General features: G+C 72.0%; 60 protein-coding genes (2 of these 60 running past the window's edge). 20 read left to right on the top strand and 40 right to left on the bottom strand.

The genetic code is table 11. The features are described from left to right. The 3 genes from ACQPZK_RS31025 to ACQPZK_RS31015 form a co-directional block, all read right to left on the bottom strand. Nucleotides 1-47, bottom strand: the start of a protein-coding gene (locus tag ACQPZK_RS31025) for a Cof-type HAD-IIB family hydrolase (protein ID WP_433536256.1). It extends 766 nt beyond the left edge of the window; the window shows 47 of its 813 coding nt (coding positions 1-47); its start codon is at nt 45-47; its stop codon lies off the left edge, out of view. Then, nucleotides 47-868 carry an HAD family hydrolase gene (locus ACQPZK_RS31020; protein WP_433536255.1) on the bottom strand — a complete coding sequence of 274 codons (822 nt, stop codon included), beginning with the start codon at nt 866-868 and terminating at the stop codon, nt 47-49. Before ACQPZK_RS31020 ends, ACQPZK_RS31025 begins: the two co-directional genes overlap by 1 nt. Before the next feature lie 567 nt (nt 869-1435). Beyond that, nucleotides 1436-2173, bottom strand: coding sequence for a hypothetical protein (locus tag ACQPZK_RS31015; protein ID WP_433536254.1), 738 nt, complete (start codon nt 2171-2173; stop codon nt 1436-1438). A gap of 343 nt (nt 2174-2516) precedes the next feature. Between ACQPZK_RS31015 and ACQPZK_RS31010 the strand changes: the two genes are divergently transcribed. The 3 genes from ACQPZK_RS31010 (at nt 2517) to ACQPZK_RS31000 (ending at nt 4208) form a co-directional block, all read left to right on the top strand. Next, nucleotides 2517-2948, top strand: coding sequence for an OsmC family protein (locus ACQPZK_RS31010; protein WP_355048644.1), 432 nt, complete (start codon nt 2517-2519; stop codon nt 2946-2948). Nucleotides 2949-3039: 91 nt separating this feature from the next. Then, entirely contained in the window at nt 3040-3387 is a 348-nt protein-coding gene (locus ACQPZK_RS31005) for a metallopeptidase family protein (protein ID WP_421476432.1), read from the top strand. Nucleotides 3388-3485: 98 nt separating this feature from the next. Continuing rightward, on the top strand, nt 3486-4208 hold the full coding sequence (locus ACQPZK_RS31000; RefSeq protein ID WP_234582643.1) for an AIM24 family protein: 723 nt from the start codon (nt 3486-3488) through the stop codon (nt 4206-4208). Between the two features lie 52 nt (nt 4209-4260). Here ACQPZK_RS31000 and pheA read toward each other — a convergent pair whose 3' ends face one another. From pheA to ACQPZK_RS30975, 5 genes are all read right to left on the bottom strand, one after another. Then, nucleotides 4261-5214 (bottom strand): prephenate dehydratase, encoded by a 954-nt coding sequence (pheA, locus tag ACQPZK_RS30995; protein WP_433536253.1) that lies wholly within the window; start codon nt 5212-5214, stop codon nt 4261-4263. A gap of 10 nt (nt 5215-5224) precedes the next feature. Next, nucleotides 5225-5791 (bottom strand): hypothetical protein, encoded by a 567-nt coding sequence (locus ACQPZK_RS30990; protein WP_433536252.1) that lies wholly within the window; start codon nt 5789-5791, stop codon nt 5225-5227. Nucleotides 5792-5873: 82 nt separating this feature from the next. After that, complete coding sequence (locus ACQPZK_RS30985; RefSeq protein WP_433536251.1) at nt 5874-6263, bottom strand: ACT domain-containing protein; 390 nt, start codon at nt 6261-6263, stop codon at nt 5874-5876. A 75-nt stretch (nt 6264-6338) separates the two neighbouring features. Continuing rightward, entirely contained in the window at nt 6339-6797 is a 459-nt protein-coding gene (locus ACQPZK_RS30980; RefSeq protein ID WP_433536250.1) for a hypothetical protein, read from the bottom strand. A gap of 168 nt (nt 6798-6965) precedes the next feature. Beyond that, nucleotides 6966-7706, bottom strand: a complete 741-nt coding sequence (locus tag ACQPZK_RS30975) for a hypothetical protein (protein WP_433536249.1) — start codon at nt 7704-7706, stop codon at nt 6966-6968. 212 nt (nt 7707-7918) lie between these two features. On the opposite strand from ACQPZK_RS30975, the gene ACQPZK_RS30970 reads away from it, so the two are divergent. Beyond that, a complete protein-coding gene (locus ACQPZK_RS30970; protein ID WP_433539374.1) occupies nt 7919-9103 on the top strand; it encodes an arginine deiminase in 1185 nt (394 codons plus the stop codon). A gap of 31 nt (nt 9104-9134) precedes the next feature. On the opposite strand, the gene ACQPZK_RS30965 is transcribed toward ACQPZK_RS30970, so the two are convergent. From ACQPZK_RS30965 to ACQPZK_RS30910, 12 genes are all read right to left on the bottom strand, one after another. After that, the gene (locus tag ACQPZK_RS30965) at nt 9135-10022 is read right to left on the bottom strand and encodes a DUF5926 family protein (protein ID WP_433536248.1); all 888 of its coding nucleotides are present in this window, start codon (nt 10020-10022) and stop codon (nt 9135-9137) included. A 56-nt stretch (nt 10023-10078) separates the two neighbouring features. Further along, nucleotides 10079-10483 carry an ATP-binding protein gene (locus ACQPZK_RS30960; protein WP_433539373.1) on the bottom strand — a complete coding sequence of 135 codons (405 nt, stop codon included), beginning with the start codon at nt 10481-10483 and terminating at the stop codon, nt 10079-10081. 60 nt (nt 10484-10543) lie between these two features. Continuing rightward, a complete protein-coding gene (locus tag ACQPZK_RS30955; protein ID WP_433536247.1) occupies nt 10544-11998 on the bottom strand; it encodes an ATP-binding protein in 1455 nt (484 codons plus the stop codon). An 85-nt stretch (nt 11999-12083) separates the two neighbouring features. Beyond that, a complete protein-coding gene (locus tag ACQPZK_RS30950) occupies nt 12084-12872 on the bottom strand; it encodes a glycerophosphodiester phosphodiesterase (protein WP_433536246.1) in 789 nt (262 codons plus the stop codon). Between the two features lie 10 nt (nt 12873-12882). Then, a complete protein-coding gene (locus ACQPZK_RS30945) occupies nt 12883-13218 on the bottom strand; it encodes a rhodanese-like domain-containing protein (protein ID WP_355048654.1) in 336 nt (111 codons plus the stop codon). 58 nt (nt 13219-13276) lie between these two features. Continuing rightward, a complete protein-coding gene (locus ACQPZK_RS30940) occupies nt 13277-14239 on the bottom strand; it encodes an LCP family protein (RefSeq protein ID WP_433539372.1) in 963 nt (320 codons plus the stop codon). 175 nt (nt 14240-14414) lie between these two features. Continuing rightward, nucleotides 14415-15674, bottom strand: a complete 1260-nt coding sequence (locus tag ACQPZK_RS30935) for an LCP family protein (RefSeq protein ID WP_433536245.1) — start codon at nt 15672-15674, stop codon at nt 14415-14417. A gap of 179 nt (nt 15675-15853) precedes the next feature. Then, the gene (locus ACQPZK_RS30930; RefSeq protein WP_433536244.1) at nt 15854-17080 is read right to left on the bottom strand and encodes an LCP family protein; all 1227 of its coding nucleotides are present in this window, start codon (nt 17078-17080) and stop codon (nt 15854-15856) included. Nucleotides 17081-17156: 76 nt separating this feature from the next. Beyond that, nucleotides 17157-18134 (bottom strand): NAD-dependent epimerase/dehydratase family protein, encoded by a 978-nt coding sequence (locus ACQPZK_RS30925; RefSeq protein ID WP_433536243.1) that lies wholly within the window; start codon nt 18132-18134, stop codon nt 17157-17159. A gap of 81 nt (nt 18135-18215) precedes the next feature. After that, nucleotides 18216-19907: a solute symporter family protein gene (locus ACQPZK_RS30920; protein ID WP_433536242.1), complete on the bottom strand. Its 1692-nt coding sequence runs from the start codon at nt 19905-19907 to the stop codon at nt 18216-18218. Then, nucleotides 19885-20250: a DUF485 domain-containing protein gene (locus ACQPZK_RS30915; RefSeq protein ID WP_433536241.1), complete on the bottom strand. Its 366-nt coding sequence runs from the start codon at nt 20248-20250 to the stop codon at nt 19885-19887. The genes ACQPZK_RS30920 and ACQPZK_RS30915 overlap by 23 nt, the downstream gene beginning before the upstream one ends. A gap of 175 nt (nt 20251-20425) precedes the next feature. Next, complete coding sequence (locus ACQPZK_RS30910) at nt 20426-21178, bottom strand: flavin reductase family protein (protein ID WP_433539371.1); 753 nt, start codon at nt 21176-21178, stop codon at nt 20426-20428. A 484-nt stretch (nt 21179-21662) separates the two neighbouring features. Here ACQPZK_RS30910 and ACQPZK_RS30905 point away from each other — a divergent pair, with 484 nt between their 5' ends. After that, nucleotides 21663-22448 carry a helix-turn-helix domain-containing protein gene (locus ACQPZK_RS30905; RefSeq protein ID WP_433536240.1) on the top strand — a complete coding sequence of 262 codons (786 nt, stop codon included), beginning with the start codon at nt 21663-21665 and terminating at the stop codon, nt 22446-22448. Continuing rightward, nucleotides 22445-22645: a DUF397 domain-containing protein gene (locus ACQPZK_RS30900; protein ID WP_363660848.1), complete on the top strand. Its 201-nt coding sequence runs from the start codon at nt 22445-22447 to the stop codon at nt 22643-22645. Before ACQPZK_RS30905 ends, ACQPZK_RS30900 begins: the two co-directional genes overlap by 4 nt. Here the strand turns inward: ACQPZK_RS30900 and ACQPZK_RS30895 are convergent. From ACQPZK_RS30895 to ACQPZK_RS30865, 7 genes are all read right to left on the bottom strand, one after another. Then, the gene (locus tag ACQPZK_RS30895; protein WP_433536239.1) at nt 22642-24354 is read right to left on the bottom strand and encodes an ABC transporter permease; all 1713 of its coding nucleotides are present in this window, start codon (nt 24352-24354) and stop codon (nt 22642-22644) included. The genes ACQPZK_RS30900 and ACQPZK_RS30895 overlap by 4 nt on opposite strands. Next, nucleotides 24339-25103, bottom strand: a complete 765-nt coding sequence (locus ACQPZK_RS30890; protein WP_433536238.1) for an ABC transporter ATP-binding protein — start codon at nt 25101-25103, stop codon at nt 24339-24341. The genes ACQPZK_RS30895 and ACQPZK_RS30890 overlap by 16 nt, the downstream gene beginning before the upstream one ends. A 360-nt stretch (nt 25104-25463) precedes the next feature. Next, nucleotides 25464-27104, bottom strand: a complete 1641-nt coding sequence (locus ACQPZK_RS30885) for a cation acetate symporter (RefSeq protein ID WP_433536237.1) — start codon at nt 27102-27104, stop codon at nt 25464-25466. Nucleotide 27105: 1 nt separating this feature from the next. Beyond that, nucleotides 27106-27519: a hypothetical protein gene (locus tag ACQPZK_RS30880; protein ID WP_433536236.1), complete on the bottom strand. Its 414-nt coding sequence runs from the start codon at nt 27517-27519 to the stop codon at nt 27106-27108. A gap of 44 nt (nt 27520-27563) precedes the next feature. Next, nucleotides 27564-29258, bottom strand: coding sequence for a DUF4153 domain-containing protein (locus ACQPZK_RS30875; protein WP_433536235.1), 1695 nt, complete (start codon nt 29256-29258; stop codon nt 27564-27566). 359 nt (nt 29259-29617) lie between these two features. Continuing rightward, a complete protein-coding gene (locus ACQPZK_RS30870; protein ID WP_433536234.1) occupies nt 29618-30691 on the bottom strand; it encodes a HAMP domain-containing sensor histidine kinase in 1074 nt (357 codons plus the stop codon). Then, on the bottom strand, nt 30688-31365 hold the full coding sequence (locus tag ACQPZK_RS30865; RefSeq protein WP_433536233.1) for a response regulator transcription factor: 678 nt from the start codon (nt 31363-31365) through the stop codon (nt 30688-30690). Before ACQPZK_RS30865 ends, ACQPZK_RS30870 begins: the two co-directional genes overlap by 4 nt. A gap of 183 nt (nt 31366-31548) precedes the next feature. Between ACQPZK_RS30865 and ACQPZK_RS30860 the strand changes: the two genes are divergently transcribed. Continuing rightward, nucleotides 31549-32100: a Uma2 family endonuclease gene (locus tag ACQPZK_RS30860; RefSeq protein ID WP_433536232.1), complete on the top strand. Its 552-nt coding sequence runs from the start codon at nt 31549-31551 to the stop codon at nt 32098-32100. Nucleotides 32101-32128: 28 nt separating this feature from the next. Here the strand turns inward: ACQPZK_RS30860 and ACQPZK_RS30855 are convergent, their stop codons facing one another. The 5 genes from ACQPZK_RS30855 to ACQPZK_RS30835 all read right to left on the bottom strand — a co-directional run bounded on the left by ACQPZK_RS30855 (nt 32129) and on the right by ACQPZK_RS30835 (nt 37569). Next, nucleotides 32129-32791, bottom strand: a complete 663-nt coding sequence (locus ACQPZK_RS30855; protein ID WP_433536231.1) for a DUF5701 family protein — start codon at nt 32789-32791, stop codon at nt 32129-32131. A gap of 66 nt (nt 32792-32857) precedes the next feature. Continuing rightward, on the bottom strand, nt 32858-33616 hold the full coding sequence (locus ACQPZK_RS30850) for a LytR/AlgR family response regulator transcription factor (RefSeq protein WP_053651534.1): 759 nt from the start codon (nt 33614-33616) through the stop codon (nt 32858-32860). Next, nucleotides 33613-34839, bottom strand: coding sequence for a sensor histidine kinase (locus ACQPZK_RS30845; protein ID WP_433536230.1), 1227 nt, complete (start codon nt 34837-34839; stop codon nt 33613-33615). Before ACQPZK_RS30845 ends, ACQPZK_RS30850 begins: the two co-directional genes overlap by 4 nt. 32 nt (nt 34840-34871) lie before the next feature. Then, on the bottom strand, nt 34872-36443 hold the full coding sequence (locus tag ACQPZK_RS30840; protein WP_421476426.1) for a sugar transferase: 1572 nt from the start codon (nt 36441-36443) through the stop codon (nt 34872-34874). Between the two features lie 265 nt (nt 36444-36708). Then, nucleotides 36709-37569, bottom strand: a complete 861-nt coding sequence (locus ACQPZK_RS30835; RefSeq protein ID WP_433536229.1) for an Fpg/Nei family DNA glycosylase — start codon at nt 37567-37569, stop codon at nt 36709-36711. A gap of 24 nt (nt 37570-37593) precedes the next feature. On the opposite strand from ACQPZK_RS30835, the gene ACQPZK_RS30830 reads away from it, so the two are divergent. Beyond that, a complete protein-coding gene (locus tag ACQPZK_RS30830) occupies nt 37594-38862 on the top strand; it encodes a glycosyltransferase (protein ID WP_433536228.1) in 1269 nt (422 codons plus the stop codon). A gap of 380 nt (nt 38863-39242) precedes the next feature. Here the strand turns inward: ACQPZK_RS30830 and ACQPZK_RS30825 are convergent, their stop codons facing one another. The 5 genes from ACQPZK_RS30825 to ACQPZK_RS30805 all read right to left on the bottom strand — a co-directional run bounded on the left by ACQPZK_RS30825 (nt 39243) and on the right by ACQPZK_RS30805 (nt 43017). After that, the gene (locus tag ACQPZK_RS30825; protein WP_433536227.1) at nt 39243-39965 is read right to left on the bottom strand and encodes a CDP-alcohol phosphatidyltransferase family protein; all 723 of its coding nucleotides are present in this window, start codon (nt 39963-39965) and stop codon (nt 39243-39245) included. After that, on the bottom strand, nt 39940-41007 hold the full coding sequence (locus tag ACQPZK_RS30820) for an iron-containing alcohol dehydrogenase family protein (RefSeq protein ID WP_433536226.1): 1068 nt from the start codon (nt 41005-41007) through the stop codon (nt 39940-39942). Before ACQPZK_RS30820 ends, ACQPZK_RS30825 begins: the two co-directional genes overlap by 26 nt. After that, a complete protein-coding gene (locus tag ACQPZK_RS30815) occupies nt 40995-41726 on the bottom strand; it encodes a sugar phosphate nucleotidyltransferase (protein WP_433536225.1) in 732 nt (243 codons plus the stop codon). The genes ACQPZK_RS30820 and ACQPZK_RS30815 overlap by 13 nt, the downstream gene beginning before the upstream one ends. Nucleotides 41727-41803: 77 nt before the next feature. Next, a complete protein-coding gene (locus ACQPZK_RS30810) occupies nt 41804-42571 on the bottom strand; it encodes a hypothetical protein (protein ID WP_433536224.1) in 768 nt (255 codons plus the stop codon). Then, nucleotides 42568-43017, bottom strand: a complete 450-nt coding sequence (locus ACQPZK_RS30805) for an NUDIX hydrolase (protein ID WP_433536223.1) — start codon at nt 43015-43017, stop codon at nt 42568-42570. The genes ACQPZK_RS30810 and ACQPZK_RS30805 overlap by 4 nt, the downstream gene beginning before the upstream one ends. Nucleotides 43018-43131: 114 nt before the next feature. On the opposite strand from ACQPZK_RS30805, the gene ACQPZK_RS30800 reads away from it, so the two are divergent. The 4 genes from ACQPZK_RS30800 to corA all read left to right on the top strand — a co-directional run bounded on the left by ACQPZK_RS30800 (nt 43132) and on the right by corA (nt 46724). Then, nucleotides 43132-43524: a CBS domain-containing protein gene (locus ACQPZK_RS30800; RefSeq protein WP_433536222.1), complete on the top strand. Its 393-nt coding sequence runs from the start codon at nt 43132-43134 to the stop codon at nt 43522-43524. An 83-nt stretch (nt 43525-43607) separates the two neighbouring features. Then, nucleotides 43608-44066 (top strand): ester cyclase, encoded by a 459-nt coding sequence (locus tag ACQPZK_RS30795; protein WP_433536221.1) that lies wholly within the window; start codon nt 43608-43610, stop codon nt 44064-44066. Nucleotides 44067-44172: 106 nt separating this feature from the next. Beyond that, nucleotides 44173-45267, top strand: a complete 1095-nt coding sequence (locus ACQPZK_RS30790; protein ID WP_433536220.1) for a PLP-dependent aminotransferase family protein — start codon at nt 44173-44175, stop codon at nt 45265-45267. 308 nt (nt 45268-45575) lie between these two features. Continuing rightward, entirely contained in the window at nt 45576-46724 is a 1149-nt protein-coding gene (gene corA / locus ACQPZK_RS30785; protein ID WP_433536219.1) for a magnesium/cobalt transporter CorA, read from the top strand. Nucleotides 46725-46816: 92 nt separating this feature from the next. Here corA and ACQPZK_RS30780 read toward each other — a convergent pair whose 3' ends face one another. Continuing rightward, a complete protein-coding gene (locus tag ACQPZK_RS30780) occupies nt 46817-47584 on the bottom strand; it encodes a hypothetical protein (RefSeq protein ID WP_433536218.1) in 768 nt (255 codons plus the stop codon). Between the two features lie 84 nt (nt 47585-47668). Between ACQPZK_RS30780 and ACQPZK_RS30775 the strand changes: the two genes are divergently transcribed. Together ACQPZK_RS30775 and ACQPZK_RS30770 are read left to right on the top strand one after the other, a co-directional pair. Further along, complete coding sequence (locus tag ACQPZK_RS30775) at nt 47669-48199, top strand: peptidylprolyl isomerase (RefSeq protein WP_422737443.1); 531 nt, start codon at nt 47669-47671, stop codon at nt 48197-48199. A gap of 100 nt (nt 48200-48299) precedes the next feature. Beyond that, nucleotides 48300-49211, top strand: coding sequence for a rhomboid family intramembrane serine protease (locus ACQPZK_RS30770; protein ID WP_433536217.1), 912 nt, complete (start codon nt 48300-48302; stop codon nt 49209-49211). Here the strand turns inward: ACQPZK_RS30770 and ACQPZK_RS30765 are convergent. Beyond that, nucleotides 49204-49632 (bottom strand): PH domain-containing protein, encoded by a 429-nt coding sequence (locus tag ACQPZK_RS30765; RefSeq protein ID WP_433536216.1) that lies wholly within the window; start codon nt 49630-49632, stop codon nt 49204-49206. The two genes, ACQPZK_RS30770 and ACQPZK_RS30765, sit on opposite strands and share 8 nt — an antisense overlap. 80 nt (nt 49633-49712) lie before the next feature. Here ACQPZK_RS30765 and ACQPZK_RS30760 point away from each other — a divergent pair, with 80 nt between their 5' ends. From ACQPZK_RS30760 to ACQPZK_RS30735, 6 genes are all read left to right on the top strand, one after another. Further along, the gene (locus ACQPZK_RS30760) at nt 49713-50885 is read left to right on the top strand and encodes a thiolase family protein (RefSeq protein WP_433536215.1); all 1173 of its coding nucleotides are present in this window, start codon (nt 49713-49715) and stop codon (nt 50883-50885) included. A gap of 55 nt (nt 50886-50940) precedes the next feature. Beyond that, complete coding sequence (locus tag ACQPZK_RS30755) at nt 50941-51954, top strand: aminoglycoside phosphotransferase family protein (RefSeq protein ID WP_433536214.1); 1014 nt, start codon at nt 50941-50943, stop codon at nt 51952-51954. Between the two features lie 112 nt (nt 51955-52066). Beyond that, a complete protein-coding gene (locus ACQPZK_RS30750; protein ID WP_433536213.1) occupies nt 52067-52582 on the top strand; it encodes a hypothetical protein in 516 nt (171 codons plus the stop codon). 78 nt (nt 52583-52660) lie between these two features. Further along, a complete protein-coding gene (locus tag ACQPZK_RS30745) occupies nt 52661-53353 on the top strand; it encodes a response regulator transcription factor (protein ID WP_433536212.1) in 693 nt (230 codons plus the stop codon). 28 nt (nt 53354-53381) lie between these two features. Further along, nucleotides 53382-54812, top strand: a complete 1431-nt coding sequence (locus ACQPZK_RS30740) for a histidine kinase dimerization/phospho-acceptor domain-containing protein (RefSeq protein WP_433539370.1) — start codon at nt 53382-53384, stop codon at nt 54810-54812. A 56-nt stretch (nt 54813-54868) separates the two neighbouring features. Continuing rightward, on the top strand, nt 54869-55462 hold the full coding sequence (locus ACQPZK_RS30735) for a hypothetical protein (RefSeq protein WP_433536211.1): 594 nt from the start codon (nt 54869-54871) through the stop codon (nt 55460-55462). Between the two features lie 54 nt (nt 55463-55516). Here the strand turns inward: ACQPZK_RS30735 and ACQPZK_RS30730 are convergent, their stop codons facing one another. Continuing rightward, nucleotides 55517-55650 carry the final stretch of a hypothetical protein gene (locus tag ACQPZK_RS30730; protein WP_433536210.1) on the bottom strand. It continues 2122 nt past the right edge of the window, so 134 of the gene's 2256 nt are visible here — the last part of the coding sequence; its start codon lies beyond the right edge, outside the window; it ends in the stop codon at nt 55517-55519.

The raw sequence follows: 55650 nt of genomic DNA, 5'->3' as shown, positions 1-55650 counted from the left end.
AGCGTGCCGTCGATGTCCGTGGCGATGAGCCGGGGTGTCTCTCCCATCATCGGGAGAGTAGTCGGTCCAGATACACGGCCACCCCGTCGTCGTCATTACGCAGGGTCACCTCGTCGGCGGCCGCGCGGACGTCGGGGTGCGCGTTGGCGACGGCCACCCGCGACCACCCGGCCCACTCGAACATCGGCAGGTCGTTGGGCATGTCGCCGAAGACCAGCACGTCGGCCGGGTCGACCCCGAGCGTCTGCGCGACGACCGTCAGACCGGTCGCCTTGTCCACCCCCGGCGGGCAGATCTCGATGAAGCCGAGTCCGGCCTGGGTGAGCGTGGCGACCTGCGGCCCGACGATCCGGCGGGCCACCGCCAGCAACTCGTCCACGTGGTGGTCGGCGGTTCTGGCGAACGCCTTGAGCACGTCGCAGGACAGGCACTCGTCGCGGGTGCGCGCCTCGAACCGGTCCTGGTAGGGCCAGCTGGGGTGGTAGTCACCCCAGAGCGGGGCGTCGTGCTCGTCGGACGCCTCGACCATCACGGTCAGCGGGCCGACCTCGGCCTCCAGGTCGGCGAGCAGCCGGGCCAGCACCTCGGCGGGCAGACGCTCGTCGCGGAGCACCACCGGGCCCGCCGGGTCGCTCTGGTCGACCACACGCCCGCCGCCGGCCATCACCAGGAAGTCGGCGGCGCGGATGTCGTTGCGGGTCAGCTCGGTCAGGCGAGGGCCGCGTCCGGTCGCGCCGACCACCGGAATACCGGCGGCCCGCACCCGGTCGAGCACCCCATGGGTGTACGCGGAGACGGTGTCGTCGCTGCGGACGAGCGTTCCGTCGAGGTCGGTCGCGATCAGCTTGGGCAGTCCCGGGCGGGTCATCGTTCCTCCTTCGCCCGCCGCCGTCGCAGCCACCGTGCGGTCCTTGTCGAGACCCGGCGTGACGGCGGGCAGCAACCGTACCTCGCGGAACAGGTCGCAACCATGGCTTCCCGGCGAATCGGGCACCAACACACCCCACCCTGAAGGTGTCCGGCCCTCCCTGTCCCCCGGCCCCGCCCCCGCGCGCTCCCCGCGCGTTCCCCGCGCGCTCCCCGCGCGTTCCCCGCGCGCTCCCCGCGCCCCTCACTGCGCCCCGGCCCCGCGCGCTCCCCGCGCCTCTCACCGCGCGCTCCCCGCGCCTCTCACCGCGCGCTCCCCGCGCCTCTCACCGCGCGCTCCTCGCGCCCCTCACTGCGCCCCGGCCCGGCGCCCCGGCCCCGCGCGCTCACCGCGCCCCTCACCGCGCCCTCACCGCGCGCTCCTCGCGCCCCTCACCGCGTCGATCTTGCGCTTTCTGTCGACGATTTGTTGGTTTCTACGGCTTATGTCACGACAGAAAGTGCAAGATCGGCGCGCGGGTGGGGTGGGGTCGGGTCCTGGTGGGGTGGGGGGCAGGGGGTGAGGGGGTCAGGTGGGGTTTTCGGGGCGGGCGAAGGGGGTGGCTGGTTCGACCGTCAGGTCGGCGGGGGCGGGGAGGCCGTCTTCGAGGTCCGGCTCGGGGCGGCGACGCCAGGAGCGCATTGCGGGTACGTCGGCGCGGGTGCGGTCGTCGACCGACTCCGTGGACGCGCCGGTCGGTACGGTCCACGCCAGTCGCAGGGCGGCGGCGAAGAGGACGCACGCGACGAACGCCAGCACGAGACCCCGTCCGTACTCGACCTGGAACTCGTCCTCGGTCGAGTAGAGGACGGTCCGCGCCCCGGGGTCGTCGAGCGTGACGGTGGCGGCGATCAGCAAGGCCAGCAGCGCGCCGGCCAGCGTGAGCCCGACCAGTCGTGCGTTCGCACGGACCGTCGACGTCCCGCCCAGCGCCAGGGCCACGGCGCAGGCCAGGGCGAACAGGCCGGCGAGGTAGGCGACCCCGAAGCCGCCGATCTCGGACACGCTGGCGGGCACCTCGAGCGTGGTGGGCCCCTCGGGACCGCCGGTGGGCACGGTCGTCAGCACCCACTCACCGATCATCGAGGCGGTTCCGGCGACCGCGCCGAGGCCGGCCAGCAGCAGCGGCAGGCGAGGATCGCGGGTCAGGCCGACCAACGGGTTACCGAACCGGCGTGGCCGCGCGGGCTCGTCGGCGCCCCACTCGATCACGGCCGGTGCGTCCGGCGGCTCTCCCTGGCGCGGAACGGGCAGATCCTCGGGCATCGGCCATCCCTCCGCCGGTCACGGGCCTGCGTCGAATCATGGCACAGCCCTCGGTCAGGGCGCGTCCGTCGACATCGCGCGTCCGCCGGCGTCCGTCGACACCGCGCGTCCGCCGGCGTCCGTCGACACCGCGCGTCCGCCGGCGTCCGTCGACACCGCGCGTCCGCCCGCGTCCGTCGACACCGCGCGCCCGCCGGCGTCCGTCGACACCGCGCGCCCGCCCGCGTCCGTCGACACCGCGCGCCCGCCGTCGTCCGTTGCCGAGCACGGTGACGGGAATCGCAGGGCGGTCGTCGGTGCCGGTCGGTCGCCCGGGGGTCACGTATCCGCTAGCGTTCTCGACATGCCTATCCGTACCGCTTCCGCACAATGGCAGGGCAATCTCACCGAGGGTTCCGGCACCGTCCGCACCGGTAAGGGCGGCCTGTCCGGCAACTACTCCTTCAAGTCGCGCTTCGAGGAGGGCGAGGGCACCAACCCCGAGGAGCTGATCGCCGCCGCGCACGCGGGCTGCTTCTCGATGGCGTTCTCGAAGGCCCTCGCCGACGCCGGCACCACGCCCACCTCGGTCGAGACCACTGCCAAGGTCCACCTGGACAAGACCGACGCCGGGTTCAGCGTGACCCGGATCGACCTCGAGACCGTCGGCCAGGTGCCGGGCGTCGACGAGGCGGAGTTCCAGAAGCTCGCCGAGGCCGCCAAGGCCAACTGCCCGATCTCCCGCCTGCTCTCGCCGGGCGCCGAGATCACCCTCACCGCCCGCCTGGCCGCCTGACCCGGCGACCCGCACACATGGACCCCGGCCCGGGTCGCCGAGCGCGACCCGGCCGACCGGTCCCGCGTCGGGCAGAATGAACGTCGTGCCGGTGGAGATGACCCGCGAGCGCTTCGAGGAACTGGTCGCTGACGCCCTCGACGAGGTGCCCGAAGAGCTTCTCGGCCTGATGAACAACGTGGTGATCCTTGTCGAGGACGACCCACCACCGGGTGAAGCCGACCTGCTCGGCCTCTACGAGGGGCACGCGCTCACCAACCGGGGCTGGGACTACTCCGGCGTGCTGCCGGACCGGATCTTCATCTACCGCCACCCGATCCTGCGAATCTGCGACAACGACGAGGACGTCGTCGACGAGGTGGCGGTGACCGTGGTGCACGAGATCGCCCACCACTTCGGCATCGACGACGAGCGGCTGCACGACCTGGGCTGGGGCTGACGCGCGAGCGTTGGCACGCCGCTGAACCGATCGCCGCTGGTTGCCGTGGTCACCTACGGTCGGTGCAGCGACCGCGACCATTTCAGGAGGCACCTTTCATGCGCAGCGAGCTGTTCTCGGCGGAGAACTTGGAGAAGGAGTCGGCGCAGGCGGGCATGCGTCTGCAGAACTCCAAGATGTTGAAGATCGAGCTCAACGGCGAGGCGATGGCCCGGGTCGGCTCGATGGTCGCCTACCAGGGCAACGTGCAGTTCCAGGCCCTGGGCTCGGGCGGCCTCGGCAAGTTCCTCAAGCAGAAGCTCACCGGCGAGGGTGTCCCGCTGATGAAGGTCACCGGCCAGGGTGACGTCTTCCTCGCCGAGCTGGCCAAGGACGTCCACATCATCGACCTGGAGCCGGGCGACGCGCTCTCCATCAACGGTTCCAGCGTGCTCGCCTTCGACTCGACCCTCCAGTACGACATCAGGATGGTCGGCGGCGCCGGCATGGCCTCGTCGTCGGGGCTGTTCAACTGCGTGTTCAGCGGGTACGGCCGGATCGCCATCACGACCAAGGGCACCCCGGTGGTGCTCAACGTGGACGCCCCGACGTACGTCGACCCGCAGGCCGCCGTCTGCTGGTCGGCGAACCTGCAGACCGGCTACCACCGTGCCGAGCAGCTCGGTCTCGGCACGCTGCTCGGTCGGCGCACCGGCGAGTCGTTCACCATGAGCTTCGCCGGTCAGGGCTTCGTCGTGGTGCAGCCGTCCGAGGAGCCGCCCGTCATGGGCAGCGGTCAGCAGCAGCAGGAGGGTGGCCTGCTCGGCGGTCTGCTGAGCTGAGCGGCGAGCTGGGTGGGGCGCGCTCCGGAGCACCCCACCCGCAGGAAGCCGGTCAGCTCATCTCGCCGGCACGCAGCCGGGCCAGCCAGGCTGCCGCGTCGGCGTAGTCGACGTCCGACAGGCCGGCCGGCGCGGGCACCCGCCGCTCGCCGGCCTCGACCCAACGGTGTCGGGGATAGGACCCGAGGAAACGGACCTCCGCGCACACCCGGCGCAGCCCCTGCAACGCCTCACCCAGGCGTACGTCGGCCACATGCCCGGTGCAGTCGAGGAAGAAGACGTACCGGCCCAGCGCCTCACCGGTCGGGCGGGACTCGATCCGGGTCAGGTTCACTCCGCGTACGGCCAGCTCGACCAGCACCGACAGCAGCGCGCCCACCCGGTCGTGCGCGATGTAGACGGCCAGCGAGGTGAGGTCGTCGCCACTCGGCGGTGGGGGTGGCCCGGGACGGGAGACCAGCACGAACCGGGTCACCGCGTCCGGGTGGTCGGCGATCTTGTCGGCGAGCAGCGCGAGTCGGTGCCGGGCGGCCCCGATGGGTGCGCAGATCGCCGCGTCGTACTCGCCGGACCCGGCGCCGGCCGCCGCCGCGCCGTTGGAGAGGACATCGACGACCGTGGCGTCGGGCAGGTGATCCCGCAGCCAGCCCCGGCACTGGGTGGACGCCTGCGGGTGTGCCGCGATCGAGCGGACCGTCGACAGCGCGGTGCCGGTACGCGCGGCGAGCACGAACTCCACCGGCAGGATCACCTCACGGGTGATCACCAGTGGCTCACCCTCGACGATCTCGTCGAGGGTGACGCCGACCGCCCCGCCGATCGAGTTCTCGAGCGGTACGAGCGCCGCGTCGGCCTCCCCGGCCCGGATGCTGTCCAGCGCCTCCCCGACGCTGCGAGCCGGCGTACGGGAGCCGTGTTCGGCGGCCGGGATGGTACGCAGGGCCTGCTCGGCGAAGGTGCCCTCGGGGCCGAGGTAGACGAAGCGCGTAGGTGGTGTTCCGGGCATGCCGCCCAGACTACGCACCCGGCCCGACCGTCGGAGAAGGATCACAGGCGAGCGTACGGATTCCGGCCGGCCCGGTGGCCCGGACCTCGATGGTGCACACGTCGGTGCCGGCGGTGACCAGTTGCAGGGCCGTTGGTCCGCCCTGGGTGACGACCTGAAGCTCCTCGTGCCCGGTCACCTCCAGCACGGTGTACTGCCAGTCCCCGGCGCACAGCGGACCGGTGCGGACCCGGACCCGGACGTTGTCCGGGAGCACCGAGGCCCGTCCGCGCAGCAACTGCACCACCCGCTGCCCGGTCGGCCCGTTCCGGCAGGTCGTCGCCACGAGGCCGGGCTCCGGGGTGGCCGAGCCGGTGGCGGGCGGCGGTGCGGTCGGCGTGGTCGAGGGTGTGCCGGTCGGGACGCCTGTCGGGCCGGACGGTCTCGGGCTGCCGACGGCGGTGGGCGCGCCGGCCGGGTCGCGAAGCTCGGGAGGGGCTCCGCAGCCGGTCAGCGCTCCGATCGTGAGGAGCGGCAGCAGCGCGGCCCAGGTGGTCGCGGTGGGGGCGAACGGGCGGCGGGGTGGGGTGAACGGCACGGGCCGGTCCTCGGGACATCGGGATACGTCGCGGCCGGGGTGGCCGAGCCCATCGTAGGGCGAGCGGTCGGCCGGGTGAAGGTCAGCCGACGACGCGGTGCCCGGCGCGCTCCAACGCGGTCGTGCCCTCGGTCAGCCGGACGGCCGGCAGCAGCACGTAGTCGGTGTCGAAGGTGGAGAAGGTGACCACGCTGACCCGGGCCGCGGCGAGCGGGTCCACGAGTGCCGCGAGCGTACCGGTGCCGTCCACGCCCACCGGACCGGCGACGCGGAGGCAGCGCCAGATGGTCTCGACCACGGCCTCGTCGGGTAACCGATCGGCCGGGCAGATCACCGAGATCCCGTCGGCGGTCCAGCTCACCGTGACCACGTCGGCGCTACCCAGCCCGCTCGACAACGCCGCCGGCAGGGCGGTGCCGCCACCCAGCCGGCACACGGCGTACTCCCCCGGGAGCAGAGTGATATCGAGCATGAGGGCACCTTACGGCGTGGAACCGGGCCCATCCGGGCATCGCCGCGTGCGGCGAACACCACATCCCGCCGCAGGTCAGACCTCGGAGAAGAAGGTGAGTGAGCCCGCGACGGCGCCGTCGGAGAGCAACGGGGTGGAGATCGCGTCGACCGTCGCGTCGGGGCTGCCTGCGGAGGCGGCCTGCACCCGCAGCAGGCCACGGGCGAGCCGGCCCGAGGAGAGCGCCAGCAGGGGCGGAATCTTGTCGATCTCGGCCTCGGTCAGCTCGCCCCGGTTGGCGGTGAAGTCGAGCAGCCGCAGGCCGCCGTCGAGCAGCGGTCGCCCGATCAGGGCGGCGGGATCGCCCAGGCAGAGCAGCGCGCAGCCGGCGGTGGAGATGGCCACCACGCGGGTGTCGGCGTCGATCAGCAGGCAGGGCTCGTCCGCCCGACCGACGGTCGAGGACCACTGGCCGACATTGTCGACCTCAAGCTCTGTCGAGGCTCGGGCCGATGGCACGAACACTTCCGAGAGCGAGAGTTCGACGTGGGCCACCGCGCCTCCTATGTACAACGACGGACTGTCCACGCTAGCCGGTCAACGACGGATTCACCGAGCGAGCCGGGTCACCGCGCCGCAGCGGAGAACCTCCGGGCGGCCGGCGACGGCGCGGGAGCCGGTGGGTAGGTGGGGGACCGGGGCCGCGTGGCGTCGCCGGTGACGTTACCGGCGGTGGGCCGCCTTGTCAGCGGCCGTTCGGCCCTCCTCGTACCACCGGTAGTCGGCCGGTGGACGGTACGTGCCGTTGAGCCAGGTGCTCGGGTGCTGTGCCACCCGCGCCAGCTTCTCGGCCGTCGTCGGGCTGATCCGGTTGCCACCGGCCACGAGGAGCCGGTCCAGCTCCCGATGGGTGGCCATCAGACAGTCCTTCGGAAGGCCGTAGACGCTGATCACGCCGGAACCCACGAAGGTCAGCACGGGCGTCACCGGGATGGTCAGCCCCACCGCGTCGGAGAGGGCCTTGCTGGCCCGCTTGGCGTCCCGTCGGGCCTCGGTCACGTACGGCGGCCGTTTCCCGTTGATCTGCACCACGTCCCCGGCGACGAGCACCCGGGCCCGGCCGTGGTCGGCGATGGTCACCGCGAACAGGCCGCTCGGCCCGATGGCCAGGAAACCGGCGCGGTCGTCCTGGGCGCGGTCGAGCAGGACGTCCGCCACGTCGGTGCGGGGCCACTCGATGACGTGCCAGGACGGCCCGAGGTGGTCGAGTTGACCGAGTGCCCGCGCGCCGGCCGCCTCCAGCCGACGGGCGCCCCGCTCGGCACGGCGGCGTCGGGCCCACTCGAGCGGTGTGGGGCGGACCGGTTCGAGAGCCCCCGGCGCCTCGACGCGGGGGTGAGGCACCGCGATGGGCGGCAGTGCCCTTGCGGTCGGTACGGCTCGTCGTGCGGGAAAGACAGTCATCGTCGTCGACCTCCGGCAAAAGGTCCCTCGAAGTTATCTCCTCACTACACTACGTTGCCACTGTGGGTGTTCGGCAAGCCGGAGCGCCGGAGTGACTGTGGATGAATGCCATATTCATCCACAGTTCTTTTCTCGGATGCCGCCAAACCCTGCCCTACGCTGCGGGGGTGACCCACTACGTCGACAGTGAAGTCGGCCGGCTCGGCACCGTGATGCTGCACCGGCCCGGCCCGGAACTGGCCCGGCTCACCCCGCGCAACAACGACTCGCTCCTGTTCGACGCGATCCCCTGGGTCGGCCGCGCCCAGGAGGAGCACGACGCCTTCGCGGCCGCGCTGCGCGAGCGCGGGGTCGAGGTGCTCTACCTGGCGGCCCTGCTGGCCGAGACGCTGGCCGTCGAGGACGCCCGCGCCGAACTGACCGAACAGGTGCTGCGCTCGCGCCGCCTCGGTGACACGCTCCGCGCCCGGGTCGCCGACCACCTCGCCTACCTGGACCCGGTCGCGCTTGCCGACGTGCTGACCGCCGGGCTGGCCCACGAGGAGCTGCGGATCAGCTCGGAGCGGCCGGGTGGGCTCGTCTACACCCTGATGGACCGGCATGACTTCGTCATCGACCCGCTGCCCAACCTGCTCTTCACCCGGGACTCGTCGTTGTGGATCGGCGACCGGGTCGGTGTCACCAGCCTCGCCATGCCGGCCCGCCGTCGGGAGACCACCCTCACCGACGCCATCTACCGGCACCACCCACGGTTCGCCGGCACCGAGTTCGTCTACCGCCCCGAGCTGGAACACCTGGAGGGCGGGGACGTACTGCTGCTCGCGCCCGGCGTACTGGCGGTCGGCGTGGGTGAGCGAACCACCCCGGCGGGCGCGGAACGCCTCGGCCGGCAGGTCTTCGCCGCCGGTCTGGCCCACACAATCCTGGTGGTGCCGATCGCCCAGAAACGCGCCACGATGCACCTGGACACCGTCTGCACGATGGTCGACGTCGACGCCGTCCTGATGTATCCGAACATCGCCAGCACGCTCTCGGCGTACACCGTCATCGCCGGCACGGACGGCGAGGACCCGCGGGTGGACGGCCCGGCGCCCTTCCTGCGGGCCGCCGCCGACGCGATGGACCTGGACCAGCTCCGGGTCATCGACACCGGCCTGGACCCGGTGACCGCGGAACGCGAGCAGTGGGACGACGGCAACAACACCCTCGCCCTCGCACCCCGGCTCTGCGTCGGCTACGAGCGCAACACCGAGACCAACGCGCAGTTGGAGCGGGCCGGCATCGAGGTCATTCCGATCGCCGGCTCGGAGTTGGGCTCCGGCCGGGGCGGCCCGCGCTGCATGTCCTGCCCGATCGTCCGCGAGCCGTTGAAGGAAGGGCCCCCTGCTGACGCCTAGCGCATGACAGGGGGCCGTTCCGGACAACGCGTCAGCGCAGGGTGAGCTGGCGGCCGAGCAGCCCCTGGCGGGCACGCCGGCCGGCGGCGTCCAACACCTCGGTGCTGGCCAGGGCCTCCGCGTACCGCTTGGCGAACTGTGCGACCGGGTCCTCCCACTCGCTCGCCGGCGTCTCCTCCGGCAGGTCCCACACGGGTACGAGCCGGCCGTGGGCGCGGAACATCCCGGCGAACTTCGTCTGGTCGCCGAGCGTCAGCGTGCCGGCCGCGCCGAGCCGGGCCAGCGCGTCGAGGGCGGCGTCCTCGTCGTCCGGCAGCACCCAGCGCACGTGCGACTTCTCGGGGACCCGGCACCAGTACGCGGCCTTCGCGGAGGTCATCCGCACGGTCGGGTAGATGGCGGCGTTCGCCCGTTCCAGGGACGCCTGGACGCCCGGGTCGTCGGTCGCTCCGGGGTCGAGCCAGAACTCGAACCCGTCGTGCATGGTGATCTCCAGCGGGCCGTCCACGAGGATGTCCTGGAGTCGCGGTCCGGGGCCGGGCAGCGGCGGCACGGACACCTGACCGCCCGGCTCGGTGCGCAGCGCGCTGAGGAGCGCCTCGGCCAGGTCCCGGGAGACGTCGCCGGACTGCTGGTGGCGCTGCAGACCGATGAGCACCCGGCCGTCCGGCTTGCTCACGGCGGGCGCGGCCATCGGCAGTACCGTGGCCAGCGTCGCCGACCGGTCGCCGAACTCCTCGACCAGGGCGGGCGCCAGTCGCAGCGGGGCGGACGCGGCGGGCACCAGCTCGCGCAGCGCGATCCACTCGGACTCGTCGACCAGGCCCTCGAAGGGGCGCGGCATGAAGATGTCCCGCACCTTGTCCCGACGGGGAGTGGTGTCGGTGGCTGCCCGCTGGCTCTTTCGACGCTTGCTCACGGCGTCACAGCCTAGAGCCCTCGCCCCCGCGCCGTGGCCCGGACCCGCCACCGAGGTCAGTTCGCCGCGACCAGCCGGGGAGTGGGGTCGAACTCCGCCCAGACGCGCTGGCCCATGCCGTCCCGCTCGACGCCCCAGCGGGTCGCCAGGCCGGCCACGATGTGCAGGCCCCGCCCGTCCGCCGCGTCGAGGCCGGCCGTGCGGAGCCGCGGGCCGGTGGCCGCGCCGCCGTCGGTCACCCGCAGCTGGATCCGGGGGCCGTCGGCGGACGGCCGCAGTCGCCAGGCCACCCGGACCACGCCGCCGGGCAGCGGGTGGGCGTGCCGGACCGAGTTGCCCACCAGCTCGGCGAGCACCGCGATCAGATCCGCGAGAAGGGCCGGGGGTACGACGTCCGCCAGGTCGTCGGCGAGCCGGTGCCGGGCCAGTCGTGCGCCGGCGGGGTGGTGGGGAACCACCACGCACCACGCCCGATCCCTCGTCGCCGTCGCCACCGTCGCCTCCACGTCCCGCCCCGCTGGTCAACCGCGCGGTAGCCGCACCTCTGCGACCGTACCGCCGTCGGTCCTCGGACGTAGGGATACCCATCCATTCTGTTGTTCAACGATCCGGCGGACGAGATAGAGGCCGAGCCCCGCACCCGGGTAGCCGCGCCGGTCACCGGACTCGCCCTGCCAGAACCGGTCGAATGCCCGTTCCACGTGCTCCGGTCGGATGCTGATGCCGCGGTCACTCACCCGGAACGCGACCAACTGACCGTCGACCCCGGCCGTGATCTCGATGGGGGAGCCCGGTGGCGAGTACTTGCCGGCGTTCGTCACCAGTTCGGTCAGGACGGTCGCCAGGCTGGGACGGTGACCGAGCGCCTTCGGCAGGTCGACGGGCAGGCGTAGCGTCAGCCGGTGCCGCAGCTCCGCCGGCAGGTCCACGACCGCGGCGCGCAGCGCCGCGCCGAGGTCGAACGGGGTGGGCGGCTCGTCCGCGGGCCCCGTCTCGGCCGCCGAGGAGAGCAGCCGGTCGACCAACCGGGCCAGCTCGTTGGCGCGCTGCCCGATCACCCGGGCGGCCTGCCGCCGGTCGCCGTCGGTCAGCGACTCCCAGTGGTCGGTGAGGGTGTCCGCGTACCCCTTGATGACGGTGACCGGCGTGCGCAGCTCGTGGCTGGTCACCGCGACGAACAGCTCCCGGTCGTGATCGCGGCGTTGCTGGTCGGTGATGTCGCGGAAGGTGACGACCCGCAGCGCGCCCGGGCCGGGCAGGTCACCGGAGGTGATGCGCAGCCAGCGGCCGTCCGGCAGCCGGTGGTCACGGACCTGGCCCGCGGGCGGCAGCGGGAACGGCAACGGCCGGTTCAGCGCCTGGTCCGTCGTGCTGCCGATGACCTGGACGGCGGCCGGGTTCCACAGCCGGACGTACCCGTCCCGGTCGACCACCGCCAGCCCGTCGGCGAGTGCCGCCACCACCGGCCCGTCGCCGTGCACCGGCAGTCCGCTCTGGTCGCCGTACATGTGGGCGACGCACGAGGCGAGGTACGCGATGACCCCCTGCTGCTCGGCGCCCGGCTCGGCGTCGCCCGGATAGAGGGCGTGCAGGCTGCCGACGGTGTGACCGCCGATCTCGGCCCGGGACACCACCATCCGGCGTAGTCCGCTGCCGGCCAGTTCGGCGGCGAGCTTGCCGCTCAGGTCGGTCACCCGGACCTGGCTCACCCGGGGGCCGGAGAGCAGGCGGACGGTGTCCGGGTCGTCCGCCGCGAGCGGACGGCCGAGCGCCCACTCCGCCGCGCCGGTGGCCGCGATCACCCGGCCGCCGGTCGGACCGAACTCGACGAACGCCATTCCGCTCGCCCGCAGCGCCGGTTGGGTCAACCGGAGAAGCTGGGTGAGGACCGGTAGGCCCGCGTCCCCTGCGTTGATCATCTCGATCACGACGGTGTGGCCGGCGAGAAGAGCGGGAAAATCGATACGCTCCGGCATGTGCCGAGTCTGCCCCGCCGGCCCGGCTTTCGGCACCCCCGGATGTCGGGTAGGCGCGTCGGCACGCCCGCCTCGAAAGGCCCGTTCAGCGGTCCCGCCGGGCCAGGACGTGCGCCGGCCGGTCCGTGATGATCCCGTCCACCTCCTCGGCCAGCACCAGCTCCACGTCGGCCGGCTCGTTGACCGTCCAGACGTACACCTGGTTGCCGGCGGCGCGCAGCGCGGACAGCAGGTGGGGGCGAGCCCGGAGCAGGCCGATGCCCGGGCCGGCGATGCGGGCGCCGAACGGCAACCGACCCAGCCGCAGCCAGGGTGGAAGCACCTCCAGCAGCAGCACCGTGGGCAGCGCCGGGGCCAGCTCCCGGATTCTGCGTACGGCCAGCGGGGAGAACGACATGACGGTCACCTGGACCGGGTCGTCCGGCGCCGGATCGGTCAGCCCGTACCGTCGCAACAGATCGACCAGCCGCCGTTCCACCAGCGAGCCGAAGCGGGACGGATGCTTCGTCTCCACGAGCAGCCGGACGGGCCGCCCGGCGGCGAGCACCGCGTCGAGCAGCCGGGCCAGGGTCAACAGCCGGGTGTGCGACTCGTCCGGCGGCAGGTCACCGCTCGGCGCGCCGGACGGATGCCACGAGCCGAAGTCCAGCGCGTCCAGCTCGGCGAGGGTCCGCGCGCTGACCAGCCCGCGGCCGTTGCTCGTGCGGTCCAGCCGCCGGTCGTGTACGCAGACCAGATGACCGTCCCGGGTCAGCCGGACGTCGCACTCCAGCCCGTCGGCGCCCTCGTCGAGAGCGCGCAGGTACGCGGCGAGGGTGTGCTCCGGAAGGTCGTACGAGGCGCCGCGGTGCGCGAAGACCAGTGGCCCGCCCATTCCGCCCGCCTCAGATGACCTGGCCGGGCTGCCCGTTCGCGTCGACCACTGGCCGGCCGACCGCTGCCCACTGGCGCATCCCGCCGTCGGCGTTGCGCACCTGCCCCCAGCCGTTGTTGATCAGGTAGGCGACGACCTGGGCGGATCGTCCACCGGAGCGGCAGATGACGGCCACGTCCCGGTCGGTCGGCACCTCGGCCAGCCGCGCGGGCAGCTCCATCATCGGCAGGTGGTGTGCGGTGGGGGCGTGGCCGGCCGCCCATTCGTCGGCCTCCCGCACGTCGAGCAGGTAGGTGTCGTCGGCGATCTCGGTCACGGGCACGGTGGGAACCTGGGGTCCGAACACAGGAAGCAACACTAGATCCTCGGGGGCCGGATCGGCACCGACCGGGCCGTCGCCACGGTCACAACTGGTTCACCCAGCGCGGATTGGCCTGCGCCCAGGCCGGTACGCGGGTGCCCCGGACCGCCTCGAACAGCCCGTTGCCGCCGTTGTCGAGAACCACGTACGAGACCTGGTCGATGGTCTGCGGGGACGAGGGCACCTGGACGCCGCGCATCCCGTCGGGCGGCAGCGCGCGGAGCGCGACGAGCAGATCCTCGAGGGGTACGCCGTTGGTGTCGACGGTCAACGAGCCGCCGACCGCCCGGAGCACCTGGTCCAGCTTCACCGGATTGCTGCGCAGGTCGGCGTCGCCGGCGCTGTCCAGCATCGCCCGCAGGAGTTGCTGCTGGTGGCGCTGCCGGTCGTAGTCGCCCCCGGGCAGGTCGTAGCGCTGCCGTACGTAGTCCAGCGCCTGTGCCCCGTCCATCCGCTGGCAGCCGGTCCGGAAGACGCGGTTGGTGTGGATCGAGCGCACCTCGGTGTCGACGCACATCTGCACTCCGCCGAGGAGGTCGATCACCTTCCGGAAGCCGGAGAAGTCGATCAGGGCGGCGCCGTCGAACCGGATGCCGGTGAGCCGGTTCAGGGTGATCGAGAGCAGTCGGGCGCCGGCCGGTCCACCGCCACCGTGCTCGTACGCGGCATTGATCTTGTCGGGGCCGCCGCCGAAGCCGTTCGCCGGCGGGATGGCGACCAGCAGGTCACGCGGGATGGAGACCAGGTACGCCGCACGCCGCCCGGCGGGCACGTGCACGATGAGGATGGTGTCCGAGCGTTGGTCCGGCTCGCTGCTGCCGGCACGTCGGTCGGTGCCGATGAGCAGGTAGTTGAGCGCGCCGTCGAGGTCGGTCCGGTCGGTGCGGGCATCGGCGTCGAGCAACTGTTCCTTGGTCACCGTACGGTCGTACCGGTGGGTCAGTGTCTTCAGGCCCACCACGGCGAGCCCGGCCAGCAGGACGAGTGCCAGGCCGACGCCGAGCAGGAGGCGTGGCCAGCGATCGCGGCGCGACCCGGCCGGGCGTGCCCGGCCGGCCGCGTTCCGTCCCCACCTGGACGTGACCGCCTCCCCGCAGCCGATACGTGAACCTTGCTCACGTCAGGCTACGGTCAGTGACGGAACGGTCGCCGGGCTTTCCCCGACTTGACCCGCGCGGCCGCTACTTCCGGCCGGAGATCACCTGGGGGTGGGTGAAGACGAACTCGGCGAGCTTGTCCTGCTTGATCGCCTCGAACATCTCCATCGTCTCCGCGCTCAACGCCTCACGGTTGTTGCCGTTGCCGTTGAAGCTGCCGTTGTTGGTCTTCAACATGGTCAGCTCGTTCGCGGTGACGCCCCGCATGGTGAAGATGAAGTTCTCGATCGGTACGCCGCCGGTGTCCAGGACGAAGGCCTTACCGGCCGCCTTGATCAACGAGTTCATCTTGGCCGGGTTGGTCAGCATGCCGCCGTCGGTGGCCTTGCGGGCCATCGCCTTGATCAGTTGCTGCTGGTTCTGCTGCCGGTCGTAGTCGCCGCCGGGGAGGCCGTAGCGCTGCCGGGCGTAGTCGAGCGCGGCCCAGCCCTCCATCTCCTGGCAGCCCTTCTTGTGCACCACCGGGGTCATCGACTTGCCGGTCTTCTTGGCGTCGGCGTTCCACATCGGCTTGCCGTCGACGAACGACATGTGCTTCGACTTGACCTCGTGGCTGACGCAGATCTTGACCGTGCCCAGCGTGTCGATGACGTTCTTGAAGCCGCCGAAGTTGATGATCGCCGCGCCGTCGAAGCTGACCCCGGTGAGGCGCTTGATCGTCTGGGCCATCAACTGGGCGCCACCCTCCCAGCCGCCGCCGTTGCGGGCGCCGGCCTGGAAAGCGGCGTTGATCTTGTCGGTGCCGCCGGCGAAGCCGCTCTTCTTGAAGGGCGGGATCTGCGCCTCGGTGTCCCGCGGGATCGAGATCAGGTAGGCCTGGTCGTGTGAGGCCGGGATGTGCAGGATGATGATGCTGTCCGACCGGACGTCGTCGGCCGCCCACCGCTCCCGCGCGTCCACGCCGAGCAGCAGCATGTCGATCGGGCCGTCCAGGCTCGCGCCGCCCTCGGCGTCGGTCTTGCCGGCGTCACCGAGCAGGTTGCGCTGGGCGATGTCGCCGGTCGCCTGACCGATCAGCACCTTCGTGCCGACGATGGCCACCCCGCTGCTGAGCATCAGCACCGCACCGAAGATCACGGTGAGGCGGGCCCAGAGCGGATCCTTGCGCCGGGACCGCTTCTTGGCCGGTCCCTTGCCGCCCGTCCGGCTGTCGCCACCGCCCGGCGGACGACCGCCCGGACCGCCGCCCGACGGGCCGGGCTGCACCGGTATGGACGCGGCGACGCGACCGCTCTGCGCGGCGGATTTCGTGGACGGAGGGCGACGGCTGGCCTGAACCGGCATTCGTGCTCCAGCTCGTGATCAGGAGGGGGCGGCACCACTGTACGTACATCAATTCGACTTTGCGAGTTCATCTGGACTCAATTGGGACGACAGGTGCCGTCAACCGGGCGATCGGTCGTACTCGATCACCGAAACGGTGAGTCCATCTCGCGTTGGGTAATCCGCGCCCCTCCGTGCGCTCAGCCGCCGTCGGAGTTCTTCGGCGGGTTGGCCTTCACCCAGTCCGCCATCGTGTCCGCCGACATGGCCTTGTACATCGCGAGCGCCTTCTCCCGGTCGGAGACCACCACCGACTCGCCGTTGATCGTGTCGCTGCCCGAGTTCGGGCTGGTCAGGAACGTCAGGTTCTCACCGCGCAGGTTGCGGAACTGCACTGCCATATCGGTCAACGAGAAACCCTGGTCGACGGTCACCGCCGCGGTCACCGACTTGAGGAAGTCGTTGAGCTTCTTCGGGTTCGCCAGGGTGCCGGTGCTGGCCGCCTTGTCCATGAGCGCCCGCAGGAACTCCTGCTGGTGCCGCATCCGGGCGAAGTCGCCGTCCGGGAACTGCTTGCGCTGACGGATCCAGTCCAGCGCCTCCGCGCCGTCCATGTGGTTGGTGCCCTTGGTGAACGTCCGGTACGGCTTGTGGATCGAGGTGACCGTCCGCTCCACCTTCAGGTCCACCCCGCCGAGGGCGTCGGTGACCTCCTTGAACCCGCCGAAGTCGATCGCCATGACATGGTCGATCCGTACGTCGCTGAAGCACTCGACGGTACGGACCGCCAGCGGCAGGCCACCGAAGGCGAACGCCGCGTTGATCTTCGCGCGCCGGCCGGAGCCGCAGTCCGCGCCGGCGCTCTCCGGGATCGGCACGTACAGGTCACGCGGGATGGAGACCAGGTACGCCTCCTGATGGTCGGCCGGGATGTGCATCACGATGATCGTGTCGGCCCGCCACTGGCTCTTGCTGTCGACCGGCGCGTCCGGGTCCCGCGAGTCGCTGCCCACCAGCAGGATGTTCAACGCGCCGTCGACGGGCTTCGCCGGCCGACCGCCGGTGATCTCCGCGAAGGGGTCGGTGCGGGCCAGGTCGTTGTTGAGGTTGCGCGCGTACAGCCACGCGCCCAGGCCGCCGAGCAGCGCCAACACCAGCACGGTGATGCCCGCCACCAGGCCGATCCGCCCCCAGCGGGGGCGGGGGCCACGCCGTCCCGGCCCGCCGGTGCCACCCGGTCCGCCAGGTCCCGTCGGCCCCACCGGGCCGCCCGGGCCGGCCGGCCGGTCGTCGTACGACGGGTACCAGCGCGCGTCGGCCGGACGCGCGCGTCCGGAGGCGCCCTGGTCGGGGCCGGGCACCGAGGCGCGTCCGGCGGCGCTGCGGTGCAGGTGCGGGTGGGGAACGCCGGCAGAGGTCGCTGACATGTAAGTCAGGGTACGTAGCGGGGGCCACTCCCGCCCTCAGGCGACACTCAGCGACCGGCGGTCCGCCACGAGGCGGTTACCCTAGCCGCGCCCGGAAATACTCGATCGTGCGTCGCAGGCCGTCTTCGGGCGTCACGGTCGGCTCGTATCCGAGCAGTTCACGGGCGAGAGTCAGGTCCGGGCGGCGCATCTCCGGGTCGTCGGCGCTGCGCGTGATGTACGTCACCTGCGAGCTGCTGTCGGAGAGCGACACGATCAACTCGGCGAGTTGACGCATGGACATCTCGTGCTCGGTGCCGCAGTTGACCGGGCCGGTCTCGGTCGAGTCGAGCAGCAGCAGGATGCCCCGCACCAGATCCTCGACGAAGCAGATCGACCGGGTCTGATTGCCGGTGCCGTGCACGGTGATCGACTCGTCGCGCAGCGCCTGGGAGATGAAGGTCGGGATGGCGCGGCCATCGTCCGGGCGCATCCGCGGGCCGTACGTGTTGAAGATCCGCACGATCGCGGCGTCCAGCCCCCGGTACCGGTGGTACGCCATGGTGGCCGCCTCGGAGAAGCGCTTCGCCTCGTCGTAGACGCTGCGGACGCCGATGGGGTTGACGTTGCCCCAGTAGGTCTCGCGCTGCGGGTGCTCCTTCGGGTCCCCGTACGCCTCGGAGGTGGAGGCCATCAGGAACCGGGCGCCGTCGGCGACCGCGCGGTCCAGCAGGTGCAGGGTGCCCACCGAGCCGACCCGGAGGATCTCCACCGGTAGCTGGGCGAAGTCGGTGGGGCTGGCCGGGGAGGCCATGTGCAGGATCGCGTCGAAGCGCTCGGCCAGCGCGGGGTGGTGCGTCGGCAGACCGTCGGAGATGTCCGCCTCGACCAGGGTGAAGGTTGGCCGGTCCAGCAGGTGGGCGACGTTCTCCTTGGAGCCGGTGACGAAGTTGTCCAGGGCCACCACCGTGCATCCCCGGGCGATCAGGGAGTCGACCAGGTGCGACGGTACGAAGCCGGCGCCGCCGGTGACGAGAACGCGGTGACCGGAACCGAATCGCTCAGCAACCTTCATGCCGGTCAGCCTACCGACTGAAGGAAGGGCCCCCTGCCAACGCCTGGCCTTGGCAGGGGGCCCTTCCTGACAGTCAGCGCGTCAGTGGGCGCCCGCCCCGGTGAGGGAGCGGACCTCCAGCTCGGCGTACTTGTCCTCGTCGTGCTCCTTGGAGATGAGCGTGCCGACGAACCCGCAGAGGAACCCGAACGGAATGGACAGGATGCCCGGGTTGGACAGCGGGAACCACTGCCAGTCGTGGTCCGGGAACATCGACGTCGCCGCGCCCGACACGACCGGTGAGAAGAACACCAGCACCACGGCCGAGAGCAGGCCGCCGTAGATCGCCCACACCGCTCCGGAGGTGTTGAACCGCTTCCAGAACAGGCTGTAGAGGATCGCCGGCAGGTTGCCCGAGGCGGCGACCGCGAAGGCCAGCGCCACGAGGAACGCCACGTTGAGATTCTGCGCGTAGATCGACAGAAGAATGGAGATCGCGCCGATCACCAGGGCGGAGATCCGGGCGACCCGTACCTCCTGGCGCTCGGACGTCTCGCCCTTCTTCAGGACGTTGGCGTAGAAGTCGTGGGCGAGGCTGGACGAGGAGGCCAGGGTCAACCCGGCCACCACGGCCAGGATGGTGGCGAAGGCGACCGCCGCGATGATCGCCAGCAGGGCCGCGCCACCCAGTTCACCGCCGAAGAACTCCAGGCCGAGCGCCTCGGCCAACTGCGGTGCGGCCGTGTTGCCGGCCTTGTCCTGTGCGGTGATCGCCTCACCGCCCACCATCGCCGCCGCGCCGAAGCCGAGGGCCAGGGTGAGCAGGTAGAAGGTGCCGATGATGCCGATGGCCCAGAGCACGCTCTTACGGGCCGCCTTGGCGGTCGGCACGGTGTAGAAGCGGATCAGGATGTGCGGCAGACCGGCCGTGCCGAGCACCAGCGCGATGCCGAGCGAGAGCAGGTCCATCTTGTTGTAGAACGTCTGCGTGGCGTTCCCGGCGACCTCCACCCCGTACCGCAGGCCCGGTTCCAGGAGTTTGTCGCCCTTGCCGGACGCGGACGCGGCGGCGCCGAGCAGTTCGGACAGGTTGAAGTTGTACTTCGCCAGCACCAGCACGGTCATCAGCAGCGCGCCGCTCATGAGCAGGAACGCCTTGACGATCTGCACGTACGTGGTGCCCTTCATGCCACCCACGGTCACGTAGATGATCATCAGGGCGCCGACCATGATGATGGTCGCCACCTTGGCCGTGGCGGCATCCATGCCGAGGAAGGTCGTCCCGGGCTTGATGCCGAGCAGCAGCGCGACGAGCGCGCCGGCGCCGACCATCTGGGCGAGCAGGTAGAAGATCGACACGGTGATGGTGGAGACGGCGGCCGCCGTACGCACCGGACGCTGCCGCATCCGGAACGCCAGCACGTCGGCCATCGTGTACCGGCCGGAGTTGCGCAGCAGTTCGGCGACCAGCAGGAGGGCCACCAGCCAGGCGACCAGGAAGCCGATCGAGTAGAGGAAGCCGTCGTAGCCGTAGAGCGCGATGATGCCGGCGATGCCCAGGAACGAGGCGGCCGACATGTAGTCGCCGCCGATCGCCATGCCGTTCTGGAAACCGGAGAAGGATCGGCCGCCGGCGTAGAAGTCGGTGGCCGTCTTGGTCTGCCGGCTGGCCCAGATGGTGATGCCCAGCGTCACCGCCACGAACACCAGGAACAGCGTGATGGTCAGGTTGCGGGCCGTGTGGTTCGTCGCGTCGGCCGCGAGGATCAGGTCAGCCGCGTGGACCGTCGTCATGGGTCACCTCCCCGATCTCGGCACGGATACGGTCGGCGACCGGGTCGATCTTGCGGTCGGCGTACCGGGAGTAGAGCCAGGCGATCAGGAACGTCGAGACGAACTGGAGCAGGCCGAAGACCAGGGCAACGTTGATGTTGCTGCCGAACAGCTTCGTGCCCATGAAGTCCCGGGCGTACGCGGAGAGAATGACGTAGAGCGCATACCACAGGAAGAACGCGACGGTCATCGGGAAGACGAAGCCGCGCAACGCGCGCCGCAACCCGGCGAACTCGTCTGACTGTTGTACGGCCAGGTACTTGTCCGGCTGGGGAGCGGTCGGCGCGGGTGTGTCCGTGGACATCTGTGGATCACCACCTTCACAGGCGTCGGGGGTAGTTGCGCGCACCGTAGGAGGCACGCTCCCCGACGGGGAAGGTCGAGATCGACGCCGGTCGCCGACTGCGCCGAGCGGTTGGCTGGGTGCGCCGAGTGACCCACGTCACTCCGGTGACCGGTCGCGCTCCCGGAGCCCCTGATCAGCCCGGCAACTCGTGGTACCGCCCCCGGTAGTGCAGCAGCGGGCTGGTGTCCCCGGTCAGGTCGACGGCCTCGATGGTGGCCTCCACGAGCAGGCCCCAGCCGTACTCCCGGGCGGTGTCCAGCCGGCACCCCGCCCAGCCGCCGGCGTCGGACGGCACCGGCCCGTAGGGCGTGTCGGTCCACGACCCAGTGGCGAAGAGTCCTCCGGGCGCGGGAAAGAGGCCGGCGAAGCGGTCGGCGAGCTGCCGGTGTGGCGGGCCGAGCGGTGCCACCGCGAACCGGCCGGCCTCCTCGACGGCCGCCCAGAGGTCGGACTCCGGGTCGATCAGCCCGAGCAGCCGGTCCGGCTCCCCCTCCGCGACCACTGTCGACGACACCGTCAGGCCCGCCGGGCCGGGCGCCGTCCAGAGGGTGACCGGCGCGGCGAGCCGACCTCGCAGCCGGCGGGCCGGTGACCGTTGCCCGGTCGGCACCGCGAACGGGTCGGTGTGGTGGATCTCGGCGCCCGGCTCATGATTCACGTGAAACATTGTGCCGCCCCGCTCCCGCGCCCAACCCAGGAAGCGCGCGTGCAGGTCGGCGGGTCGCCCGTTCAGCCGGGCGAGTTGGTCGCCCGCCTCCGCCATCAGGGTGCCCAGGTAGAACAGCAGCGCCGTGCGGTCCTCCCGGTACTCGGCCAGCAACGCGAGCCGCGCCGGCTGGCAGGGCCAGTGCGCGCCGCAGCCCCGACACCGCCACAGCGGTCGCATCGGCAGGTGCGGCCGACTCACCGTGCAGCCCCGGCGGGCTGCGTCGGGCCTGCCGCGCCGCGTTGCGTCCCGGCCGCCGGGAGGCCGCACCCTGATGAGCGTGATGCCTGTGCGGCATCAAGATGACTGACCGGCATCACGCTCATCAGGGTGGTTCGTCCCCGGCGCGACAGACCCGCGCCGCCGCGTGCCGGCTCGATCGCGCCCGGCACGGCCGTCGCCGCCACGTTCCTCATCGAGTACGACCACCGCGCCCCGCCCCGACCAGGATTGCACCTGAGCACGGCTGACCTCCTCCCAGTCGATGAAGGGGCCGCCCCGACCGGGGGAGTGACCGGGACGGCCCCGACGCAGAACCGACCGCCGGGTCGTCGCCTCCACCGGCCGGGCCGCGCGCTCTCCACCCTGGACGGCGCGGCGTGGACACGGGAGGATTCCAGGGCTTACTACGCACTGCAGTCACGTACTTACCGGAGAGGTAAGGATGAACATCGAGATGTGGATACGGGCGTTGAAGGCCGCCCGAGCCGGTGCCGACGTGTCCCAGGAGGCTCTGGCGACCCTGATCAGGTGGAGTCCGTCCACGGTGGCCGCCATCGAGACCGGCCGCCGCCGACCGACGATGGAATTCGCGGTGGCCGCCGACGAGGCCCTGGCCACCGGCGGCCTCCTCGCCGAACTCCTGTCGGCTGCCGATCGTCAGCGGCTACCGACATGGTTCGTCCCCTGGCGTCACCACGAGGAGCATGCGATTCGCCTCTGCGAATTCGAGCCCTGCCTGATTCCTGGCCTGCTGCAAACCGAGGACTACGCCCGAGCGGTGATTTCCGCCGGGGGCCTGAACCCTGCCGATGTGGTGGACGAGCTGGTCGGGGTTCGGCTCGATCGGCAGCGGCTGTGGCAGCGTGCCGAGCCACCCCAGTGTGTGTTCGTCCTGGACGAGGCTGCTCTGCGACGTCCGGTAGGCGGGCCGGAAGTGCTCGACGCGCAGCTTGGCCGACTGATGGAACTCGCCACCACGCCGAGCGTCAGATTGCACATCGTCTCGCTCGACATCGGCGCTCATGTCGGGTTGACCGGTGGCTTCCTGCTCGCCGAACTGCCGGACGGAGAGCGGGTGACCTACGTGGAAGACGTCGCCCGAGGACACGTCATCGACGACCCGGACGTCGTGCGTCTGATAGGTCGGAAATGGGATAGCCTGCTCGGCGAAGCGCTGCCCACGAGCGCTTCGCTGGATCTGATCCGGAAGCTGAAGGTGACGCCATGACCCTTGCTCATCCGCGTTGGCGAACGTCGACCAGGTCCGGCGACACAGGTGGCGCGTGCGTCGAGGTGGCGGACAATCTGCCGGGTGTCGTGTTGGTGCGGGACAGCAAGGATCGGTCCGGCCCGGTGCTCACGTTCAGCCCGTCGGCCTGGACCGGGTTCCTCGCCGCCCACGCGTCTCGCGGCCCGGCCGCCTAGCGGCGTGGCGTGACGGTGGCCAGCAGTTCCGGCTGACGCCGGTCCAGCACGTCACCGGCCAGATACGCGCCGAGCAGTGCCGCACCCAGCCCGTACGCCGTGCCGAGCGGGAGGGCCAGCCAGAGCCAGGCGTCGCCGAGCAGCGCGGCGGCCACCACCATCGGCACCCCGATGGCGGTCGTGGCGACCATGGCCAGCAGGGTGAGCAGTCCCTTCGCCATGCCCGCGCCGCTGTTCATCCCGAACGGGTTGCTCGTCTCCGGCAGCGAGTACGCCCCGAGCACCGAGACGAAACTGTTCACCGCCAGTCCCGCACCGTAGGTGGCGAGCAGAGCGCCCACCATCAGCCCGATCCACTCCGGTCGGCTGAGCAGCGCCGACAGCACCACCGCGATGATCGCCAGCATCGGCAGGACGTACAGCGAGAAGGCGGTCATCCGCGCGCGCAGCTCGACGCGACCTGGGACGCCGGCCACGACGTTCGCGGCGTAGGCGCTGCCGTCGAAGCCGAACTGGTTGGCGAGGGTGACCGAGGCGAGTACGCCGACGAAGAGCAGGGAGATGGTGACCACGACCGGTGAGCTGTCGCCGACCGCCGCCGTGAACCCTCCGTCCTGCGACGCGAAGTCCCCGCCCATGACGTTGACCAGGACGGGCACGAAGATGCCGACCACCGCGATGGTGATCAGGTTGGCGCGGCGGCGAGCGTCCCGCCACCAGTAGCGGGCATCCCGCGCGACGAGCGCGCCGAACCGGTCCCGTGGCGCCCAGGTGGCGGCCCGGGGGAAGAGCTGGGCGACCGCGCCGCCGCCGTCGAGGCCGCGTCGGGCCGGTGCCGGGCCGGCGGTCGCCGAGCCCACCATCGCCGACTCCAGCGACCGCGACCACCACGCCAGCAGGGCGCCGATCGCCGCCACCGTGATCAGCAGCTTGAGCGGGGCGGCCCACACCCGTCCCTGCGCCACGTCGATGCCGGCGGTCCAGGGGGCACCGAACGGTGTCCATCCCAGCACCGAGGCGACACCGGTCAGGCGGCTCCAGTCCGCCTCACGGAGCGCGGCCAGGCCGAAGACCTGCAACGGGCCGAGCAGCGCGGCGGTCACCGCCAGCAGCACGGCGGCCAGGTCGCGTACCCGACGAGACCGCAGCATGCTGGCGAAGGCGCTGGTCACCGCGCGGCTCGCGGCCACACAGAGCAACAACCCGGCGAGTACGCCGAGCACGGCCACGACACCGGCGGACCAGCCGCCCAGCGCCCAGGCGGTCAGCACCAGCCCCAGCGAGGCGATCGACGCCGCCAGTACCGGGACGCTGACCAGCGCGGCGCTGAACAGGCCGACGACAAGAGTGCGGCGCGGCAGCGGCAGCAGCGCGAACCGGGCCGGGTCCAGTGTTTCGTCCACCCCGAAGAAGACGAGCGGCAGCAGCAGCCAACCCAGCACCAGCAGGCCTCCGCCGGCGGCCGCGACCAGCACCGCGTACTGGCCGTTGCCCGTCATGCCCGGCGCGGCGAACAGGAAGAAGCCACTCGCCGCGAACCACAGGCCGACCAGCGCCCCGCCCACGAACATCGCGATCCGCCAGCCCTGACCCCGGAAGTTGTTGCCCATCACCCGCAGCTTGAGCCGTACGAAGTGCCGCGCGGAGACCCTGCGCGCCGGGGCGGCGGGCGCGGTGGCCGCGGTGGCCGGGTTCACCGAGACAGCCATGACAACTCGTCACCGGTCGCGGTACGTCCGCCGACCACCTCGACGAAGACCTGTTCCAGAGACCGGTCACCCCGAACGTCCGCGATCGTGCCGACCCGCTTGATGGTGCCCTGGGCCAGGATCGCCACGTGCGAGCACAACCGCTCGACGACCTCCATCACGTGACTGGAGAAGACCACGGTGCCGCCCCCGGCCGCGTACCGGGTCAGAATGTCGCGGATCAGCGCCGCCGACACCGGGTCGACCGCCTCGAAGGGCTCGTCCAGCACCAGCACCCGGGGGCCGTGCAGCAACGCGCAGGCCAGGCCGATCTTCTTCTTCATGCCCGCCGAGTAGTCCACCACCAGCGTCCGGCCGGCGTCGCCGAGCGCCAGCACGTCCAGCAGCTCCGCGGCCCGCTGGTCGACCACCGCCGGGTCCATCCCCCGCAGCAGCCCGTGGTACGCCAGCAGTTCCGCGCCGCTGAGCCGGTCGAACAGCCGTACCCCGTCGGGCATCACGCCGAGCAGTTGCTTGGCCGCGACCGGATCGCGCCACACGTCCTGACCGAGCACCCACGCCGAGCCGGCGTCCGGCCGTAACAGGCCGACCGCCATCGACAGGGTGGTGGTCTTGCCGGCGCCGTTCGGGCCGAGCAGGCCGTAGAAGGACCCGGCCGGTACGTCCAGGTCGACACCGGCGACCGCGACCGTTCCGTCGAACCGCTTGGCCAGACCACGCAGCACGAGCGCGGGATGCTCACCAGTCATGGCCCGACGTTATCCGCCGACCGCCAGATCCGCCGTCCGGCACCAGGCGGACACGCGATCATCCCCGAGACGTAGCCGCCCGGCTTGAGCCACTACCCAGCTTGATCCACTCGTGTTCCGCGATACAGCGGTATCCCGGCCGCCCAGACACCCCAACTTCAGGGATCCCGAGTGGATCAAGCGCTCGCCGCGCCGATCTTGCACTTTCTGTCGCCGCATTGCGAAGAACGTAGCGTTTTGTCGCCACAGAAAGTGCAAGATCGCGGGGCGCGGGGCGCGGGCGTGGGGGGTGCGGGGCGCGGGGCGCGGGGGTGTGGGGCGTGGGGTGCGGGGTGCGGGGTGCGGGGTGCGGCCCTTGCTCTACAGCCTGAGGGCTTCGGGGGTGTGTAGGCGGAGCATGGTGGCGGCTACGTCGGCTGGTGCTCGGCGGCGGGTCGCCATCGACACCGCGACCATCACGGTGAACGCCAGCGGCACCGTCCAGGCGGCCGGCTGCGCGGTGAGGGTGGCGGGCCAGCCGGACAGCGGCGGGCCGAGGACCGTGATCAGCACCGCGCCGATCGCCGCCCCGCCGCCGGCCAGCACACCGGCGGCCGCGCCCAGGTCGGTCAGTCCGCGCCACCAGATGCCCAGCACCAGCAGCGGGCAGAAGCTCGACGCGGCGACGGCGAAGGCCAACCCGACCACCTGTGAGACGTCCAGGCCGGAGACGTGCAGGGCCAGCACCGCCGGTACGCCCCCGGCGATGACGGTCGCCCAGCGGAAACCGCGTACCGAGCCGCGGCCGAGCACGTCCGTCGAGATCACCCCGGCGACGCTGGTCAGCAGGCCCGACGAGGTGGAGAGGAAGGCGGCGAACGCTCCCGCCGAGACCAGCGCGGCGAGCAGCCGCCCGGCCAGCCCGTCACCGAGGACCGCGCCGGGCAGCAGGACCACCACCGCGTCGGTCTGCCCGCTGACGAGCAGTTGCGGTGTGTAGATCCGGCCCAGCACCCCGTACAGGGTGGGTAGCAGGTAGAAGACGCCGACCAGGGCCAGCACCACGAGCGTCGTCCGGCGTGCCGCGGCGCCGTCGGGATTGGTGTAGAAGCGGACCAGGACGTGCGGCAGGCCCATGGTCCCGAGGAAGGTGGCCAGGATCAGCGAGTACGTGCCGAACAGGCTGCGGTCGTCGGCACCCGCGGCGCTGGGCAGCAACCAGTCCGCCGCGTCGGTGGCCACTCCGGACACCTGCGGCACCGGGTCGCCGGCGGCGAAGGTCAGTTCGTCTCCGGGGCGTACCTCACGAATGTCACCGTCGGCCAGGGTGAGGGTCGCGCGGTGCTCGACCACGACGGTGGTTGCGGCCCGGAACGTCGGTCCGTCCGGCGGCGTCACCGCCGGGCGGCCATCGGCCTGCCACTGCAGCGCCAGGAAGATCACGGGTACGGCGAGAGCCGTCAGCTTGAGCCAGTACTGGAACGCCTGGACGAAGGTGATGGCGCGCATCCCGCCGAGCGCCACGTTCGCGGTGACCACGGCCGCGACCAGAAGAGCACCCACGGGGTACGGGGAGCCGGCCACCGTCGCCAGCGTGAGCCCGGCGCCCTGCAACTGCGGCACCAGGTAGAGCCAGCCGATGAAGATCACGAAGGCGGTGGCGAGGATGCGCAGGCGGCGGGACCCCAGCCGCAGCTCGCAGAAGTCGGGCAGCGTGAACGCGCCGGAGCGGCGCAGCGGCGCGGCCACGAACAGCAGCAGGGCCAGGTAGCCGGCGGCGAACCCGACCGGGTACCAGAGCACGTCCACGCCGTACTTGAGGACCAGGCCGGCGATGCCGAGGAAGCTCGCGGCCGACAGGTACTCCCCACCGATGGCGGCGGCGTTCCAGGTCGGACTGATCGCTCGCGAGGCGACCAGGAAGTCGGACGTGGTCCGGGCCAGCCGCAGCCCGTAGAAGCCGATGCCGACGGTGACCAGGGTGACCGCGACGATGGCCGGGACCACGTAGTCGTTCCCCACGTCAGTGCTCCGGCCGCTGCACCAGGTCGGTGAAGTCCTGCTCGTTGCGCTCGGCCAGCCGCACGTACGCCCAACCCACCGCGATCAGGAACGGGAACGACGCCACCCCGAGCAGCAGCCACGGCAGGTTGACGCCGGCCACGGTGGTCCGGCCGAGCGACGGCGCGATGGCGAACAGCCACGGCAACCCGCCCAGCCCGATGACGACCACCAGCGACAACCGCAACGCCAGCGCGAGCTGGGCCCGGACCAGGCCACGGACCAGCGCCTCGCCGACCTGCGTCTGCTGGGCCAGCTCGGCGCGGGTCCGCTCGGAGCGCGTGTCCCGCCTGGTGATGTCGGCCAACACGATCCGTTCCCGCCGAGGCGGCGGGACCGCACCGCCCGACCCCACGTCAGGGAGTTGCTTGGCCACCCCGGCAGTCTTGCCCGCCTCGCCGGATTGTCAAGCGCCGACGCTCACCAGTCGCGCGGGACGAGGCAGTGCGACGCTGGGCCGATCACCGGGATCCGGTCCAGCTCGGGGCGGGCGCGCTCCCGTCCGAGGTTCGTCGCCCAGAGGCCGTCCCGGGGCAGTTCGACGGCGAGCCGGGACAGAGCGCAGATCCGCACCGGCTCGGGCAGCCGGGCCAGGGCGGGTACGGCGTCCGCCGACAGACCGGACACGTAGTCGACGTCCAACCGGCCGGTCTCCAGGTACCTGTCGACGTTCCGGTCGGCGATCAGCCGGTCGGGGTTGACCAGAGCCAACCCGAGCAGCGCCAGCACCGCCGTGCCGATCACCAGGCGGGGCAGCCAGGTGGCGCGCAGCCGTACCACCGCCACACCGACCAGCACGAACACCAGCCCGAGCCACAGTTCGACGGTCGCCACGACGAGCCGCAGGCGGGTGGCGCCGTACGCGTCGGCGTAGACCTGCATCCGGTAGAGCGCCGAGGCGACGATCACCAGGCTGAGGGCGGTGAGCGCCCCGAGCAGCGTGCGGACCAGCAGCCGGTCCGCGCGTGTCGCCTTCGGTGCCCGGCGGGCGGCGACGGCGATCACCAGCAGGGTGAGGCCGGTGACGGCGAGCAGTTGCCAGAAGCCACTGCGCGCGTACTGCGCGTAGGTCAACCCCGCCGTACGCAGCACGTGCCCCGAGCCGCCGAACAGCACCGTCAACTGGACCAGTACGAACGCCGCGAACAGGGCGTCGAGCAGCACCAGCGGCACCGTCCACTCCAGCCGGTGCGCCGGTCGGCCCGGCCCGGGCCGCAGCCCGTCGAGGTCGGGCGGGCGACTGACCAGGTACGCGGCCGCCAGCAGAGCACCGCCGATCAGCAGCAGACGGAACGTCCACCCGATCGTGCCGGGCACCGAGATGTCGGGCAACAAGCCGCTGACCAGGTCGGCGAAGACCGCGTCTGCCGAGGAGAAGAGCAACCCGAACAGCATCAGCAGGCCGGCGGAGATCGCCACGCTGGTCAGGACCCGTCCGACGGCGATCCCCGAATTGGCCGGTCGGGTGTCGCGCAGCCCGCGTACCGCCCAGGGAAGCGCCCGTACCGCCGCGGCCGGCGGCAGGGTCGCGGCCAGCAGCATCCCGAGCGGGCTCCGCCCGCCGGTCACCGCGAGCGTCCCGGTCACCACGGCGGCGAGCAGGCAGAGCGCGAAGAGCCAACCGGCCGCCCGGACCGTGCCCACGCCCACCAACGCGACGGTCGCGGCAGCCCAGACGACCTGCGCCGCCCGCCCCGATGCCCCCGTGGCATCGGGACGGGCGGCGGCCGCCAGGGTGGCCTGGGCTGCCGGGCCGGTCTGGCTGGGCGGCGTGGTCGGGTTGGTCGGCGTGATCTGGGCTGCCGGCGTCGCCGAAGCGGCCCGGCCGGCCGCTGCGGTCGGAGTGGCCGGGGTGACCCGGGCCGCCGGTGTGGCCGGGGAGGCCTGACCGGCCGACGTGGCCGACGTGACCTGGGCTGTCGGGGTGGTCGGGCTGGGCTGGCCGGTTGCGACGGGCTGGGTCGCCGGAGACGCCGGAGACGGCGGGGTGGGTGGCGTGGCCGTCGCCGACGCGGGTGCGGTGGTCGACGGTCTGGCCCGAACGGCGGCGGCGACGGTGAGCGCGGCGGTACCGGCCAGCACGGCCACCAGCCAACCGAGTCCGGGACGAACCATCGTGAGAGTCGACGCGCCGAGGACGGCAGCCGCCGTCAGGACCGCCAGGACGAGCGGGCGCGCGGCACCCGATGGCCCTGGCCAACGCCGCTCGATCAGCGACGGTGGCCGGGGCACGGCCGCCATCGGCTGCGGCCAGGCCGGGATCGGCCGTCCCGCAGGGCCCATGGCCGTTACCGCTGGGCCGCCAGGTGGCGGTGCCGCTGGGCCGCCAGGTGGCGGTGCCGCTGGGCCACCAGGCGGCGGTACGGCTGGGCCACTGGTCGGCGGTGCCGACGGGCTGGCTGTCGGCCGCGCCGCTGGATCGGCGACCGGCGTCGCCGGACCGCTGGTCGGAGGCGGAGTGCTGCCAGGGGTGGTCATGCGACCTCTCCTCGGTGTGGTCCGTTGTTCGGGATGGTGACCTGGATGCGGCAGCCCGGACGGACGCCCTTGGTGGCGCCGACCGGGTCGAGGACCGCGATCCGACCGCCGTGGAGTTCGACGACCCAGCGGGCGATGGCCAGGCCGAGGCCGGTTCCACCACCGGCGGCGCGGTCGCCACGCGTGAATCGTTCGAACACCCGGGACCGCTCGGCCGTCGGGATGCCCTGCCCTTCGTCGCTGACCTCGAAGTGGAGCTGGCCGGCGTGCTCCTCCGCGCTCACCCGTACGGTGCCGCCCGGTGGGCTGTGGCGCGCCGCGTTGTCGAGCAGGTTGGCGAACACCTGGTGCAACCGCCACGGGTCGGCGCGCACGGTCAACGGTGTCGCCAACTCGTGCAGCCGGAAGTCCACGTCGAGGCCCGCGCCGGCCGCGCTGGCGGTGGCGTGCTCCACCGCCTCGTCGAGGAAGTCCCCCACGTCGATGGTGACCCGGCGCAGCGGCACCACCCCGGCGTCGAGACGGGACAGGTCGAGCAGGTCGGCGACGAGATGCCCGAGCCGCTCGGTCTGGGACAGCGCCGCGCGCAGGGCCGCCGGCTCCGGTTCGGCCACCCCGTCCACCATGTTCTCCAGCACGCCCTGCAACGCCGTGATCGGCGTCCGCAGCTCGTGGGAGACGTTGGCGATCAGCTCACGCCGCCGCTGGTCCGCCGCGTGCAGGTCCTCGGCCATCTTGTTGAACGCCTGGGCCAGTTCGCCCACCTCGTCCCGGGAGGTGGCGCGTACCCGACGGGTGTAGTCGCCGCGGGCCATCGCCCCGGCGGCGGCCGTCATCTCGCGCAGCGGCGAGGTCATCCCGTGGGCGAGCACCTGCGAGGTGACCAGCGCGATGCAGATGGAGGTGATCGCCGTGCCCGGTGGGAGCCAGCCGATGCCGTACCAGAAGTAGCCGATGGCCACCGCCCAGGAGGCGACCAGCAGCGCGCCGAGCTTCATCTTGATCGAGCGGACCGGGTCGAGGGGGCGGGGCAGCACCCGGTCCAGCCAGTCGGCCAGCCGGCCGGTCACGCGGGGACCTCCAGGGCGTACCCGACGCCGTGGACGGTCCGGATCAGGTCGGCGCCGAGCTTGCGTCGCAGGGCCTTCACGTGGCTGTCCACCGTGCGGGTGCCGGTGCCGTCGGCCCAACCCCACACGTCGGCGAGCAGTCGCTCCCGGGGAAGCACCGTGCGGGGTCGCCCGGCGAGGTGCAGCAGGAGGTCGAACTCGGTCGGCGTGAGGTGCACCTCCGCGCCGGCCCGGCGTACCCGCCGCTCGGTTTCGTTGATCTCGATGTCGCCGAGGCGGATGGCGGGTGGCGCGGGGGTCGCGGCCCGTTCCATGCGGCGCAGCAGCACGTGGACGCGGGCGGCCAGCTCGCGCATCGAGAACGGCTTGGTGAGGTAGTCGTCCGCGCCGACGGCGAGCCCGACGAGCAGATCCGTCTCGTCGTCGCGGGCGGTGAGCATCAGCACCGGAACCGGCCGGACGGCCTGGATACGCCGGCACACCTCCAGACCGTCGAAGCCGGGCAGCATCACGTCGAGGACGACGAGATCCGGCTGTCCGGCCCGGAACCGCTCGACCGCGCTGGGGCCGTCCGTGGCGATCTCCACGACGAAACCCTCGGCGCGGAGTCGGGCGGCGACCGAGTCGGCGATGGTGCGTTCGTCCTCGACGACCAGGACGCGGCGTTCCTTCATGGGGTCTGACTGTAGGGAGCCGCCGTGGAGATCAGTGGGTGGCGTTGTGAACAACCTGTGGAGAACCGGCCGGACCTGTGGATAACTCGGTGCTGATGCCGGCCGGCCTCCCCGAACGCCCGAGGTTCGTTGTGGACGACCAGCCGAGCTGTCAGGGTGGACCGGTAGAGAGGAGGTGTGACGGTGACCAATCCTGCCCGGCCCGGCCGAGGTGACGCCTGGACGGTGGACGACCTCCAGGGCCTCCCCGAGGACAACCAGGTCTACGAGATCTTCGACGGGAGTCTGCTCGTGTCCCCCCATGCGGACGTCTTCCACGGCGCGGTCGCCAACCGCCTCCGCCGGCTCCTCGACCGGCAGGCACCGGCCAGCGTGCTCGTCGGGCAGGACATCGGCGTCAGCGCCAAGCGCTCGTCGTACTTCGTCCCGGATCTGTTCGTCGCGCACGAGAGCGCGATGGATCGAGGTGGCGCCGCGCTCGACCCGGTCGACGTGCTCCTCGTCGTCGAGGTGATCTCGCCCAGTAAGGCCGGTCGCGACCTGGTGCTGAAACGGCACGAGTACGCGGCGGCCGGCATCCCGCTCTACTGGCTGGTGGAGCCCCGCAAGCAGACCTTGACGGTGCTTGTGAACGGCCCGGGCGGTTACCGCGAGCAGGCAGCCGTCGGCACGGGCGAGGTCTACCGCAGCGAGCAGCCGTTCCCCCTCACGCTCGCGCTCGCCGACATCTTCTGACCGGGTTCGTGCTGGGCGGTTGCCGGGCTCAGTCCAGGCCGACGCGCTCGGGCCGGGCCGAGGCGGAGCCGAGCCAGGTGTGCGGGTTGCCGTACCAGCACCAGCCCAGCTTCGGCGCGCCCTGGCTGATCCACAGCGCCGGTACCCGCTTGTCGCCGCACCGCGAGCCGACCAGCGAGAAGCACCTGTTGCTGGCCAACGACTCGGGATACAGCGTGATGAAGGCGAGCCCCTCGTCGATGGTGAGCGGAAGCCGATCCTGGGCGGTCATGCCCTCCATGGCCGCCGCCGGAGCGAGGTTGCGGAACTCCTCACCACGGTCGACGTCGAAGAGGAGGTACGCCGGCCCGGCGGGCACCTCCAGCTCCTTGATCGGGTCGAAGCGCGGCAGGTCGTCCTCGGCGTAGTGCCGGTCGAGGAAGCCGGGCTTGCGCTTGCCGGCCAGGGTGGTGAGTTCGAGTCGGGGCTCCACGCCGATGAGGTCGCGCGTGACGACCAGCAGGAAGGGCGCCCGCGCGTCGGTGGGCCCGGGCAGGCCGGCGGCACCGTCGACCGCTCGGGATCGCAGGGGCGCGACCAGGTCGCGGAAGGCGCTCTCGGTCATCCCGGCAAGTGTGGGGTAGCCCAACCGCACCAGGTTGTCGACCTGGCTGTCGAACTCGGTCTCGGCGTCGAACGGGGTTTCGGTCACGGCGGCCCTCCCGGATGTCGTACGGCCTAGCGTACAACGTACGGGATGACTGCCGGCATTCCCGCTTCAGCGACTCCAGTCCTGCTTCGCGGCCCGGACCAGCTTGTCCTTCAGCTCGCGGGTATGCCGCCGGCTCACCGGCAGCTCGGTGGAGTCGACCACCACCACGTAGCCGGAGTTCACCAGGCGCAGTTCGGCGATCAACTTCAACTGCACGAGGTACGACCGGTGCACCCGCACGAAACCCGCATCCGCCCAGCGCTCGGCGAGCGTGGCCAGCGAGACCCGTACCAGGTGCGACCCCTCGGCGGTGTGCAGCCGGGCGTAGTCACCCTGTGCCTCCACCCACCGCACGGCCGAGCGGGGCAGCATGCGGGTCGTCCCGGCCAGCTCGATCGGGATCGTCGGATCCTCCTCGGCCCGGGCCAGCGCCGCCGGGTGCGACGGCACCACCCGTGACCCGATCACCCGCCGCAGCGACTCGGCCAGCCGTTCGGCGCGTACCGGTTTGCGGACGTAGTCCGTGGCGCCCAGATCGAAGGCGTCCACCGCACCGTCGTCGTACGCGGTGACGAACACGATCGCCGGCGGCCGGGCGAACCGGCGCAGCACCCGGGCCAGCTCCATGCCGTCCAGGCCGGGCATCCGGATGTCCAGGAAGACCACGTCCACGTCGCCGTCGCGCAGCAGCCGCAGCGCCTCGGTGGCGTCCCCGGCCGTGTGCAGCCGGGCCACCCGAGGGTCGGCCCGCAGGTGGTACGCCAACTCGTCGAGCGCGGGCGGCTCGTCGTCCACCGCCAGCACCCGCAGGAAACCGGTGGTCACGACCCTGCCCGTACGCCCGGGTGGAACTTCGGCACCCGCATGCTCACCCGCGTGCCCGAGCCCAGCCCGGTCTCGACGACCAGACCGAAACGGTCCCCGAAGACCGAGCGCAGCCGCTCGTCGACGTTGGAGAGGCCGACGTGCTGGCCCGTGTCGTCGCCCGGGTCGCCGGTGCTGCGGGCCAGCTCGGCGATACCGGCGGTAAGCGTGGTCGGATCCATACCCACCCCGTCGTCCTCCACCGTGATGTGGCATTCGGCGCCCGCGTCCCGGGCCTCGATGCTCACCATGCCCGTGCCCGGCTTGCGGGACAACCCGTGGCGAACCGCGTTCTCCACCAGCGGCTGGAGGCAGAGGAACGGCAGTGTCACCGGCAGCACCTCAGGTGCGATCTGCAACCGCACCTGCAACCGGTCACCGAAACGGGCCCGCTCGATCGTCAGGTACCTGTCGATCGACCGCAGCTCCTCGGCGAGCGTCGTGAACTCGCCGTGCGCGCGGAAGGAGTACCTGGTGAACTCCGCGAACTCCAGGATCAGCTCCCGGGCGCGCTCCGGGTCGGTGCGGACGAACGAACCGATCGCGGTCAACGCGTTGTAGATGAAGTGCGGGCTGATCTGCGCCCGCAACGCCCGGATCTCGGCCCGCGCCAGCCGCTCCCGGGACGAGTCCAGCTCGGCCAGGGCGAGCTGGTTGCCGGCCCAGTGCGCGGTCTCCAGGGTGGCTTGCACCAGCCCCGGCGCCGGCGCGTTGTCGGCGATCGCCACCAGCGCCCCGACCACCCGGGCGTCGGCGCCGTGCAGGGGCGCGACAACGGCACCACGGATCGGGCAGTCCACCCGGTCGCAGCGCAGGTCGGACTCCCCGAGCACGGTCGACCGCCCGGAGCTGACCGACCGCTGGGCCGCCGCGAGCAGTTGCTCGCCGTGGTGCGTGCCGCGTCCGTCGAGGGCGAGCACCTCGTCGGCGTCCGTGAGCGCCAGCCCGACCGCGCCCACCAGGGCTCGCAGATGGCGTACGGCCTTCGCCGCGCCCGCCGCGCTCAGTCCGGCCCGCAGCGGCTCGGCGGCCAGCCCGGCGGTGTGCAGCACCTCGTAGGTGGCCCGCTGGGTGGCGGTGGCGATGCCGCGCCGGGCGCGCAGTCGCAGCACCGCCAGCAGAGCCGCGGTCAGCGCGGTGACCAGCGAGACGACGCCGACGACGGCGGAGAGGTTGCCACCCACGCAGCGATCCTGACGGCTCGCCGCCGCCGGCGCTAGTACGCGCCCTTACGGGCGAGCACCACTCCGACGGTGCGCCACAGGATGCTCAGGTCGTACGCCAGCGACCAGTTGTCGACGTAGTAGAGGTCGAGCCGGACGGCCTCGTCCCACGACAGGTCGGAGCGGCCGGAGACCTGCCACAGCCCGGTCATGCCGGGGCGTACCAGCAGACGGCGTCGGACATCGCCCAGGAAGTCGCCGTCGTCGGCGGGCAGCGGGCGCGGCCCGACAAGCGACATCTCACCCCAGAGCACGTTGATCAACTGCGGCAGCTCGTCCAGCGACGAGGCCCGCAGGAAGCGGCCCACCGGGAAGACCCGGGGATCCTGCTTCATCTTGAACAGCATGCCGTCGGTCTCGTTCTGGTCGGTGAGGCTGGCCAGCCGGTCCTCGGCGTCGACGTACATCGTCCGGAACTTCCACACCCGGAACGTGCGCCCCTCGTGCCCCACCCGAGGCTGCCGGAAGAAGACCGGCCCGGGGTCGGAGATCCGGATCGCCACCGCGATCGAGATGAAGAGCGGGATCAGCAGCAGCAGGCCGAGGCCGGCGGCGACGCGGTCCATCAGGTTCTTGGCCAGCAGCGCCGGCCCGGAGAGGGTCGGCTCCTCGACGTGCAGCAGCGGCAGACCCTCGATCGGCCGGATGTGCACCCGCGGGCCGGCGATGTCGGTCAACTGCGGGGCGACCACGAGATCCACCCCGGAACCTTCGAGCTGCCAGGCCAGTCGGCGCAGTTCACCCGGCTCGGCGCTGGCCGACCCGCACACGGCGATGGTGTCCCCGCCGACCTCGCGGACCAGGGCGAGGACATCGCGGCCGGAGTGCACGGGCACCGGCGTCGGCACCCCACGGGCCGCCGCGTAGCCGTCGGTGATGTGGATGGCGACCGGCATCAGGCCGGCGGCCGGGCTACGGGTGACCGCCGCGTAGACCTCCAGGCACTCCGGCAGAGTGCCGACCAGCACCATCCGGTGCGCGGCCTGACCGGCCCGCCGACGGATGTAGTGCAGCGCCCAGCGGGCCACGAAACGGCACCACAGGATCAGCAGCAGCGCCCCGAGCAGCGCCGTGCCCACCGTCCACCGCGACAGCGCGGTCTTGGTGGCGAAGGCGAGGAAGGAGACGCTGGCCGCGACCGTGACCGCGGCCCTGATGACCCGCTTGAACTCGTCCGGGCCGAGCCCCAGATACCGCCGGTCGTACGCCCGGTTGCTCCAGAGGATGACCACCCAGCCCAGCGGCAGCAGCAGGTAGGAGATGGTGTGGAACCAGGTCGGGTCCTGGTTGGTGCCGGAGAAACCCGAGGCGGCCTGGTCGAAGAGTTGGATCGCGATCCAACTGGCGAACGCCGCCGCCCCGAAGTCGAGCAGCAGCAGAATCGCGGTGTACGGGCGGTGCCAACGGGAGACACGGCGTCGCGCCCTGGCCCACGCCGACCGGGGTACGCCGTTGTGTGACGGCGGAGTCGGCGGCTGGATCTCGAAGCTGTCGACGTGCCGCACGAGTCTGCTCCGGCCTTCGTTGGATACCGGGCGCTGGAGGCTTGCCGTCACCTCACCCATGTCCTCCCGCATGACACGTGCCGCTCACTCGCCGTGAGGGCCCGGGTCGCCCACCGTCCCAGTCTCCCACGCGGGCTCCGGCCGGTCGCCGCCCCGCAGGAGATTGGCGACCGATGGTGTCGGCGGGATTCTGGCCGGCTCCGCACCATTTCAGAAGCCGGGGACCGGGCCACTATACCGATGGATGCGCCTGTGGCGAGAACGGTGGACGGGAGGTTCGGCTCACTCGGGACGATTCCGCTCCGTAGTCGCCTCATGGGATTACTCACCGTACGAGACGGGACAACCGTCGGTCAGCGAGCGGCTTGCCGCCCGTCTGGCAGGTGGCGCAGTACTGCAGGCTCGAGTCGGCGAACGAGACTTCCCGCACCGTGTCGCCACAGACCGGGCAGGGCAGGCCGGTACGGGCGTGCACCTTCAGCCCGGACCGCTTCTCGCCCTTTAGTTCGGCGGCACGCTGACCGAGGGACCGTTCGACGGCGTCGCCGAGCACCTGCCGCGTCGCCGCGTGCAGGGTGGCGAGCTGGGCGTCGGTGAGCCGATCGGTGATCGCGAACGGGGACAGCTTCGCCGTGTGCAGGATCTCGTCCGAGTACGCGTTACCCACCCCGGACAGCACCGACTGGTCGGTCAACACCCCCTTGACCTGCCCGCGTCGGCTGCGCAGCCGCTCGGCGAAGGTGGGCAGGTCGGCGGCGAGCGCGTCGGGACCCAGCTTGGCCACCCCGGGCACCGTCGCCGGGTCGGTGACCAGGTACGCGGCCAGCTTCTTCTGCGTACCGGCCTCGGTGAGGTCGAAGCCGGAGCCGTCGTCGAGCCGGACCCGCACCGCGATCGGGCCCTTGCCGGGGCGCAGCGGCGTCGAGGAGGGGAACGCCTCTCGGTAGTGCAGCCAGCCCGCCCGGGCCAGGTGCACCACGAGATGCAGGTCACCCTCGATGACGACGTCGAGGAACTTGCCGTGCCGACGGGCGTCGACCACCGTCTTGCCGGCGACCGCCGTGGGTGCCGGGTCGTACGTCTTCAGGGCGCTGATCGCGGCGATCTCCAGCCGGTCGACACGCCGCCCCACCGCGCGCTGCCGCAGGTAACCCGCGAGCGCTTCAACCTCCGGTAGTTCGGGCACCAGCCAACGGTAGCCTTCTTTCCCGTGAGAATCGTGGTGGCGCACAACCGGTACCGGGAAGCTCAGCCCTCCGGCGAGAACACGATCGTCGACGCGGAGATCGCCCAGCTCACCGCGGCCGGCGTCGAGGTGCTGCCCTTCATCCGCAGCTCGGACGAGATCCCCTCGATGTCGAAGGCGGCCAAGGCGCTGCTGCCGATCTCACCGATCTGGGCGCCGCGTGCCCAGCAGGACCTGAGCCGGCTGCTCACCGAGCACCGCCCGGACGTCCTGCACCTGCACAACCCGTACCCCCTGATCTCGCCCTGGGTGGTGCGGACCGCGCACCGGCACGGCGTGCCGGTGGTGCAGACGGTGCACAACTACCGGCAGGTCTGCTCTTCGGGGATCTACTTCCGGGACGGGGTGATCTGCCAGGACTGCAAGGGCCGGGCGCTGGGGGTGCCGGCGATCAGGCACCGGTGCTACCGGGACTCGGCGGCGCAGAGCGCGCTGATGGCGACCACCCTGGCCGTGCACCGGGGCACCTGGCGGTCGGTGGACCGGTTCATCGCGCTCACCACGGCCATCGCCGACCACCTGCGTGACTACGGCATTCCGGACGACCGGATCGTGGTGAAGCCGAACGCCGTCCCCGATCCGGGTCGACCGGCCCCGCTCGGTGACGGCTTCCTCTACATGGCCCGGCTCTCCCCCGAGAAGGGCGTCGACCTGCTGCTGGACGCCTGGCGGCGGCACCCGGTTGGCACCCTGGGCACGCTGCGGATCGCCGGCGACGGCGAGCTGCGCCCGCTGGTCGAGGCCGCCGCCGCCGAGCGACCCGACGTCGTCTACCTCGGGCAGCTCGACCGCGCCGGGGTACGGGCCGCGGTCGAGGCCAGCGCCGTGGTGATCGCGGCGTCCATGTGGCACGACGTGCTACCGACCGTGATCATCGAGGCGTTGGCGAGCGGGCGGCCCGTGCTCGGCACCGCGTTGGGCGGCATCCCGTACCTGGTGGGAGCGGACGCCCCGCACGAGCCCGCCGGCACCGGCCCGGCCGAGACCGCCTCGGCGGTCGCCGGGGGCGGTGGCCCGGTCATGCCGGCCGGGATCGGTCTGGGTGATGCCGGCTGGGTCGTCGCCCCGGAGCCGGCTGCGCTCGCCGCCGCCCTGCCGGTCGCCCGAGCCGGCGCGGCCGGGCTGACCCTGGCAGCCCGCGCCCGCTACGAGCGCACCTTCCACCCCGACGTGGTGACGAAGCAGCTCATCGACATCTACGCCAGCCTGGCCCACACCCCCAGCCCGGCCTGACGCGAGCCTGCGCGCCGCCGCCGCCGTCGTTGGCGCGCGCCGTCGTGACGGCGGAGGAGCGCACCTATTGCTCGCCTCCTTTGCTCTGCTTCAGCGGAGGAAACAGGCGGCGTCCGATTATCGGACGTCAGGTGTTTCCTGGGTTGAAGCAGAGCAAAGGACGACTTGAACACCTTGTCGCCCTTGCCGGGCACGGGCACGGGCACGGGCAGCGCTGGTCGGCTGGGCGGCACTCCTTCCCGCCAGATCCGCGCAGCATCAGGGATGTTGCTGCCTCCGGCGCTGTGAAGGCAGCAACATCGGGGAAGTTGTGCGGATCTTGCGGGCTGCCGGGGTCGGCGCGGGGTGGGCGCGGCGCCGCGGGGCCGGTGGGCTGTGGGTCAGCGCAGGGAGGCTCGGGCGGAGAAGGCGATGCTCGCCAGCAGGAAGCCACCGTTGACGATGGTGAATGCGACCAGCACCCAGAGGACCAACGCGGGGGCTACGGCGAGGACCAGGGCGGCCAGGAAGATGACCGCGCCGTAGTCGCGGACCAGCTTCACGAGGCGTACGGGCAGCGAGGTCGAGGTGACCATGCTGGCGGCGTTGGGGCCGGCCTGCATCACCGACGTGACCAGGTTGACCATCCAGGTGCCCGCGAAGGTCGCCACCAGCCAGGTCGGGGTGGACGGCTCCTGCGCGACGGCGGTGGCGGCCAGCGCGGCCACCAGCGCGATCTGCGCGGCCACGTCGCAGAGGATGTCGATCCGGGCACCCGCCGGGCTGCCCTGGCCGGTCACCCGGGCGAGCTGCCCGTCCGCGCAGTCCAGGGAGTACGCCACCTGCCAGCCGACCAGAGCGACGAGGCCGACCACCCAGGCCGGTACGTCACCGTCCGCGACCGGCCCGGCGAGCGCGACCACGGTCACGGAGGTGGCCAGGCCGAGCACCAGGTTGGTGAGGGTCAGCGCGGTCGGGCGCAGTCCGAGGCGTTGCGCGACCAGCGCGAAGACCGCGCCGAGCCACTGGCTGATCGACTCGCTGAACAGGCCGCCACCCCGGTTGACCCGGTGGAAGTCGGCGACGGTGGGACGGGGGTCAGCCAAGCTGGTCGCGGATTGCACCGGCGTAGTCTGCCAGCCGCTCCCGCGTCTCGGTAGGCGACAGGGCCAGGTGCTCGAGGATGGTGTAGCGGTCCGGTCGGGTACGCGGCGCGAACTGCACCGCCTCGACGAACTGGTCGTCGGTGAGCGCCACCTCGGCGGGGAGTCGGGGCAGACCGTGCCGGGCGAGGCAGGCCGACATCTCCTCGAAGCGGCGTAGGTCACCGCGCAGCCAGGTGCAGAACAGCGCACCCAGCCCGGCCAACTCGCCGTGCGAGGCGGTCCCGGGGTAGAGCGAGTCGACCGCGTGCATGATCTCGTGGCAGCCGCCGCTGGACGGTCGGCTGGTGCCGCACACCGCCATCGCCAGGCCGCTGGAGATCAACGCCTCGGCCAGCACCGTGACGAAGGAGTCGTCGGTCATGTCGCCGGGGTGGTGGAGCACCGCCTCGGCGCCCGCCCGGGAGAGGGAGGCGGCCAGTCCGTCGACCGGCTCGCCGCGTACCTGCCGGGACAGTTCCCAGTCGGCCAGCGCGCTGATGTTGCTGATCACGTCGCCGATGCCGGCCCGGTTGTGCCGGTCCGGGCCGCTCTCCACGAAGTCCAGGTCGACGATCACCGCGATCGGGATGTGCACCCCGTAGGAGCCCTTGATCCCGTCCGTGATGAGGCTGGCCACCGGGGAGCCGATCCCGTCGTTGGCGAGGCTGGTCGCCACCGACACCATCGGCAACCCTCGCCGGGTGGCCGCGTACTTGGCCACGTCGATGGTCTTGCCGCCGCCGATCCCGACGACCGCGTCGTACGAGCGGGCGCGCAGCTTGCCACCGAGATCGTCGGCGGCGTCCAGGGTCGCCCCGGCGACGGTGAACACGTCGGCGGATCGCAGCGACGGCCGGATCAGCTCGGCGATCTGGGCACCCTGACCGGGCCCGACCACCACCGCGACGTCGCCGCCGGCGGAGATGCGTCCGTCGGCCAGGATCGTGGCCAGGTCGGCGACCGCCCCGCGTCGCACGTCGATGTGCAGCGGGGTGAGGACGCTCCGGGCTAGTAGCGGCACGCGATCTCCCGCGCGCGGGCCAGGTCGGCGTGGTTGTCGACCTCCACCCACGGCACGTCACCGATCGGCGCGGCCCGCACCTCGCCACCACGGTCGGCGAACTCCTGGTAACCGTCCTCGTAGTAGAGGTTCGGGTCCCGCCGCCAGGTCGCCTCCAGCGCGTCGGCGAGGGCCTCGGCGACCTGCGGCTCGATCAGCGTCGCGCCGATGTACTCCCCGTACGCCTCGCCCGGGTCCATGATCTTGGTGATCCGGGTGAGCTGGCCGGCCGCGTCGAAGGTGGTCTTCATCTCCTCCTCGGCCAGCGGCTTGAGGGTGTCCACCGCGAGCAGGATGCCCGGCCCGCGCTCGGCCAGCAGGGTCTTCTCCACGCTCACCGGGTGCACGGTGTCGCCGTTGACCAGCAGGACGCCGCGCGCGAAGTGCTCCCGGGCCAGCCAGAGCGAGTACGCGTTGTTCCACTCCTCGGCCTTGTCGTTGTGCACCAGGGTGAGCGTGACCCCGTACTTCTTCTCCAGGTCGGCCTGCCGCGTGCGGACCGCGTCCGCCGCGTAGCCGACCACGATCACGATGTCGGTGAGCCCGACCTCGGCGAGGTTGCCCAGCGCGATGTCGAGAATCGTGATCTCGCCGTCCACCGGCACCAGCGCCTTCGGCAACGTGTCGGTGTACGGGCGCAGCCGACGCCCCGCCCCGGCCGCGAGCACCATTCCGATCATCGCGACATCCTCCCTCGTCCTGCTCCCGTCACCGGTGGAGGATAGCCCTGGGGAGCCCGGCGACTCCGGCCAACCGGTCAGCCGGGCAGCGTCGCCAGGTCGGCCAGCATGGTCAGCCGCTCCTCGGCGGCGAGCACGGCGTACGGCCCGGCGGCCCGGCGGTCGGTCTCCAGCTCGATGGCGAGCCGCTCCGGGCCGGGCGGCAGGGCGGTGACGCTGGACGCCGTGTGCCCCGCGGCGGTCCAGGCGGCGGCGTGCGCGTCAGCGCGGTGATAGCGCAGCGTGCCGAGTCGGTTGAGCAGCAGCACGCCGGGCGGGGTGCCGTCCGGCTCGTGCGGGGGCGCGAGCGCGGCGAAGGCGGAACCGCTCCGGGTCCCCTCCTCGTCGGCGAGCACGAGGGCGTACGCCACCAGCCGTCCGAGCACGGCCACCAGTCGGGCCACCCGCTCGTCGTGCCCGGACCACAGTTCCTCGGTGACCTCGGCATGCACCTGATACAGCTCGGCGAGGAAGGCGGCACCCCGCTCGGTGGCGGAGAGGGCGCCGTCCGGGCTCCGGTAGATCATCCCGTGGGCCACCTGCTTGTCCACGGCCCGTCGGCAGGCGATCGGGTCCCGGTACCTGGTGATCGCCGCGAACCCCGCCCCGTCGACGGCGCCACCGGGCGCGGCCAGCCGGGTCCGCAGGTCGACGAGGAAACCGGTCGCCGCCGGCCCGCCGTACCGCTGGCTCAGCTCGGCGCCACCCCAGTCGTGGCCGGCGGACATGCCGGCGCGGAAGACCCGGTCCACGGCCGGGGCGAGCAGTCCGGCGATCCGGTGCGGCGGCAGCTCGACGGCGTTCACCGGCCGATCGACCGCAGAAGCGCGAAGCCCTCCTCCGCGATCCGCCGGATCAGGCCGTCGTTGACGTCGCGGTTCTCGTCCAGCACGGTCACCTCGTGCTCGGCCAGCCAGCGGTGTTCGGTGTGCTTGCCCGCCTCCAACCTCGGGTGGCCGAGGTCGCCGTCCACGCGCACCAGGAAGTCGTACTCGACGCGGGCCAGGCCGTCGTCGCCGACGTAGTGGTATTCGCCCACCTGACCGAGGACGTCCGAGACGAACCAACCGGTCTCCTCGGTGACCTCCCGGCGCAGCGCCTCGTCGATCTCCTCGCCCGGTTCCAGGTGGCCGCCGACGATGTCCCAGCAGTCGGGAAAGAGGCGCCGGTGCGGTGAGCGGCGCTGGAAGAAGATGCGGTCGTCACGGTCGACGATCAACGCGCCGGCGCAGCGCAGGGGCTCGGTGGACACGCGTCGACAGTAGCGAGCGCCGCCGCATCCCGACGATGTCCGGTCTTGTCCTGGAAACATCCACGGACGACCATGTCCGTACCGAATGCCACGGTCCCAAAGGGGTGATGCGTGATGCAGGTACGGGAAGCAATGTCCAGCCAGGTCCTCGTCGTCGGTCCGGAGCACACGCTCCGCCAGGCGGCCCGGATGATGTCGGCCCGCGGTGTCGGGTCGGCGGTCGTGATCGACCCCGAGTCCGAGGGGGTCGGCATCATGACCGAACGTGACGTGTTGAAGGCCATCGGCGCAGGTCTCGACTGCGACACCGAACGCACCGGCGCCCACCTCACCTGGGACGTCGTGTACGCGGGGCCGGAGTGGACGGTCGCCGAGGCGGCCGCCGCGATGGCCCGGGGTGGATTCCGGCACCTCGTGGTGCTCGACGGCGGCGAGGTGGCCGGGGTGATCTCGGTGCGGGACATCATGCGCGTCTGGGCCCAGAGCGAGGTGGCCGTCACGACCTGAACCGCGCAGGTGTGCCGGGCTGGATCGAAGGGTAAGGATCCCTCGCGGGCGCGGAAATGCCGTGGCCCGCGAGGGAGGGCCCGATGCGTGACGCGGAGCGCCTGGTCGAGCAGCAGTACGCGATGCTCCTACGCCGGGACGTGGCCCGACTGCCGGACCTGTACGCCTCGGAGGCGTTCTACTCGATGCCGGGCGTCACGGTCCGACCGATCGAGCTGCCGGCGCTGCTGCGCACCTGGACGGGGGCCTTTCCGGATCTGCTGATCGACCCGCTGGGCTCGGTGCGTACGTCCGGCGGCGCGGCCGTGGAGCTACGCCTCAGCGGCACCCACACCGGCACGTTGCACTCGCCGTACGGCACCGTCGCTCCGACCGGCCGCTCGGTGAGCTGGGAGGTCGCCGACGTGGTCCGGGTACGCCGGGGCCGGATCGTCGCGTGGCGCTCCTACTTCGACTGGAGCCGGCTCCTCGACTCGCTCGGCGTGCAGTTTGACGGCCTCTCCCGGGCGGCGCAGCACGACTCGCTCGCACTTCCGGCCTGACAAGTCGCCGACCGGCCCCGCCGGGTCACCCGTCCCGGTGGCTCAGGATGCGGACATCGCCGTGCCGTCGGCGCGTTCCCCGCCGCCGCCCGTACGCTCAATATCCATGACCGCCGAGCAGCTGATCTCCTTTGCCCGTGGGGCCCCGTCGCTGGACATCGTCGATGTCGAAGGGCTCAAGGCCGCCGCCGTACGCGCCTTCGACGCCGATCCCGCGGGGGTCACGGCGTACGGCACCTCCGTCGGCTACGTTCCGCTGCGCAAGTGGATCGCCGAGAAGCACGGCGTCGCGGCCGACCAGGTGCTGGTCACCAACGGGTCGTTGCAGGCCGACGCGTTCCTCTTCGACCACCTGATCAGCCCCGGCGACGCGGTGGTCGTCGAGCGTCCGACGTACGACCGCACGCTGCTCAACCTCCAGCGGATGGGCAGCGAGCTGCACGGCGTCACCGTCCAGCCGGACGGCCTGGACACCGCCGAGCTGCGCAAGCTGCTGGAGTCCGGGGTGCGGCCCCGGCTGGCGCACGTCATCCCGAACTACCAGAACCCGGCCGGCGTGACGCTGTCGCTGGAGAAGCGCCGTGAGCTGCTCGACCTGGCCGCCGAGTACCACTTCACGATCTTCGAGGACGACCCGTACGCGGACATCCGCTTCCGGGGTGAGGCGCTGCCGTCGATGCTCTCGATGGACACCCGCAACGTCGTCGTGCACGCGTCGAGCTTCACGAAGACGGTCTGCCCGGGCGTACGCGTCGGCTACCTGGTCGGCCCGGCGGATCTGATCGCCGACATCGCCAAGAACGCGACGAGCCTCTACATCTCGCCCGGGATGGTGTCGCAGGCGATCGTGCACCAGTTCTGCGTCTCCGGCGACATCGACCGCTCGATCGAGACCGTCCGGGCGGCGCTGGGCGAGCGGGCCCAGGTGCTGGCCGAGTCGCTGCGCCGGCACCTGCCGCAGGCCCGGTTCGTCGAGCCCGACGGTGGCTACTTCCTGTGGGTGGAGTTCCCCGAGGACGTGCTGGTGGACCGACTCGCCCCGGCGGCGGCCGAGCGTGGGGTCGCCGTCGTCAAGGGCAGCGACTTCGTCCTCGAGGGCGGGCGGCACGCCCTGCGGCTGGCCTTCTCGGCGGTGACGGCGGACCGGATCGACGAGGGCGTTCGCCGGCTCGCGGAGGCCGTCGAGGCCAGCAGAAGCTGATCTTTCTGTCGGGTTCCCGACAGAAAGACGATGCCGGCCGCCCCAGGGCTCCCCAGCGGGCGGCCGGCGGCCCCACAATGCTGCGAGCGTCATCCGTCAGGTGTAGCGGGGATCACCACCCGGCCGCCCACGGGTCACGCGTGCAGCACAACCCCCGCCCCCACGGGCGCCGGGTGGGCCGTGTCGTCCCTTCACCCCCCGATGCGGCCCGGCCCGCCCGGCGCCGCACCCGCGACCGCCGTCACACCTGCCGATGGCCACCATCGGCGTAGCCTGCAAGCCGCAGGCGAGCGCGGGGAGGTGTCGCGATGACGGATCGGGCAGAGCGGGGCCGGACGGTGCCGCTGAACACATCTCGGGTGCTGCGACCCCGAGCCTGGCCGTCCCCGGTCCGGGCGATGACCCGGATGCTCAACGCCGACGGTTCGACACCCACCCCGGCGCCCTCCGGCAGCGGGCGCAGCGGAGTGGTCGACTGCGCGCTCTACATCGACGGCAAGCGGCAGCCCGGCGACTGGACGTACGCCGAGGCTCTGGAGGCCGCACGCCGCGAGGAGCACGGCTTCGTCTGGATCGGGCTGCACCAGCCCGAGCTGGCCGAGATGACGGCCATCGCCGAGACGTACGGTCTGCACGAGCTGGCCGTCGAGGACGCCGTGAAGGCCGAGCAGCGGCCCAAGCTGGAGCGCTTCGGCGAGGTGAGCTTCCTGGTGCTGCGCACCGCCCGTTACTGCGAGCACACCGAGCTGACCGAGACCTCCGAGGTCGTCGAGACCGGTCAGGTGATGCTCTTCATCGGCCCGAACTTCCTGATCAGCGTCCGGCACGGGGACGCCTGCCGGCTCTCCCCGGTCCGCGCGGACCTCGAGACCAAACAGGAGTTGCTGCTCCAGGGCCCGTGGGCGGTGGCGTACGGCGTGACCGACCGGGTGGTCGACCTCTACCTGGAGGTGGCCGAGCAGCTCGAGGACGACCTGGACCAGTTGGAGGCCGAGGTCTTCGACCGCAACAGCCACGGGCGTATCCAGCGGATCTACCAGATGAAGCGGGAGCTGGTGGAGTTCAAGCGCGCGGTGGTCCCGTTGCAGCGGCCGCTGATGAACCTGACCTCCCAGGTCAACCGGGACGTGCCGAAGGAGATCCGCAAGTACTTCCGGGACGTGCAGGACCACCTGAGCCGCACGGTCGAGCAGGTCAACTCGTACGACGATCTGCTGAACTCGATCCTCCAGGCGCGGCTGGCCCAGGTCAGCGTCGACCAGAACAACGACATGCGCAAGATCGCCGCGTGGGCGGCCATCGCCGCGGTCTGGACGTCCATCGCCGGTGTCGAGGGCATGAACTTCGAGAACATGCCCGAGCTGAAGATGACGTACGGCTATCCGGTGGCCCTGGCCCTCATGCTCGGGGTCTCGCTGGCCCTCTACCGGTGGTTCCGCCGCAACGGCTGGCTCTGACCGACGCGCGGCGGACGTAGCGCACGCGCCGAGCGCCGGCGCACGGGGGTGAGCCCGCGTGCCGGCGCTCGTTCGCGCTGCTGTCCGGGGGGTCAGCGGCGGCCGTTGGTACGGGCGGTGTCCTTGCCCAGCGCCTTGGTGAGGTCGTCGGTGGGGCGTCCCGACACGTCCTTGGCGCCCTCGGCGACCGACGGAACCTTGTCGGTCGGGCGGATGGCGGTCGGCTTGGCCGGAGCGGTGGTGCTGGCGCTGTCGCCGCCGGCCACCGCCGAGCTGCCCGCGCCGGTCATTCCGGAGATGGCGGACCCGTCGGACCCCTTGGTCGCGGACGGGGTACGCACCTCGATCGAGTCGACCTCGCTGCGCATCGGCTCCAGGGTGTGGGTCGGGTCGTACTCGGCCCACTCCTGCTGCTCGCGGCGGCGGCGCAGGGCGACCGCGCCGACCAGGCCGGCGACGGCGCCCGCGGCCAGCAGGCCGGTCATCTTCGAGCCGCGACGGCGCGGCTGCTTCTTCTTCCCCGTGATCCGCATGGTCTTCGACTTGGCCTTCCTGGTCAGCGGCCCTGCCTGCGCGGCGCCGTCACGAGCCGCCGCGGCCAGCGGTGCCAGCGTGGTGAGTGTCGTTCCCCAACCGGTCGACGCACGGTCGCGCACCTTCACCGCGGCCGGTCCGACGTAACCCCGGGCCGCCTGGACCCGCGGGCCGACCGACGCGCCGGCGCCCTTGGCGGCGTGGTTGGCTGCCTGCATCAGGTGGCTGATGCTCTGGTTCAGCTCTGCCTTCGCGAGCTGGCCCTGGGACTTACGCCGCCCGATTCCAAACACGGTCCTACCTCCTGGGAGTTGTTCCTTCGTCATCCTCCACCTTCGGATGCCTCCGCGATGCCAGATCGGGCACATGGGAGGATCCGCATGGAACTGACCAACGAGTGAGGAGTACCCGTGGCCGAGGCTGTCTACGCCACCCTGCACACCAACGCTGGCCCGATCCGGCTGGAGCTCTTCCCGAACCACGCGCCGAAGACCGTCCGCAACTTCGTCGACCTGGCCGAGGGCAACCGTGAGTACACCGACCCGCGCACCGGCCAGCCGGGCAACGGGCCGTACTACGACGGCACCATCTCGCACCGTGTGATCAGCGGTTTCATGGTCCAGATGGGCGACCCGACCGGCACCGGCCGGGGCGGGCCGGGCTACAAGTTCGCCGACGAGTTCCACCCGGACCTGCGCTTCGACCGTCCGTACCTGCTGGCGATGGCGAACGCCGGACCGGGCACCAACGGTTCGCAGTTCTTCATCACCGTGTCCCCGACGCCGCACCTCAACAACCGGCACACCATCTTCGGCCAGGTCGCCGACGAGGAGTCGGTGAAGGTCGTCGACTCGATCGCGAACACCCCGACCGGCCCGAGCGACCGTCCGCTGCAGGACGTCGTCATCGAGCGGGTCGAGATCGAGCGGTCTGCTGCCTGACGAAACCGCGAGGTACCTTTGCTCGCATGATTGAGCGCTCCGGAGCACCGCGCCGGCCGGCGTCGGTGCGTCGTGCGGTGGCGGACGGAGGGTCGACCCGGTGAGCGAGTCTCCGCCGACCACCCCGGTCTGCTACCGGCACCCCGGTCGGGAGACCTACATCCGGTGCACCCGCTGCGACCGGCCGATCTGTCCGGAGTGCATGCGAGAGGCGTCCGTCGGGCACCAGTGCCCGGAGTGCGTCAACGAGGGACGTCGTAGTGTCCGGCCGGCGCGTACCGCCTTCGGTGGCGGTGCCGCCGGCCGGCACGGCTACGTCACCAAGGCGCTCATCGCTCTGAACGTGTTGTTCTTCCTGCTCTCCATCGCCTCCGCCCGGTCCGGGACCGCGTTGGTGGGCGGGTCCGGTCTCGGCGGGCTGATGGGCAGCGGCACCCCGCTCACCGACTGGGGCTCGGTGATCGGGTTGGCGGTCCTTCCCGACGGGACGCTCGGCGGCGTCGCCGAGGGCCAGTGGTACCGCCTGGTCACCGCGATGTTCCTGCACTATGGCGTGATCCACCTGCTGCTCAACATGTGGGCGCTGTGGATTCTCGGCCGGTCGTTGGAGGTCAACCTCGGGCCGCTGCGCTTCGGCGCGCTCTATCTGATCGCCGGCCTTGGCGGAAACGTGGCGGCCTACCTGTTCAGCGCCCAGAACGCGGCCACCGCCGGCGCCTCCACCGCCGTCTTCGGTCTGTTCGCCGCGTTGATCATCGTCGGCCGCAAGCTCGGCCGGGACGTCTCCCAGGTGCTGCCCATCCTGGTGATCAACCTGGTGTTCACGCTGACGGTTCCCGGCATCTCGATCCCCGGACACCTCGGTGGCCTGGTGGTCGGCGGGGCGATGGCGGCGGTGCTCGCGTACGCGCCACGGGAGCGGCGCTCCCTGGTGCAGGTCGTCGGCACCGCGATCATCCTGCTGATCCTGCTCGCCGCGGTGGTCTTCCGAACCGCGCAACTGCTCAGCTGACCGGGCGGGCGTCCCGTAGCGCCCCGGCCACCTCTTCCGGGGTGGCTCCCAGGTCGTACCTGCCGAACAGGTGCAGCGACTCGCCCGCGTCGATCTCCAGGATCTCGCCGCTCAACCCCAGCCGTTGCCGGCGGTCCACGCTGATCGCCTCGACGGCCGACCAGGGCAGCAGCCGCCGGCCGGCGAAGCCGTGGATGACGGTGATCCCCGTCGGGTCGACCGTCAGCCGGACCGGCGCCACCAGGTCGCGTACCGCCCAGACGGCCAGCACGGCGGCGGCCACGCCGGCGACGACCAGCCGCACCGGGTCGCCGTCGGCGAACAGCAGGCCGAGGGCGATCAGCAGGACCGCGCCGGCCAGCTTGGCCGCCGGCAGGTTCGTCGGTACCCGCCACTGCCGCGCCGTGGAGATCTCATCCATCCGCCCAGCATGCCCGGGGGCGGACGGCCGGTCCACCGACGACGTAGGATCGGGGCAGCGCAAGTTACCGGGGAGTAAACATGAGTGACGCGGTCATCGTCGGCGCGGTACGCACCCCGGTCGGGAGGCGCAAGGGCGGTCTCGCCGGTGTCCACCCGGTCGACCTGTCGGCGCACGTGCTGCGCGCCCTCGCCGAGCGCACCGGCCTGGACCCGGCGCAGGTCGACGACGTCTTCTGGGGCTGCGTGTCCCAGGTCGGCGAGCAGTCGTGGAACATCGCCCGCAACGCCGTCCTCGCCGCCGGTTGGCCGGAGGCGGTGCCCGGCACCACGCTGGACCGGCAGTGCGGCTCCAGTCAGCAGGCTCTGCACTTCGCCGCCGCGACCGTGCTCTCCGGTCAGGCCGACCTGGTGGTCGCCGGCGGGGTCGAGTCGATGACCCGGGTGCCGATGGGTTCCAGCGTTGCGGACGGCCTGCCGTTCAGCGACCAGCTCCGCGCCCGCTACCGGGGCGTGGAGGGCTTCGCCGACGACGCGCCGTTGCCGTTCAACCAGGGTGTGGGCGCCGAGCTGATCGCGCGACGCTGGCGTTTCTCCCGTACGCAGCTCGACGAGTTCGCCCTCGCCAGCCACGAGAAGGCCGCCGCCGCACAGGACGCCGGGGCGTTCGACCCGGAGCTGGCCGCGGTACCCCTCGACGACGGCAGCACGTTCGCGGCCGACGAGGGCATCCGTCGGGACACCTCGCTGGACCGGCTCGCCGAGCTGCCCACTCCGTTCCGCACCGACGGCGTGGTCACCGCCGGGTCCGCGTCGCAGATCTCGGACGGCGCCGCCGCGCTCGCCGTGACCACGTCCGACTGGGCCAGCCGGCACGGCCTGCGCCCGCTGGCCCGCATCCACACCGCCGTGGTCGCCGCCGACGACCCGGTCACCATGCTCACCGCGCCCATCCCGGCCACCGCGAAGGCGCTGCGCCGCGCGGGGCTGGGCATCGAGGAGATCGGGGTGTACGAGGTGAACGAGGCGTTCGCCCCCGTACCGCTCGCCTGGCTGGCGGAGACCGAGGCGGACCCGGAGCGGCTGAACCCGCGCGGCGGGGCGATCGCCCTCGGACACCCGCTCGGTGGCTCCGGCGCGCGGATCATGACGACGATGTTGGCGCACATGCGGGACAACGGAATCCGCTACGGCCTGCAGACCATGTGCGAGGGCGGCGGGATGGCCAACGCGACGATCGTCGAGCTGGTCTGACCCGCCCCGGAAATGCTCTCGCCGACGTCCGGGCACGCCGCCTAGGGTGCCTCTCGTGACGACGATCGCCGGTGCGCGTACCTCCGACTGGTCCAATCAGGCGTGGCAGCAGCAGGCCCGGTCCTGGGTCGACGAGCAACTCGCGGGTGCCGGCCGGCGGGTCAGTGGGCCGGTCGAGTCCCGGGTACGGCCGTGGTCGCTGGTCTGGCGGATGCCGACCGACGACGGGCCGGTCTGGTTCAAGGCCAACAACCCCGGCACGGCGCACGAGGCGGTCCTGATTGCGACGCTGGCCGCGCTGACGCCCGAGCGGGTCCTGGCCCCGATCGGTGTGGACCGGGAGCGGGGCTGGTCGCTGCTCCCCGACGGCGGGGAGTCGCTGCGCGACGTGCTGGGCCACGACCCCGACCTGACGCACTGGGAGCGGGCTCTGCCCGGATACGCGGCGCTGCAACTCGCCACCGCGCCGCGCGTCGACGAACTGGTCGCCCTCGGCGTTCCGGACCACCGTCCGGAGGCGCTGGCCGGGCTGCTCGCCGACCTGCTCGACGATTCCGAGTCGCTGCGCGTCGGCGCCAAGGACGGGTTGACCGTCGAGACGTACGAGCGGTTGCGGGCGGAGCTGCCGGCGTACGCCCAGCGGTGCCGCCGGCTCGCGGACCTCGGCATCGAGGCGACCGTGCAGCACGACGACCTGCACGACGGCAACATCTTCGCCGGGCCGGCCGGATACCGCTACTTCGACTGGGGCGACGCCTCGGTGGCGCACCCGTTCGGCACGCTGCTGGTGACCCTGCGCTCCGTCCGGTACGCCACCGCGCTGTCGGCGGACGACGCCGGCCTGGTTCGGCTGCGGGACGCCTACCTGGAGGCGTGGACCGACCGCTACGACCGCCGCACCCTCGTCGAGGCCGCCGACCTGGCGATGAACCTGGGCGCGGTGAGCCGGTCGCTCTCCTGGCGACGGGCCCTGGACACGACCGACCCGGCCCGCGCCGAGTACGCCGAGGCGGTTCCGGGGTGGCTCGCCGAGCTGTTCGCCGCCACCCCGATCCAGCCCGAGAGCTGACCGGCATCCGTCCAGGTCGGAAATCGGACAGGCAGTGCGACGGGCTGACGTGGAACTTCCAAAAATTCGCCGTGACCCACGTCACCCCGCCGGGGACGTCGTTGGGCAGGTCATGGACGTCTTCTCCCGAACGTTCCTCCCGGCCGCCGCCGAGGCCGGCCTCGCCGTGCAGACCGTGAGCCGGCACATCCCGGTGTTCCGCCGCTGCGTCGGCTCCGGTGACGCGACCATCCTCGTCACGCGTTGCAGCCGCCCCGACCGTCCGGTCACCGGCGACTACCTGTTACTGCTCACCCACCGCCGGCTGGTGGTGACCCAGCAGACCCGCCTGCTGCACCGGCTGCGCCTGCACCTCAACACCGAGTTGCGTGAGCTGAGCAACGTCACGTGGAGCCCCGACCCGCGGCTGCACTCGGTCGAGCTGGCTGCCACCGCGATCGACGGGATCCGCGAGCGGTTCCTCATCCGTACCGCCCACCCGAAGCAGGTGTGGCAGCTCGACGCGCTGCTCAACCACGCCTTCCGGACCCGTCTGCGGGCACCCCGCGAACGGGTCCTGGCCACCATCGGCGACACGCCCACGCCGCCCGTACGACCCAGCGTGTTCCGGCCCGCCGTCGCGCGCTGACGTCGCACGACGCCCGCCTTTACCGAACCCGAACACGCACCGATCGCGTGAAGCCACCGGGTCGGCAATCATGGGCCGGTGACTTCGGAACCGCCGCAGCGCGGGCTCGTCCTCGTGGTCGAGGACGAGCCGGCCATCGCCGACCTGGTACGGCTCTACCTGGGCCGTGACGGGTTCGGCGTGCACCTCGAACGCGACGGTGCGGCCGGCCTGAGCGCCGCCCAGCGGCTGCGCCCGGTGGCCTGCGTCCTGGACATCGCCCTGCCCGGTCTGCCGGGCACCGAGATCTGCCGACGGCTGCGCGAGGCCGGCGACTGGACGCCGGTCATCTTCCTCACCGCCCGCGACGACGAGGTCGACCGGATCGTCGGGCTGGAACTGGGCGCCGACGACTACGTGACGAAACCGTTCAGCCCGCGCGAGCTGGTCGCCCGGGTACGCGCCGTGCTGCGCCGCAGCGCCGGTGGCCCGGAGGGCGCGGAACGCCCGCGCGTCGTCGGCCCGGTGACCCTCGACCCGGCCCGCCGGACGGTCACCGCCGGGGGCGTACCGGTGCAGCTCACCTCGACCGAATTCGACCTGCTGGCCCATCTCATGGCCCGGCCGGGGCGGGTCTTCACCCGCGAGGAGTTGCTGGCCGGGGTCTGGGGGTACGCCGCGCACGCCGGCACCCGGACCGTGGACGTGCACGTCGCCCAGGTCCGCGCGAAGCTCGGTCCGGCCAGCGTCATCCGCACCCACCGCGGCGTGGGGTACGCGGTCGATGCCTGAGCAACCGGCGCGCGTCGAGTCGCCGACCATGGCGCTACCGGTGGTCGGCGACCGCCCGTCGGCCGCACCCCGGCGTCGCCGGTTCGGCCGGACCCTGACCGCCCGCGCGGTGCTGGTCACCTGCGCGGTGGCGCTGGTGTCGGTGCTCGTCACGGCGATCGTCGCCGTGCCGCTGGCGATCCGGGGCGCGGAGCGACGCGACCAGGACGCCCTCGCGGCGCAGGCACGGCTCGCCGCCGAGGTACTGCGGACGCGGCTGGACCGGGGACGTGCCGCCGACGAGGAGCGGCTCATCCAGCAACTCCGTGACCAGGGCATTGACGCATACCTGATCCGGCGCGGCGCCGCCGACCGGCCGGGTCTGCCGCCGCGCGTGGTGCAGCGGATCGGGCAGGGCCGCAACGTGTCGGCGCGCCGGCCGGTCAACGGCCACCGCGCGCTGGTGGAGGGTCGGGCGCTGCCCGGCGGCAACGGGGTGGTGCTCTCCCGCTCCACGTCGAACGGGCTGTGGGCGCAGGTGCTGCTCAGCCTGTGGCTGCCGCTGCTGGCCGGGCTGGCCGCCGGTGTCGTGGCCGGTCTCCTGCTGGCCCGCCGGTTGGCCCGGCCGATCCGCGTCGCGGCCACCGCCGCCGCCCGGCTGCGCGCCGGGGACCGCGCCGTACGGGTGCCGGTCGAGCCGCCGGACGAGGTCGCCGACCTGGCCGAGGCGCTGAACGGCCTGGCCGCGGCGCTGACCACCAGCGAGGGTCGGCAGCGCGAGTTCCTGCTGTCCGTCTCGCACGAGCTGCGCACCCCGCTGACCGCGATCCGGGGTTACGCCGAGGCGCTGGCCGACGGGGTCATCGACGCGAACGGCAGCGCCGACACCGGCCGGACCATGCTGGCCGAGGCCCAGCACCTCGACCGACTGATCGGCGACCTGCTGGCGCTGGCCCGGTTGGAGGCCGCCGACTTCCCGTTGGAGCCGGTACCCGTCGACCTGACCCGACTGGCCGTCGACGCGGAGCCGACCTGGTCCGGCCGGTGCGCGGCGGTCGGTGTGCCGTTCCGACTGGAGACGCCCGGTGGGCCGGTGTCCGCGTACACCGATCCGGGTCGGATCCGGCAGGTGCTGGACGGGCTGCTGGAGAACGCGCTGCGGGTCGTACCCCCGGGTGCGCCCGTGGTGCTCGCGGTCCGGCCGGTCGGTGCGGACCCGGCGGCCGGCGGTGTGCTGGAGGTCCGTGACGGCGGGCCGGGCTTCACCGACGACGACCTGGCGGTGGCGTTCGAGCGCGGGGCGCTGCACGAGCGGTACCGGGGGGTGCGCAAGGTGGGCAGCGGCCTCGGGCTGGCGCTGGCCGCCGGGCTGGTGCGCCGGCTCGGCGGGGAGATCGTCGCGGGTCACGCGCCCGAGGGTGGGGCTGCCTTCACGGTCCGGCTGCCCGGCGATCCTTACCGGACCCGAACATCGGCCTGACGGTCCGCTCGTCCTTTGCGGGAAGGCTGAGGGCTCCACGGACGAGAGGGAGAGTCATGCCACGTTGGGGATTCGTCACCGGCACCACGGCACTGTTCGCTGCGGTGGCGCTCGGCGTCAGCGGGTGCGGGGCGGCCGAGGTGGCCAGCCAGCCCGCGCGGGACGCGGCGGTCGAGGTCGCCGCCGCGATGGGTGTGGAGGGTCAGGCGCTGACCGCGATGGGCTTCGACGCCGCCGACCTGGACGTGCAGACCGTCGCCGCTCCGGCGACGCCCGAGCCCTCCCCCACGGCGGCCGAGAAGGGCAAGCCGAAGCGCGGCGAGGAGTGGCGCAAGCGTCGCCAGGCCCGCGTGCTGCTGCGTAAGAACACCCTGCACGGCGAGGCGGTGGTGCAGACCAAGGAGAACGGTACGCAGACCGTCGTCGTGCAGCGCGGCGCGGTGACCGCCGTCGACGGTGACTCGATGACCGTCAAGTCCACCGACGGTTTCACGATGACCTGGACCTTCGGCGACGACCTGCGTGTCGTCGAGAAGCGGGCGACGGTGCAGCCCAGCGAGGTGAAGGTCGGCACGACGGTCGGAGTCGCCGGCGCCAAGGACGGCGACAAGGGCGTCGCCCGGCTCGTCCTCATCCCGCGCGTCAAGTAGGCGACGAGAAGGGCCCCGCACGTCGTACGTGCGGGGCCCTCGCCTGCCGTCGTCTCAGCGGCCAGGGGGCAGGGCGTACCCGACGTAGTCGCGGAACTCCAACCGCCACCCGGCCGGGACGAGCTTCGCGCAGGTCGGCTGGCTGCCGGTGCAGACGATCGCGTCCACGGAGGCCGGGTCGGCCGGTG

Origin of the sequence: Micromonospora sp. CA-249363 (assembly GCF_050950185.1) — a bacterium.
Lineage (GTDB): Bacteria > Actinomycetota > Actinomycetes > Mycobacteriales > Micromonosporaceae > Micromonospora.
Note: the sequence above shows the minus strand (reverse complement) of the source record. Positions and strands in the feature narration are given on the sequence as shown.

What these genes read in the sequence shown, in the direction of transcription:
- ACQPZK_RS31020 (WP_433536255.1), bottom strand. Translation starts at nt 868, where the DNA reads ATGACCCGCCCGGGACTGCCCAAGCTGATCGCGACCGACCTCGACGGA.
- ACQPZK_RS31015 (WP_433536254.1), bottom strand. Translation starts at nt 2,173, where the DNA reads ATGCCCGAGGATCTGCCCGTTCCGCGCCAGGGAGAGCCGCCGGACGCA.
- ACQPZK_RS31010 (WP_355048644.1), top strand. Translation starts at nt 2,517, where the DNA reads ATGCCTATCCGTACCGCTTCCGCACAATGGCAGGGCAATCTCACCGAG.
- ACQPZK_RS31000 (WP_234582643.1), top strand. Translation starts at nt 3,486, where the DNA reads ATGCGCAGCGAGCTGTTCTCGGCGGAGAACTTGGAGAAGGAGTCGGCG.
- pheA (WP_433536253.1), bottom strand. Translation starts at nt 5,214, where the DNA reads ATGCCCGGAACACCACCTACGCGCTTCGTCTACCTCGGCCCCGAGGGC.
- ACQPZK_RS30985 (WP_433536251.1), bottom strand. Translation starts at nt 6,263, where the DNA reads ATGCTCGATATCACTCTGCTCCCGGGGGAGTACGCCGTGTGCCGGCTG.
- ACQPZK_RS30975 (WP_433536249.1), bottom strand. Translation starts at nt 7,706, where the DNA reads ATGACTGTCTTTCCCGCACGACGAGCCGTACCGACCGCAAGGGCACTG.
- ACQPZK_RS30970 (WP_433539374.1), top strand. Translation starts at nt 7,919, where the DNA reads ATGCTGCACCGGCCCGGCCCGGAACTGGCCCGGCTCACCCCGCGCAAC.
- ACQPZK_RS30955 (WP_433536247.1), bottom strand. Translation starts at nt 11,998, where the DNA reads ATGCCGGAGCGTATCGATTTTCCCGCTCTTCTCGCCGGCCACACCGTC.
- ACQPZK_RS30950 (WP_433536246.1), bottom strand. Translation starts at nt 12,872, where the DNA reads ATGGGCGGGCCACTGGTCTTCGCGCACCGCGGCGCCTCGTACGACCTT.
- ACQPZK_RS30935 (WP_433536245.1), bottom strand. Translation starts at nt 15,674, where the DNA reads ATGCCGGTTCAGGCCAGCCGTCGCCCTCCGTCCACGAAATCCGCCGCG.
- ACQPZK_RS30930 (WP_433536244.1), bottom strand. Translation starts at nt 17,080, where the DNA reads ATGTCAGCGACCTCTGCCGGCGTTCCCCACCCGCACCTGCACCGCAGC.
- ACQPZK_RS30925 (WP_433536243.1), bottom strand. Translation starts at nt 18,134, where the DNA reads ATGAAGGTTGCTGAGCGATTCGGTTCCGGTCACCGCGTTCTCGTCACC.
- ACQPZK_RS30920 (WP_433536242.1), bottom strand. Translation starts at nt 19,907, where the DNA reads ATGACGACGGTCCACGCGGCTGACCTGATCCTCGCGGCCGACGCGACG.
- ACQPZK_RS30915 (WP_433536241.1), bottom strand. Translation starts at nt 20,250, where the DNA reads ATGTCCACGGACACACCCGCGCCGACCGCTCCCCAGCCGGACAAGTAC.
- ACQPZK_RS30910 (WP_433539371.1), bottom strand. Translation starts at nt 21,178, where the DNA reads ATGCGACCGCTGTGGCGGTGTCGGGGCTGCGGCGCGCACTGGCCCTGC.
- ACQPZK_RS30905 (WP_433536240.1), top strand. Translation starts at nt 21,663, where the DNA reads ATGAACATCGAGATGTGGATACGGGCGTTGAAGGCCGCCCGAGCCGGT.
- ACQPZK_RS30900 (WP_363660848.1), top strand. Translation starts at nt 22,445, where the DNA reads ATGACCCTTGCTCATCCGCGTTGGCGAACGTCGACCAGGTCCGGCGAC.
- ACQPZK_RS30895 (WP_433536239.1), bottom strand. Translation starts at nt 24,354, where the DNA reads ATGGCTGTCTCGGTGAACCCGGCCACCGCGGCCACCGCGCCCGCCGCC.
- ACQPZK_RS30890 (WP_433536238.1), bottom strand. Translation starts at nt 25,103, where the DNA reads ATGACTGGTGAGCATCCCGCGCTCGTGCTGCGTGGTCTGGCCAAGCGG.
- ACQPZK_RS30875 (WP_433536235.1), bottom strand. Translation starts at nt 29,258, where the DNA reads ATGGTTCGTCCCGGACTCGGTTGGCTGGTGGCCGTGCTGGCCGGTACC.
- ACQPZK_RS30865 (WP_433536233.1), bottom strand. Translation starts at nt 31,365, where the DNA reads ATGAAGGAACGCCGCGTCCTGGTCGTCGAGGACGAACGCACCATCGCC.
- ACQPZK_RS30840 (WP_421476426.1), bottom strand. Translation starts at nt 36,443, where the DNA reads ATGGGTGAGGTGACGGCAAGCCTCCAGCGCCCGGTATCCAACGAAGGC.
- ACQPZK_RS30815 (WP_433536225.1), bottom strand. Translation starts at nt 41,726, where the DNA reads ATGATCGGAATGGTGCTCGCGGCCGGGGCGGGGCGTCGGCTGCGCCCG.
- ACQPZK_RS30800 (WP_433536222.1), top strand. Translation starts at nt 43,132, where the DNA reads ATGCAGGTACGGGAAGCAATGTCCAGCCAGGTCCTCGTCGTCGGTCCG.
- ACQPZK_RS30795 (WP_433536221.1), top strand. Translation starts at nt 43,608, where the DNA reads ATGCGTGACGCGGAGCGCCTGGTCGAGCAGCAGTACGCGATGCTCCTA.
- ACQPZK_RS30790 (WP_433536220.1), top strand. Translation starts at nt 44,173, where the DNA reads ATGACCGCCGAGCAGCTGATCTCCTTTGCCCGTGGGGCCCCGTCGCTG.
- corA (WP_433536219.1), top strand. Translation starts at nt 45,576, where the DNA reads ATGACGGATCGGGCAGAGCGGGGCCGGACGGTGCCGCTGAACACATCT.
- ACQPZK_RS30780 (WP_433536218.1), bottom strand. Translation starts at nt 47,584, where the DNA reads ATGACGAAGGAACAACTCCCAGGAGGTAGGACCGTGTTTGGAATCGGG.
- ACQPZK_RS30765 (WP_433536216.1), bottom strand. Translation starts at nt 49,632, where the DNA reads ATGGATGAGATCTCCACGGCGCGGCAGTGGCGGGTACCGACGAACCTG.
- ACQPZK_RS30760 (WP_433536215.1), top strand. Translation starts at nt 49,713, where the DNA reads ATGAGTGACGCGGTCATCGTCGGCGCGGTACGCACCCCGGTCGGGAGG.
- ACQPZK_RS30750 (WP_433536213.1), top strand. Translation starts at nt 52,067, where the DNA reads ATGGACGTCTTCTCCCGAACGTTCCTCCCGGCCGCCGCCGAGGCCGGC.
- ACQPZK_RS30740 (WP_433539370.1), top strand. Translation starts at nt 53,382, where the DNA reads ATGGCGCTACCGGTGGTCGGCGACCGCCCGTCGGCCGCACCCCGGCGT.
- ACQPZK_RS30735 (WP_433536211.1), top strand. Translation starts at nt 54,869, where the DNA reads ATGCCACGTTGGGGATTCGTCACCGGCACCACGGCACTGTTCGCTGCG.